Origin of the sequence: Pedobacter miscanthi (assembly GCF_032678605.1) — a bacterium.
Lineage (GTDB): Bacteria > Bacteroidota > Bacteroidia > Sphingobacteriales > Sphingobacteriaceae > Pedobacter > Pedobacter miscanthi_A.
In genome coordinates this window covers 1-57,671 of record NZ_JAVTSU010000007.1, presented here as the reverse complement: position 1 = coordinate 57,671, position 57,671 = coordinate 1, and the positions used below count along the sequence as shown (strand labels likewise).

Here is a 57,671-nt window from a genome sequence, read left to right as displayed (position 1 = left end):
CGGCTGGATCCATTGACTGCTGTAGTTCGCTTTTATAATTCTCCGTTGATACAAAAATAAATGGATCAGATCTTTTCAGTTTTGTTTTAAAGGTCTATTTACTTTGTTTTAAATGCCACAAAATTGTAGCTGTCCCCCGGTGTAACGACTTGGGACAGATATCCTGTTACCTGGCCCGTCATATTCGCTGCCATTAATAAAAAAGCGGCAATCAGTTGGGAAAACTGATGGCCGCTTTTTCCTTATCAAACACCAGCAAGGGACTATCCCCAATTTTACGCTGGTATCGGTCAGATAACCACAGGAGATTTATTTTAAAAATTTCTCAAGTGCCTGCTCCAAAGCCTCTCCTCGGAGATTCGTTGCGATAATCTGGCCCTTTGGATCAATAAGGAAATTTTGTGGTATAGCAGTAACCGCAAAAAGTTTGGCAGCTTCATTTTTCCAGCCTTTAAGGTCTGAGACCTGGGGCCAGGTCAGCCCATCGCTCTTAATTGCGGCATTCCAGGCATTTTTTGCAGATTCACTATCAAGTGAAACGCCTAAAATCTCGAAATTTTTGTTATGATATTTCGCATAAGCTTTAACAACATTTGGATTTTCTGCACGGCATGGGGCGCACCAACTTGCCCAAAAATCAACCAGTACATATTTACCCCGGAACGAAGAGAGTTTGATCGCGTTGCCGTTCACATCATTCTGCGAAAAATCAGGGGCCGGTTTTCCGGCTGATGTTGCCAGTTTTGCCGCAAGTTCTTTCGATTTGTCCTGAAGCTTTGTCAATGTGGCTGTTCTCACCTTGCTTTTTATAGTTGTAGCTGATAAAATCTCAATCAGGGAATCCGCTTTTTGTTTAACTTTTATGATATTCAATAAATTGAATGCCAGCTCAGGCACCAACGGTGATTTAGGATGCTGCACAATAAAGTTGTAATGATCATCAAAATAATTTTTGGTGTCATTTTGATATTTTTTTACATAGCTGGTTCTCATAGCTTCGCGGGTGCGATAGCCAAAGCTGTTTCTTTGTTCCGAAAATACTATACCGGGATTCGTATATTTCCAGTACAGCTCACGGTACTGGTCAAAAAGCTGCCCCGCGGCTCCAGTTTCGACATAGTTGTACAACACCCTGTCCGAAACGATTTTAGTTTCACCCGCGGTAACGATCACCCTGGCCTGGAGATCGAATATGGAAGACATCATGTCCAGCTCGGGGCCGAGTGCTATCTGTAAAGGAAGTGCATCTTCTTCTATCTCGCCTACAAATTTATAAGTTCCGTTTACCACATCTGAACTATCCGGTTTTTTACCTTCATACGCCGGATAGATCAGAAAGACCTTATCGGGCACTGTCTTAAAGTTTTTTAAAACACCGTTGATCACAAATTTGGAGGATTGTTGCGCCAAAGCTGAGCTATACAATATGGCTGAAAGCGTTAAAGTAAATGCGATTCGTTTAATAAAATTTTTCATTTTAAATAATTTATTGAGTTTATTGAGTTTAATGTTCTATTGGTTTTGTGGCATGTCAGGATTGTACCCTAAAATATTTAAAGGTATTTTCAAGACATATCTTGGATCATTGGGCTGCAGGGTTTCAAATACATTGCCATTAGCATCATACCTGTTCACAGCGGGCATTTTGCCTTCTGATGACAAACGGCGCATATCCAGCCAGCGTACCCCTCCGAACGGCAGTTCAAAAAGCCTTTCGTCTGTAATTTTTTGTAGTATGGCCGCCTGGTCTCCGGACTGAAATGCAGCATAACCTGTAGGGGAAAATCTATTTTTGCGTACATCATCAAGTTGCTGCAAAGCGGTTGTAAGGTCACCCGAACGTACAGCCCCTTCCGCAATGATCAGTTTCATCTCTGCAACTGAAGTCCCTATGTTGGCATTACCGGCCATGTTCGGGCTGGTGGTCGAAGCAAGATAGGCATAGCAGTAATTTATAGTTCCCCGTTTAGGGTTAGCAGATAAAGTCGACTTATTGATATCTTTAATAAAGTAGGATCTCAGATCACCCGCAGCAAAGGATTGCGCAAAAGAAAGTGTTACGGGCACCGTTGCAACATTCGACATAGCACCTGCCCCACGTGCATAAATTACGTCTTTACGTGTAACCAGGGCTGGCCAGTTGGGAAATCCTGTAGCAGTGATGACGCCTGCATTATAATCCAGCATCATTAGGCTAGGGGCCTGCAAGGAAAGCTCTGCATATTTGCGGGCATTTGCATAATCACGCATATAGAAATAGACACGGGCAAGCATGCTGTTAGCAGCCGCCACTGAACCCCGGAAGCGGTTGGTGGCATTATCGGCCGGCAGGGATGCCAAAGCCATGTTCAGGTCAGCGATGATATTTTCATATGCCTGTTTTACAGTGCTTCTGGGCGGGGTTATGGTAACGATGTCCGAAGAGGATACGAAAGGAACACTCAGATCCTGGTCTGCGGTAGACGGGTTATAAATTTTACCATATAAATTAACCAGGTAAAAGTATTCGTGGGCCCGGCCCAGAAGCGCCTCAGCTTTGAGTTTCTGTTTTTCCTGTGCGCTACCACCCTGGGCATTATCAATGCCGTTTATCACCGCATTATAGTAATAAATAATATTGTAAAAATTAGACCATATACTCGGAGTAAGTGTCGGGTCCTCAAATTGAAGTGCCCAGCGGTACTGCAGATCGGTAACGGTGATGCTATTGAGGTTATAAGGATGAATGTCATAGATATCCGAAAAACGATAAAGGGTATAAACATGAGTTTCATAGGTTAAGGCCTGACTGTTTAGCCACAGGTCATAGTCCTTTACGGTTTGTAGCAATTGCTTTCCTTTTGGTTCTACATCCAAAAACTTATCGCAACCTGTTACCAGGAATATGGCCAGTACTGCGATGTATTGATATATATATTTCATGGTTGTGAATTAAAAATTAGTAAATATCCCAATGGTATAGGTAGGCGTCAAATAGTTTTTAGTGAATGAACCTGTCGCCTGACTCCAGTTATACCGGTTAAAACCAGTTGTATAAACATTAGTGGCCTGCAGTTTAACTTCAAAAGTGTTGAATCCGAGATTTTTAATAAACTTTGTACTTGCCAGGTTATAGGAGGCGGTCAGATCGCCTAAAGTTAAATAAGCACCGTTAACGGTATAAGAATCCAAATAAGGTGTTACATATAAATAATTAACAGCTAATATTCCGGTGCCGGTACCCATTACTGCATTTGGATTGAGTTCATCACCCGGCTTTTGCCAAAAATTTTCGGCTCCTGTTATTGGCCGTACAACACCTGGCGTAGGGTAAGGCACCCGTACATTGAAACCGCTGTAAAAATTTACCATGGCATAGAAATAAAAATTACCGATATCTACCCTGTTGCTCAGCCCACAATTATATTTGGGAATATAACTGCCCTGATCTGTAAAATAATTCAGGCCGGGATTGATATTGGTGTTGAGCCGCACGGCATTACCATTGGCATCATAAACTAAGGGGACGCCCGCATTGTCAAGACCTGCAGAACGAAGACTGAACAGCTGGCCTAAAGGATAACCTTTTATATAACCAGCGGCCATTTGGTTAAGCAGTACCGGGGGTGAACCACTGCTATAAGAAGCGCTTTGGTAAATATCAAGTACTTTACTGGTATTACGGGCCAATGAAAACCCGGTATTCCAGTTGAAGTTTGCTGAACTCATCCAATCTGCGTTCAAGTTAAACTCTATACCCTTATTCCGAACACTGGCCTGATTGATTAAAGCACTGGCAACGCCTCGCGTCGCATCTATTTGTGTATTGCCCAAAAGATCCTCACTTGTTTTGATATAATAGTCGATACTGCCATTGATCCTGCTTAAAAAGCTATAATCCACTCCTACATTAAAGTTATTTGTCTTTTCCCAGCGCAGGCCGCTATTGGCCGGGGTCAACAAATTAAGCGCACTCGAGGGAGGTGTGGTTAACTGATTAATTGCCGCTGCTGCAACAATCTGCGGTAAACTGGTTTTCGCAATATTGCCGCTAAGACCTTCTGCTATTCTTAATTTAAATGAGGTGATCCAATCTAAGTTCTGCATGAAATTTTCCTTGTCAATGTTCCATGCAGCACCAATCGACCAGAGTGGCTTATACCGGTATTTGGGATCCTGGCCAAACAGGTTTGACTGATCCATCCTGATACTCCCCGTCACTGAGTATCTGTCCATAAAAGCATATACCATGTTGAAGTAACCTGATACAAAACGGTCGTCGGTATACTGCTGGCTAAAAAGCTGCGCATAGGTTAAACTTGGATTAAGGAGAAAGGCGCCTGAATTGTAGGTAACTACTTTATTGTAATCTACCGGCTGGGAGATGAGTGTTTGATCGTTATAGCCAAAAAACGGTGCAGATGAAGACTGGTTAACTAAACGTCTTAATTCAAAACCTGCTATTGCATTAATAGAATGGTTGCTTCCAATGCGCTTGTTATAATCCAACTGGGCACGTGCGGTAAAGCTTGTCAGGCGTGAATCTGTTTCCTGAAGATAGCCACCGATTGGAATATTGAGCGTTAAAGGATTGGTACCAGCATTTGCATATTTATTAATGTACTGCCTTACCACCGAGGAGTTGGATGAGGCAAGGTACCGCTGGTTGGTAACAGACCTTTCATACACGCTGCCAAGGCCTAAATTAAAACCACTCCCTAACACATATTTAAAATTAGCAGTGATCCGGTTGTCTATCGTATGCGTATTTGTTTCAATTTCATTCATATCTACCAATGGATAATATTTGTTATCCAAATAACCCATCGCTTTTTGATTGTTATTGTGCACTTCATTTGTGTTTGAGCCTGTATATGTTGAAACGGGGTTACTATTAGCATCCTCAAAACGTTCAAATGGATAAAACTGGTTAATATCCGGCACCGGTGCACCCTTAGCGGACCTGTCAAGATATTCTGTTGTCAGCTCGAATGAGAGTTTTTTAGTGAAGTTAAAAGTGGTACGCCCGCTTAACTGCAATTGTCTGTTACTATTGTTTTTCTGGTTAAGTTCATTACCCAGATAATTACCTGTAAAATAATACAAAGCCTTATCTGTACCCCCGCTTATATTCATATTATACTGATGGGCAAACGCATTCCTGGTAAATAAACGTTCATAATCTTCTGTGTTATTATAGGAGTTTAACTCCAAAAGCTGTTGTTCCATCTGACTTTGGGTAATGGTACCTGCATCTCTCTGAAAAATAATCGCCATGACTGGATTTATGCCAATACCATATTGATAATAAGAAGCTTGGCTACTTGCTGATGTGGGTGCAAGAAGCTTTGCATAATTTGAATAAGTATCTGTAGGCGCCCAGCGGTACCCACTATAGTCTTCTTTTGGCTTCATGCTAACGGTGCTGCGAAAAGCAAAACGGGTATTTCCCAGGTTAGCCTGCTTACGTTGTATAACAATAACCCCATTGGCAGCACGCACACCGTATATTGCCGCTGCAGCCGCATCTTTCAGGATGGTTACTGAGCCAATTTCATTAGGGTTGATATCGCTTAAGGATAGTTCTGTAGGGTACCCGTCAAGTACAATAAGGGGGTTCTGGTTCCCTGTAATCGTCGAAATCCCCCGGATGTTGAACATGCCGTTTTTACTCGTTACGTTATAGGTACTGCTGGTAAATTTCACATCGGGATTAATGACCAGTCCCGGCATTTTATTAACTAAACCTGATAAGAAATCTGTACTGATACGGGATTCATATTCCTTAGTCGAAATTGTATTTGTAGCCCCTGTAACCTGGGTGGGCTTAATGCGTTGATATCCCGTAGATATAGCCACTTCTTTGAGGTCGCTGATGACTGTATTCAACTTGATCTCTAATGGCATGACTGCATCTTTCAAGCTGACTTCCGAAGATATATATCCGATGTAGGAGATTATCAATACGGCGTTTTCATCCACATCTGCCAAAAAGAATTCACCCTTTTCATTGCACCTGGCTGTTTTGTTAGTCCCCTTAATCTTTATGGTCGCTCCCGCCAGTATTTCGTTATTCTCTCCAATGACCTTCCCCCTGATATCGACTGCGTTGATCTGCGTAATAAGATTTTCGAGAAAGGTGGGTTTCTCTTTTCTGGTAATGGACACTGTTTTGCCATCTATATCATATTTAAGGGCAAGCCCTTTAAAGACATTGTTCAAAGCTTCTTCGAGCGTCACATCTGTAACTGCGACAGACACCCGTTGGTTATTCAGTATGATCCTGTTATCATAGAAAATATCATAGCCGCTCTGCTTTCTGATCTCTTTAAGCACCGCTTTAACAGAAGCATCTGGAAGGTTTAGGGTAATGCGCTGGCCAAAGGTGGATGCGCTGACCTGCATAAGGGATGCTATTAATATAACGGTAGTTAAGCGCATAATTAGCAATATTTTATAGTATAGCCAATTTGGCATACTGAATTTCTTCGTATAAATTGTATACATTTACGTAAAGTTTGGTTCTGTGCATCCTGCCTCTAGCGGTCGAAAACTTGTGGCATGCTGCGGTTAAATAGTTGATATTTATATTGATTGTCCAAACACAAACCAGGGGTGCTTCACTTCTGGTTTGTTTGTATTTTAGGTTTCCTGTTATAGCTGTCCTGTTATCTCCTTAAATGGGTTAATGGTAAACAAATCGGTTAATTCTGTTTTTATAGGAGATGATATTTTCGCATAAAGATTATCGGGACACATATAGTTTTTTCCCTTCCAATTTGAAATGTACAAAACCTGATTTCTCAATCAGCTTCAGTACATCTGACAATTTATTATCCCTGGAAATCCAGCCTCCGGTTTCTACACCATCAGGTACGCCACTTTCATAAATGACTTCGAGATCATACCACCGGCCGATTTTGCGCATAGCCTGCCTGAAGTCCAATCCTTCCAGGTTAAAGTCTCCGTCTTTCCAATCGATGATATTCTCGATATTGGCCTTAGCTACCTTAATCGTGGAACCATTACTGACAGCCTGAAAACCCGGTTTGAGTATCTGCTGGCTTCCTCCAGAACTGATCTTAACTGAACCTTCCACCAAAGTGGTAGCAATAGCAGCCTCATCCGGGTAGGCGTTGATGTTAAAATGTGTCCCCAAAACCTCTACCTCCTGTTTTTTCGTGATGACAATAAAGGGATGTGACTTATCCTTGGCAATTTCAAAATATCCTTCGCCCGTTAAGGAAACGCGTCTGATTTCTGCTTTGGCAAAACTGGTAGGATACTTTAACGAAGATGCTGCGTTCAAAAACACGGTAGAGCCGTCAGGTAGGCGCACCTGAGTATGCTCACCGCGTGCAGTAGTCAGGGTATTAAATTCCTGGGGGGCAGTTTGAGTATCAGTCACCTGATAGATAATCTGCCCATCTTTGTCTTTGAATATCTTTACGCCGGATTGGCTTGCAATCTTTCCAGCTAAAGCATCTTTAATCAAGATCCTTTCTCCATTTGCCAATGTCAATGTAGCCCCCAGTTTTCCAGGGTCGATGTCATTTGTGTATTTACTGATGAACTGCTGATCCTTTCCAGCAGTATTGAAGCTGTAGTAAAAAAGACCCGCACTGATGATAAGGATCACGGCAGCGGCGGCAACCAACCGGGGCCACAGGAAAATCTGTGCAGGCGCAGCGGGTATCATCAAAGGCAGGTCCAGACGGATGCGCTGAGAGATCATTTCAACCTCATCCTCGGTCAGTCTTGGTTTTTCTGCAGCAGATTCCCTTAGGTACCAGGTTTCCAGCAATGCGGTTTCCTCCAGGGTCAGCCTCCCCTTTTTGTATTTATCTAATAATGCGTTTACCTGCTGTTGATTCATTCGCTTGTAAGCAAAGATTTTTATCCTTCACATACACATGACGGTTATGATATGCCTGCGTTATAGATTTTTTATAAAAAAAGTAAATAAGATGGTTTTTACATGCCAGTGGCTATTTTTACATGCCTGATGCACATAGCTTTGTTTTCGTAGAATACCTAAAAAGATTTTTTGCCACATAATAAATGGGCTAACAAACGCACGTCCCTAACTTTGCCATTCACAACAATACATAGCATCCCTATTACAATTTGGCAATTTACACCGACAGTACCAAAGTCCCAATGCACTAAGTAGCATAAAGCATTCACAACCATCAAAATTTCGGGCGACCTTTAAAAAAATTAGGGCAGCGCTAGTTTGTTTAAGCGGTGGCGGACAGTCTTTTCTGTGGTAATGGCATAATCTATTGAAACAATGACAGATCTGTTTGATAATGGTATCCTATAAAAATCAAATGGCTCTTTCTCCGTGCGGGACACCCAACCCCTATGATGTGGCGGTAATCAGAGCAACCAAAAAACGTGCAGATAGGAAGCAATTTTCAGCTTCAGGATTTTAATGGCGTTATGTACCTGGAGCTTGGCTGTCTGATCGGATATGTTCAGACGCTCACCGATTTCCTTATAACCCAGTTCATCCTTACGGCTCAAGAGAAAAACCTCGCGCATCTTCCTTGGTAAAGCTGCGATCTCCCTTTCAATCAGCTCGGCCAGCTCTCGTTCACGCAGGCCCGCATCCGAAATGCTATGGCCCTCCTCCATAAAGCGCCCAATTGCATCGGTATAGCGGGCAACGACCTTTTGATGGGATAGCAGGTCGAAGACGCGGTTTCTTACCGCAGTATAGAGGTAAGCAGAGAGGGAGGATTTAAAAACCAAACCCGACCGTTTTTGCCACAGGATCAGGAAAATATCCTGGACCAGGTCGCCTGCCTCATCACTGGACTGTAAAAGATGGAAGGCATGTTTGATCAGTAGTTTGTTGTAACGCTCAAAAATCTCGGTATAGGCTTGCTGATCTCCGTCACGAAGCATTTCTGCCAGTTGCCGGTCAGTTAAATTGTTATATATAGCACTACCCGTACCCATTTGAGCTATTATAAAATGTAAGTTAGCAAGGAATTGATTTAATATAAAGTTAACAAACTTTGGCATAAAAAACCTTTTTTTTGCGCCCCTGATAACAGATCGACAGAATCAAAACCGCGATACCTAATTACTTCCCAAGGCGATAGTAATAAAAATGACTTCCCGGAACGCTGAATATATGAAAAGGACCAGGTTTTTAAAGTATCAATGATACCCACACGACGCCATCCTGTCTGCTACCATAAAAAAAGCGGCCTATCAGTCCGGGAAACTGATAAGCCGCTTTGCTAAATAATCAATACTGCCTGAGGGTGCCTTTATCCCTCACAACCTGCCTATATAGAAGGATCTCTACAGACAAGCCGCTCTGACCTCAGTCAATAATCACGGACAAATTTAATTTAAGTATTTCTCAAGTGCTTTATTCAAAGCTTCTCCGCGGAGGTTAGTTGCTATAATCTGGCCTTTGGGGTCAATCAGGAAATTTTGTGGTATCCCAGTAACCGCATAAAGTTTGGCAGCTTCATTTTTCCAGCCTTTGAGGTCTGAGACCTGTGGCCAGATCAGCCCATCTTTCTTAATCGCTTCGTTCCAGGCATTTTTTGCAGATTCATTATCAAGTGAAACGCCTAAAATTTCAAAATTTTTGTCATGGTATTTCGCATAAGCTTTAACGACATTTGGATTTTCTGCGCGGCACGGGGCACACCAGCTTGCCCAGAAATCAATCAGTACGTACTTACCCCTAAACGAAGAGAGTTTCACTGGATTGCCGTTCACATCATTCTGTGAAAAATCAGGGGCTGGTTTACCTGCTGATACAACCATTTCCTTAGCAAGCTGATCAGATTTTGTCTGTAGTTTGGTTAATGCCTCTGTTCTTATCGTACTCTTTTCATTTACGCTACTAAGTATGGTAATCAATGAGTCTGTTCTACCTTTGTCAACTGATCTATTGCTTGAAAGGTTGTTGGCTAGCAATGGTGTCAATGGTGAGGTAGGATGCTGTTTAATAAACGTATAATAGGCATCCGGTAAATATGCAGCTTCCTGCTGGTATTTTTTATTCGCCTGGACCCTCACGGAATTGCGTGTAAGGAAAAACGGCGATTTTGCTGTTTCCAACCAATCTCTCATTGCCCGGCTACTTTTTTCAGCGAGCTGCTTATATTGACGATCCGCCTCAGCTGATGCCCCGGTTTCAGTAACGTTATACATGAAACCATCAGAAACCACATTGGTTTCCCCCTTGACAATGATCAGGTCCGCCTGAATGTCAAGGTGTTGCCGAGCTGCCATCATCTCGGGTTCCGGTCCGAAGGCTAAGGTAAACGGAATAGCATCATTGCCTATTTCACCTGTAAACTTATAAGTCCCATTGACCACATCTGAACTGTCCACTTTTTTACTTTCATATTTTGGATATATCAAAAACACCTTATCTGGCATAGGTTTAACGTTTTTCAAAACACCGTTGATAACAAATCTGGATACATTCTGTGCGGATACAGCATTGCAGGACACTACAAGGAGAGCGAGCGCAATGGATAGTTTTTTCATCGTACTTTTCATTTTACTTTTATTTAGTTTTAAGATTTTATTGATTAACATACTGGTTATGGAAAAACCAGTCGGTTTACGAGAAAGCAGATCACTTTTATTGCCCTGCTGCCAATAGCTGTAGGGGCGATAGACGCTTAAAAAAAGCGTCTCCTTTCTATGACATTGTTTACCCCCGTTTATCGGTACGGTTCGCAACATCCATTTATTCTGCCAGGTTTTTTTAACACGGTTTTTCCTTAGGGATCTAACGTGTGTTCTGCCAGCCGGGATTAAAATAACGCACCTCATCGGGTATCTGCAGCGTATATTTTACACTCTTCGGCGGTAAAGTGGCAATCACCCTATTCGCTGCATCATAGCGGTTTACCGTTGGCATACGGCCCTCTTTATCGAGCCTGCGCATATCAAACCACCGCATACCGTTAAAGGTCAGTTCAAATTTTCTTTCCGTCAATATTTTTTCGAGGACCTCTTCCTGGTCCCCCGACTGGAATGCCTGGTAAACGGCAGTCGGGAAACGGCGCTTCCGGATGGCGTCAAGCTGCTGCAGCGCCGTAGCAAGATCTCCGCTCCGGACTGCGGCTTCCGCAATAATTAAGCGCATTTCGCCAACAGAAGTACCCCAATTGGCATAGGCAGTCGCGGAGGGCACGCCGGCTGGGCGAAACGTTACCTGGTTCCTGGCTGTTGGATTATTGTTGCCTGACGGACTGAAAAAGTATTTTAGACGCAGATCATTTTTATCGAATGACTTGACAAATTCAACAGTAGGTATTTCGGTTGTACCAAACGATACAGCTATTCTGGCATAGAGTGCATCAGGGCGGATCACCAGATAGGAAAAGTTCGCTGAGCTGGTAATGGTATTGTAGTCGATCATTTCGCGGCCTGCCCTATCCAGCGCAATCTGCGCATACTTTGCCGCCTCGCTATAATTACGCATGTAGAAGTACACACGGGCAAGTACGCTATAACCCGCTGCCACTGAACCCCTGTAGCGGTTGGTGGGATTATCGGCCGGCAGATTAGGAAGGGCGGCATTCAAATCCGCGAAGATGTGGTCATAGATAACCTTCACCGTGCTCGGGTCGGGTACCTGGTCGGATACGTCGTTTGACAGGGTGAACGGAACAGCAATATCACTGGCAGCGGTAAGCGCATCATATGGCTTGCCATACAAATTTACCAGGTAAAAGTACTCGAACGCCCGGCCAAGTAGTGCTTCTGCTTTCAATGTTGCTTTTTGCTGTTCGGTACCGCCAGTCGCCTGGTCGATACCCAGTAGTACCGTATTAAAATAGTTAATGGACTGATAATGGTTTTTCCAGATCAGCGGATCGGCGTTTACTGTCGTTGGATTAAACTGATCGGCCCAGGTGTAGATGTTATCATTAACCGATACCACTGGATCGGGAATAACGGGATTGTCTACGTTGTCGGCCAGCAGATTGATTTCCCGCGCCAATGAGCCTTCCAGTAGTACATTATTCAGCCACTTATCGTAGTCTGTAACCGTAGAGAGCAATTGTACACCCCTAGGCTCCACCTCCAGGAACTTGTTACAGGCCATCACTGGTAACAATAACAAAAGAACCAGTGTATATTGATTAAATCGTTTCATATTAAAATTGATTAAAAATTGGTAAATAGGGCAATAGCATAAGTAGGGGTAATATAACCTTTGGCATACGACCCCATTGCAGCACTGTAGTTATACCTGTTCAAGGCAACGGTATACAGGTTGGACGCCTGCAGCTTGATTTCGAAATTACTGAAGCCGGCTTTTTTTATCCAGGGGCTGTTGCGTAAATTGTAAGATAATGTTACATCGCCCAGCGTAAAATAATCGCCATCAACAATATACTGATCAGAAAAAGCCAGAACAGTTGCTGTCAAAGCTGATGCTGCAATGGAAGGCAGCATACCGGGTATGTTTTCATCACCGGGCTGTTTCCAGTAGTTAGCAGCCCCTTCCAGTGGGCGCGGGTCGGTCATACTTGGAGCAGGTACCCGTACTTTAAATCCACCATAGTAGTTGATCATGCAATACGCATAGAAATTACCTATATCTACACGGTTACTAAGGCCGGCACTTATGGCTGGAATAGAGCTTCCGGCAAATTCTAAATCGTTAATTCCTCCATTCGGCGTTCCGGGACGTTTGGCATTACCGTTGATATCATAAATAAGCGGATAACCCTGCGCGTCAAGGCCTGCATAACGGTAATTGAAAACCGCGTTTACCGGATAACCTTTCAGGTAAGCTACATTGCTGCCCGCAAGATAATTCCCAGCGGAACTGGCAGGTGTAAGGGCGCTGTACACTTCCAGCACCCTACTCTTATTTTGCGAGAGTACCAGCCCGGTGTTCCAGTTGAAACTGCGCCGTGAAATCCAGTCCGCCTGAAGGTCAAATTCCATACCTTTATTTCGGAGCGAACCCTGGTTGATCATCGCCACTGTACCTCCCCTGGTAGCATCAATCCTGGTATTCGCCAGAAGATCAGTACTGTACTTCTCATAATAATCAATGTGGCCGGTAATGCCGCGAAACAGGCTGTAATCAATACCAAAGTTGTGGTTGCGCGTCTGTTCCCATCTTAACTGCCCATTGGCATATGAGAACAGGCTTAATGACACAATGTTGGGTACAATGAAATTATTCAAACTGGACTGGGCAATGGTCTGCGGCAATGCATTCCTGGCTATATTGCCGTTAAAACCGGTGGCCGCGCGCAGTTTCAAACTCTTTATCCAGGTAATGTCACGGATAAACGATTCTCTATCCATGTTCCAGGCTGCGCCTACCGACCACAGTGGTTTATAACGGTATTTGGGATCGGTACCAAACAGGTTTGACTGATCGACCCGGATACTGCCTGTCAGGGAATATCTACTCCTAAAGGAATAAACCAGATTGGAATAGCCCGACACATACCGGTTATCAGTGGAAGTCTGTTTGAAGAGATTGGCAGGACTTAATCCAACATTGGCCCTTCCAAATTCCGGAACAGCGGTGCTGCTCAAGAACTGCAGATTAACCGACTGCTGCAGTAAATTCTGATCATTGTAGCCGAAATAGGCTGAGGAGCTTGACTGATCTGTTAAGCGGCGCACTTCGGTGCCCAAAATCACATTCAACATATGGTCTTTAGCGATCCTGTTATCATAATTCAACTGAGCTCGTCCGGTAATGCTAAGGGTTCGGCCAAAGCTTTGCTGCAAAAAGTCACCGGCAGGAACATTAAATACAATTTTGCCGTCAGAACCGGTCGTTGCATAGCGGTTCATAGCCTGGCGTACCTCGGCAGACTGCTCAGTGACATAATGCCGGTGCTGTAGCTGGGTGTTTTCATAGATACCACCAAATGTAACATTGAAGCCATGACCAAGCACATATTTAAAATTAGTTGTGAACCGGTTGATCACCGACCTGTCCTTATCGCTCACCTCGTTCAGCTCCTGCAAGGGATAATACATGTTATCTTTTGCTCCCCTTGCCATTTCCATGACGTTTCCTTCTGAAATATTCCTAGATAAAGTAGCTGTAAAAAGTGGTGCACCGGTACTGCTGTCCTGGAACCGCTCATAAGAGTAGAATGAGTTAAGATCGGTTACAGGTGCGGTATTGGTATGCACCTGCTGATAATCCGTAGTTAGTTCCAATGAGAACCGGGGCGAGAAATTAAAAGTGGAGCGGGCAGATAACATCATCCGGTCGTTGTCGTTGTTTTTTTTCGCTAGTGAACTATTGTTGTAATTGGCTGTAATGTAATAGAGTGCCTTTTCTGTACCACCTGAAAAATTAAAATTATATGCCTTTGTGGTAGGGTTCTGCAGGAACAGTCTTCCGTAATCCTCGGCATTGTTGTAAGCAGCATAGTCCGCAAACTGCTGGTTAGCCTGCTCTGCTGTGATGATACCCGCACCCTGTTTTGCCAAGGTAATTCCAACAGGAGGTACGCCATATAATAAATACCCAAGTCCACTGGGTATATATGCTGACCAGGTTGTCGAACTTGCTGCATATGATCTGTAATTATACCGTTGATAATCCACAGTCGTATTCGATGCTTTTTCCCAGCGGTAACGGCTATAGTCATCTTTGGGCGTTAGCGATGTCGTTGCCCGGAAGGTGAACTGCGTTTTACCCACCATGGCCTGCTTGCGTTCGATCACAATTACGCCGTTAGATGCCCGCACACCGTAAACAGTGGCTGCCGCTGCATCCTTTAATACCGTAACGGTTTTGATCTCGTTGGGATCGATCATATCCAGCGTAAGATCCGTCGGATAACCATCCACCACGATCAGCGGGCTTTTATTCCCGTTGATGGTGGAAAGTCCTCTGATCTGAAACAGGTTGTTCCCTTCAAACTGGATGTCGTTATTGATCATCACCCCGGGCAGTCTGTTCGCCAGGCCGGATAAAAAATTGGTACTGATGCGCGATTCATAATCTTTAGTGGTAATTACCGATATCGCACCGGTAGTCTGTTCCGGCCGGATTCGCTGATAACCCGTATTGATCGACACCCCTACTTCCTCCAAATCGCCCACGGCAACTTCCATCAGGACACTCCCGAGATTTTTTGAAGCCTTAACCTCTTTTGCTGCATATCCGGTATAGGTAAGCACCAAAATGCTTCCCTCTTCCACATTGGCTAAAATAAATTCCCCATTGGCATTGGTCTTAACAGACCTGTTCTTTCCTTTAACTACTATTGTAGCTCCTTCCAGCGGCACGCCCTTCTCATCTAATATTTTTCCACGGACATCAATATCCACGAACGCAGATATTAACCTATCTATAAAGGATGATTCCTTCTGTTTTACAATAACCACTTTGTTATTGATCTCATAAGAAAATGGCTGTCCCCCGAAAATCTGCTCCAACACATCTTCGACTTCAGCACTCTTGACGCTAATACTCACCGGCTTGGCGTTCTTGAGCAGATCATCTTTGTAAATAAAATTATAACCACTTTGGGATTTAATCGCCCTTAATACAGTGCTCAGCGTTGCATTTGTTTTGGACAGGCTGATCTTTTGTGCAAAGCCGGTGGCACTGACCTGCATGATGGCACTTATTAATAGCACGGTAGTTAATCGCATAATCAGCCATATTTTATGGATAAGACCTTTCGGTATACCCGGTTTGTTTGTTTGTTTGTTAAACATTTCATTTAGTTTGCGACAAAGACTTAGCAGCCAAATGAGTGACCGTCAATATTGCTTTCATGGGCAAGATTGCCTAAGTTTGTTTGTCTGGTTCATTGCAGTATGCCTTTGGTGTCCAAGCTGTGGGCATCTGCGGTTCAGTTGATTTTAGTATCAAGGCCAGTTATACCATTTCCCGACTACAATCGGGATCTGGTTTTTCGCTCTAACCTCTAACATTAGTACTCCAGAGGCCGATCTATGTAATCTCACCTCAGGTAAATTCAGCCTTAGCTTTTCTGTCGTATTGCTTTTCCCATATGTTTTTTTTAGTTAATAATCAATTAATTACACCTCGTAAATGAGTATTTTTATCGGCTGAATATTATTTTGATACATAAATTTTCCGTCCTTCAATCTTGAAATGGGCTGCGCCGGACTGCTCTAAAATCTGTAGCACCTTCGACACCCTGTCAAACCGCGATACACTGCCCGTATAGGTATCAGTGGTTTTTTCCATATTGTAGATTATCTCAACATCATACCAGCGTTCAACCATTTTCATGATGTTTTCGATATTTTGTTCGTGAAACATAAACTCATTGTTTTTCCAGGCCACTGCAAGTTGTGTATCTGCTTTGTCAACAGTTATTTTTCCATTATCCAAGGCCACTGACCGCTCACCTGGCCTGATCAGCTTAAAATCCAAAACATTTGAGACTTTTAAACTTCCTTCCAGCAAGGTCGTTTCAATGGCTTCACCCAGATAAGCATTTACATTAAAATGCGTTCCCAATACCTCCAGTTGCTGACCGTTGCTCTCCACGATAAAGGGATGTGCTTTGTCTTTGGCAATTTCAAAATAAGCTTCACCCGTCAAAGTCACATGCCGGATTGCCGTTTTCACAAAGCTTGTCGGATATTTCAGCGAAGAGGCAGCATTAAGAAAAACCAGGGAGCCATCAGGCAGGCGTACCTGGATCTGTTCTCCGCGCGAAGTAGATAGCGTATTGTACTCCAGCCCCCCGGATCCGGCTACCGTTACCTCATAAATGAGCTGTCCGTCAGCATTTTTTGAAATCTTTACGCCCAGCTGATGGGCAATGGTTCCAGACTGCAGCTCACTGATCAATATTTTTTGACCATTTGCAAGGGTCAGCGTAGCGCCCTGTTTTCCGGGAGCAACATCATTGGCGTATCTACTGCTTTCCTGTAGATCGCTTTCCGATGTTTTCATCTTATAAAAAAGACCTGCACCCAGTATGATGACCGCGACAGCCGCTGCCATCAATCGGGGCCGGAAGCTGAACTTTTTATAATGCAGCGGCAAACCTGCTCTTAATTTTGCAGAAAGCTCGGTTATTTCCTTTTGGCTCAGCCTGTTTTTCTCAACTGCAGCTTCTTTATTGTACCATTGTTCAAGCCTGAGTTTTTCGTGGGAACTGAGTGTACCGTTATTGTATTTTTCGATCAGTTCGCCAGCCTTTTGTGCGTTCATCATGTAGGTTCTGTTTAATGCTTTTGATGTACACATGACACCTTAAGCCATAGGGCGTTATAGATTTTAAATCAGCTACAACAAAAAATAGTCATAATCAACTGATTATCAATAAATTAAAATAAAACCATAATATGCAGATAATAACTCATTTTAATCCTCAAAGTTTTTACTGCATTATGTACCTGAAGCTTTGCGGTTTGGTCAGAGATGCCCAGACGTTCTGCAATTTCTTTATAACTCAGTTCGTCTTTCCTTCTAAGCAAAAATATTTCGCGCATTTTTGCAGGCAGATTATGAATTTCTTTTTCGATCAAGACGGTCAGTTCCTTCTCGATCATCTGTTCATCGGCTACCGGATGATTTTTTTTCATGAAACCTGCAAGGCTGTCGGCATAACGGTTGGCGACCTTTTGATGGGACAAGCGGTTAAAGACACGGTTCCTGGTTGCGGTGTACATATAGGCTGAAAGTGAAGTACTAAATACCAGCGTTTCCCTTCTTTGCCACAGCGATAAGAAAACATCCTGCACCAGGTCCAGCGCTTCGTCTTTATCCTGAAGGAGTTGAAAAGTATGCCGTAAGAGCAATCCATGGTAACGCTCAAAAATTTCAGTATAGGCAAACTGATCCCCGCCAAGAAACATTTCCGTTAGTTGCCGGTCCGTTAAGCAGCTATACTTGTTACCAGTACCCATTTGAACTATTTATAAATCTGGAAGTTAGATAAGGGAATGCATTCATCTAGATTTTATCATTTCTAACATCAGCGTATAAATTATTTAACATACCATGAATAACAGGATATGTATATTTGGGCTGTTTTTTCACTTCTCTTATCTGTTCTCCGTTAGTCATCTATGCGGGTTTAGTGTTTTTGATATACACATGACATCTTTAAGCTGATAGCGTTATAGATTTTAAATCATTTTTATTGCATATTTAAACAAAGAACTGATTATCAACATTTTAAAATAAAACAAAAGCATGTAAATATGAGCTGATTTTAACCCTTAAAATTTTTAATGCATTATGCACCTGGAGTTTTGCAGTTTTGCCGGAGATGCCCAACCGTTCAGCAATTTCATTGTAACTCAGTTCTTCTTTCCTTCTGAGCAGGAATATTTCACGCATTTTTGAGGGCAGATTATGGATTTCCTTTTCGATTAAAAAAGCCAGCTCTTTCCCGATCATCTGTTCATCTGCAATCGGCTGACTTTTTTCCATGAAACAGGAAAGGCTTTCGGCATAGCGGCCGACAACTTTTTGATGGGACAGGCGGTTAAAAACACGGTTCCTTGTCGCGGTGTAGATATAGGCTGAAAGTGAGGTGCTGAATACGAGCGTTTCCCTTTTTTGCCAAAGCAAGAGGAAAACATCCTGCACCAGGTCCAGCGCTTCATTTTTATCCTGAAGAAGCTGATAAGCATGTTTCAACAACAATTCATGGTAACGCTCAAAAATTTCAGTATAGGCCGACTGATCCCCCGTAAGTAACATTTCCGATAATTCCCGGTCAGTAAGCTTGCTATATGTAGTGACGCACGTAGCCATTTGAGCTATCTATAATCTGTATTGGTTAAGAATATATTCATTTAAAATCGATCATTTCTTTATCGGTGCGTATAAACCGCTTTCCAAAACGCTGAATAAATCTACGCCGTTCAGATTTCATTCCTGGACCTGGCCAAGCGGTATAGCGTGATTTCATTATAATAACCTGTTGTCTTTAAAGACAATAGATTAAGCGGATTTTGCAGCGAAAACGGATGACCGGAATAGAATAGATTTGGGCTGTTGAACAGATTTAAATGTGCCGTAATCTGTCCCATTGGCAAGGCCAGATAAAAACCCCACGACAACTTTGTCTTTTTCTCTCACTTAGCATATTTACTGACGCAGAGCAGATTCTGGTGAACTATTGCAATCATCTTAGCCCCCACACTTTTAATTTCCAACCTCGCCATCAGTCCATTCAACATGCACCCAGGAATCATGCATTTCCTCAAAAAAAACAGGGTTTCTTTGCGAATAACTGCTATGATAAGGTAAACCCGGTTTTAATAAATTGGAATTTTCCGTTTTCCCTTGTTCAAGATCAGCACCGACTTTAACCCGGCCAGGCCTTTTTTTCTTGCAAATACCAACGCAGGCAATCAGGATGATAATAAGTATGACATTGGTTTTATTGGTCATCAATCATTTTTCGTTTTTCACTATCGCAAAGAACACAAATTTTCAAAAGGCTGATTAGTACTTTTCGTGCAATTTTTAACACTTTTATCTATTTATGGCCGATATATACATAATAAATTTATCGTTCGGTTTGATGAAAGCCTAAAAAGTTATAAGTCGTAGTATTTACATTATCAGGGAATACCCAGTTCAAAATCAGTGTGCTGCTTTATGGACGTGTATTTTGCAATAGTTCCCAAAAAGATAGTTATCCTGAACCTACCATTTATATGCCTGTGGGATATCTCATCTATTCATTCTGCTTTGACCGCACACTATCCCCCGGACTGATTTGGTGGCGATAGTCTGCCACCGGCACTTTAACACAAGCTATGCCTACTGCATCTGGGCCCTGGCAGCCGGAAGATGTCCTATATTCATCTTCAGTCTGGTTAAATGATGAGATGAGGTCAAATCCTGCAAGGATTACTGATGCAACAATGATAACCGTTCTTTTTGTTAATTCGTTCATGGGTATTATTAATTAAGTTCTTTATAAAGAACACAAACTTTCAATCAGTTCAATTAATACTTTTCGTGCAATTTTTAACACTTTTTAGCATACATTAATATTATAAATGGCACACGGGCCGGGAATGTGACAATATCCTATTTAACAAATAAGATATTGGAAACTTCATACACGTGCCAATATAATGGGAGCAGGCATTCGTTTCACCGAAATACATACTTTGTCCTTTCAATAAATAATATGATATTGCGCTGGGAATTTAACGCGCATAAAATGGCAGCCAATGATTTATGGGAAGAGAGCAACTGGATGGCATCCCTGGCAAAGGGTGATGAATCGGCGCTGTCTTATTTTTTTAAACTTCACCAAAAATCTTTAGGATATTTCGCATCAAGGATGATCGGTGACGAGGCTGAAGCCGAAGACATTGTTGCCGGATGCTTTGTTAAACTCTGGGAACGCAGATCTGATTTTGAAAATGCCCATAAGCTCAAAAGTTTTTTATATGTAAGTTGCCGGAATGCATGCCTGAACCACCTCCGGCATCTTAAGGTAAAATCGGCCGCCCAGCAGGCCTACCATCAGGAACTCGAAGATTCATCGGAAGATATCTTATATAAAATTGTTGAATCCGAAGTACTGCAGGCAATGCACCGGGAGATTGAACTGCTTCCCGAAAATTACCGCGAAGTATTTAAGCGGATTTATTTCGAGCAGCAAAAAACCGATGAAATAGCTTTGGAACTGGGTATCAACGTACAAACAGTGCGTAATTACAAAACCAGATCGGTAGAATTGCTTAAAACGGCGCTGTTAAAAAAAGGTATTTCCTCTGCCCTTACACTGGCCCTTTTGCTGCTCGACCGAAGGTTGTAAAAAATATTTTTTATTTCATGGGTTGTTTGCCTGGGTGAGCGTGTTCTACTATTTAAAAAACCATCACTAACAAACCTGACTTCACACTAATGGCCGAAAACCCCTTCCATATTGCGGAACTGATCACTGCATACCTTCAGGATTCCCTTTCTGCTGAGCAGCGCACAGCGCTGGACAAATGGCTTGAGGTCGACGCAAACAGGCTATTTCTTACAGGTTTTTCTAAAAAGGACGAGTTACGTGATAAGCTTTCCAGATTTGGAAATATTGATGCAGATGCAACCTGGAAAAAAACGTTAACGGGTCTGGCAAAACTGAACAGTTCGCCTACGGAGAAAGAAACAAAAGTACCGGTTGTAATCAACATCATAAACTACAAGTGGATCGCGGGCCTGGCCGCCGTCCTAATTGTCAGTATCGGAATATATTTTTTCAACTCTTTGCATAACAGCAGTCCCTCGTCAGGTTCTGTGAACCTGATCGTGAATGATATCGCTCCTGGAAGAAAAGGTGCGACCCTAACAATGGCCGACGGTAGAACAATTGAGCTGGACGGCAAAAAAAGTGAAGTGATAACTAGCAATTCGGAGATCATTTATAGTGACGGTACCGCCATAAAAACTACTCAGCAGGATAAAAATCAAAATCCTTCTAATGGAACCCAAATGCTGACGGCATCAACTGCTAATGGCAGGAGCTATATTTTCACCTTACCTGACGGCACCAGAGTATGGCTGAATGCCGCCTCAACGATTAAATTCCCCATGCATTTCACCGGCAACAGCCGGACAGTAGAGATCAGTGGAGAGGCCTATCTGGAGGTTTACAAAGACCGCGACCACCCTTTTGTTGTCAGGTCAAAAGATCAGCAGCTGGAGGTCCTGGGCACCCATTTCAATATCAGGAGTTATGCGGAAGAAAGCCGTACAAAAACAACCCTTCTGGAAGGATCTGTCAAAATTGCTCCCCTTTCAGGTCAGTTCTCTAGCCATTCAACATCATCGCCGGGCAGTCAAACGGCGGTTGTGCTGAAACCCAATGAGCAGTCTGTTTTGAAACAGGGAAAAATAAATATATTCCCTGCAGATACAGATATGGAGACCGCATGGATAAGAAATGATTTCCAATTCCGTGGTGAAACAATGGAAAACGTGTTGAAGGATGTTGCACGCTGGTACGATGTTAAAATCATATACCAGAGCAATGACGAAAGATCAACGCCTCTAATCGGTCAGATTTCAAGGGACAGACCATTGTCGGCAGTTCTTGAAAGGATTGCCTCAGCCAGCCATAGCCGGTTTAAGATCGAAGGAAAGCTGGTCACCGTAATGCCCTACAACTAAAAAAAACAAAATCAACTAAATATCAACCAAACCAAACTCAGAAGAACCATGACAACAAACTTACGACAGGAAAGCTAGGGCTTAAAGGCAGGCTTTAAAGCAGGAAGGCAGTGCTACTAACACCGCCCTCCAAAGTTTGAGCTAACCATCCCACCAAAGGCGGGAAAAATTATTTACTCAACAACCTTATCAACTCAAACCACTACAAAAGTATGAATAAATATGCTTTTAACCTAGGTATGCCCAAACTGCGGCTACCGCACAAATTGTTATTGATTATGAAGCTAGTCATAATAATTCTATTCACCTCTCTAATGCAGGTATCTGCTACGAGCTTTGCACAGTATGTAACCTTAAAGGAAAAAAACGCACCATTAGAATCGGTAATTTCAAAGATCCGGAGCCAGACAGGCTATGACTTTGTTTTTGATTTTCGCTTATTGGAAAAATCAAAACGGGTCAGTGTGAACCTAAACAATGAAAACCTCGAATCCGCCCTAAAAATTGTATTCAAAGACCAGGACCTGGACTTTACAATAAAAGACAAAATAATTGTAATCAAAGCCAGGGAGATTTCATTTATGGACCAATTGGAAGCGCGTGTCAAATCTGCACTCGCATTCAATCAGAATGTTAATGGAACCGTAAGCGATACATTGGGAAACAAGTTAATCGGAGCATCAGTGTCATTGAGGGGAGCTAAATCCTATAATGCCACCTCTGATAATACAGGGCGGTTTGAATTTCCATCCATACCCGAGGGAAACTATAAGATCAGTGTCACATATGTTGGTTATAAAAAGCTTGAGGAGACTGTAAATGTGAGACAGGGAATGAATTCTTTACTGTACATACTTAAGCAGGGAACCTCCGATTTGGATCAGGTTCAGGTTATTGCCTATGGAACTACAACAAAGCGATTTAACGTAGGCGCTGTAACCACAGTTACTGCTGCCGACATCGAAAAGCATCCGGTTTCAAACGTTCTTCTTGCATTGCAGGGTCAAGTGCCGGGAATGGCCTTGACGACCAGCTCGGGTGCTCCTGGTGCAGCGGTGAGAGTTCAAATCAGGGGGCAGAATACCCTGCGTAATGGAGACTCAGGGATCAGTCCTTATGATCAGCCCCTATTCATTGTCGATGGGATACCAATGGCCGCTCAAAATAACAATATAAATACCCTTCCTGGCTTTCTGAGCCCAGGTACCGAAAATTCAACTGGCCTAAGCCCTTTCAGCACGATCAACCCTTCGGATATTGAAAGTGTAACCGTGCTTAAGGATGCGGATGCGACATCTATCTACGGCAGCCAGGGTGCGAACGGCGTCGTTTTGATCACCACCAAAAAAGGAAAAGCGGGCAAGCCACAACTCTCTTTATCTATGAGAACGGGTATAGATATGTCAACCAGTACAGTGACTATGCTGAATACCCAGCAATACAGAGCGATGAGGCTGGAAGCATTTGCAAACGATGGCATAAATATTAACGACCTGCAGGGCACAAACCCCTTTTCATCAACAACTTATGCTCCTGACCTTACTGTGTTCGACCAGAATAAGAATACAGACTGGTATAATTACCTTTTGAGAAACAACCCCATTAACACTAATGTTCACAGTAGTTTTTCTGGCGGAAGCAACAATATGAATTTCATAGTATCTGGAGGGTTAAACCGTCAGGGCTACAATTTCCCAGGCAACCTTTCTAACAGCGTTTATACTTTTCACTCAGGATTTAATTATAACAGTCCCGATGGAAAGCTTGCTGTGGGGATAATTTCGGATTTAGCTTACCAGGATAATCAGGCATCATCTGCGGCATCCGTTGTGCGTAATATTCTAACGCCGCCTAATTACCCGGACTTGTTAGATGCGCAAGGCAGATTAGTTTGGGATTACCGGGGCGTAAGTCTCGACGATTTCCAAACGCTCGGAAAACTAAACAAGGTGGACCGGACCCAATCCACCAACATGAATAACTCTATAGCGATATCTTACGAGTTTTTCCGAAATTTTAAGGCTAATGTCAATGTTGGCTATAACCGAAATAATACGTCGGAATTACAGCAAGATCCGTTATCATCCCAGTCTCCTACTTCAGGAAGGTCTTCGGCGGGTTTTGGCAATAATAATTCCCAGACCATAAATATAGAGCCTCAGCTGAACTATAAGAATAGAATTGGCAAGGGCGACCTTTCTGTGTTAATAGGCGGAACCTACAAAAAGAATGTCCAGGATAGATCGACAATTCTGGGAAATGATTATGCCAACGATGCCTTATTAGGATCTGTAGCAGGGGCAGCTTCTGTCCTTGTTATTCCTGATGACGGCCGGATTTACAAATATACGGGTGTATTCGGTAGAATAGGTTATATCTGGGACCAGAAGTACATTGCGAGCGTTACAGGGAGAAGGGATGGATCGAGTAATTTTGGCCCTAGCAAGAAGTTCGGGAATTTTGGTTCTGCCGGACTTGGATGGATTTTTTCAGAGGAAAAACCAGTAAAAAACTTTCTATCGTTTCTAAGCTATGGAAAACTATCTGCCAGTTTCGGAACAACCGGAACGGATGCGGTAGACCCATACCGATACCAAACATTCTGGGAAGCGGCAGATTTTGGAGCGCTATTCCAGGGAACAAGGCCTTATCAACCGGCAAACCTCTATAACCCGAATTACAGTTGGGACCTTAAAAAAACCCTGAATACCAGCATCGACCTTGGATTTCTGAATGACCGTATATTGCTGAATGCTACCTGGTATCAAAGTCGTATCGGAAATCAGCTCATCAATGCACGTCTGCCAGCTCAAACTGGAAAGTCTGTAGTTATAGAAAACTCGCCGGCAACTTTGCAGAATAGAGGCTTAGAGTTCACCTTGAGCACGACCAATATCAAAACCCCAAACTTCAAATGGACGACCAACTTCAATATATCAGGTAATCGCAACAAATTGTTGGCTTTTCCTGATTTGGCAAATTCGGCTTATTTCGGAGAATATGAAATTGGAAAGCCCATTACGACAAAGCCCGCCTTTAGATACAAGGGGGTGAACCCGCAAACAGGTCTATTCGAGTTCTATACAAAAAATGGTGGGACTACATCAGACCCTGGGCAGAACGATCGGGAACTTTTGGTCGATATCACGCCTGAGTTCTTCGGGGGATTGGGAAACACGATGACCTATAAGAATTTTAGTTTGTCTTTCCTGTTTCAATTTTCAAAGGGAATGACTACCAACTGGCTGGCGACTTTATATACCCAGTCCGCTATTCCAGGTCAAATGAGCAATCTTCCTGTGCAAGCATTGTCACGCTGGCAAAAACCAGGCGACATTTCTGAATTACAGAAATTTACCACAAACCCAGTAGCGCAGTATGATGGTCCAGCGCTAAAATTTGTTGGCTCAACTGGAGCCTACACCGAATCGACATATGCAAGACTAAAGATGGCAAGCCTATCTTACTCTCTTCCTAGCGGTTTGCTGAAGAAAATTGGAGTTAAAGGTTTACAGGTTTATGTCAATGCCGAGAACTTATTCGTGATCAGCAATTTTGAGGTTGGAGATCCGGAATCTGTCACGAGTCTATTTACCCAGCCACTTCAAAGGACGATTGTTGGTGGCCTTTCCATTAATCTATAATAATCAGGACATGAAAATACATTATATAAAATCTGCGGCCATCCTCTGTATGGTGTCTGCATATCTAAGCTCTTGTACAAAACTAATTGAAATCCCACCCAATCCAGCGAGTCAAATCCCTGGAACGGTGCTGTTTGCCGACAGCGCTGGTGTTATGAACGCATGGGCGAGCATTTATACCGGCTTTGGACCTAGCACCATGAACTTTTACAGCGGTAGCATTACCATCGCTACTGGGCTAACGGGTGATGAACTTAGTACATCTCCAAGTGCATTCCCTACCGATTTGGCTGTTCAGACGAACAACATGACCGCTATGGACGGACGATCTACTGCGCTATGGAGCGATGCGTACTCGAACCTTTTTCGGATAAATTCATGTTTAGAGAATATCGAGGGCACTCAAGTGATCAGTGCAAAGCTCAAAAATCAGCTGATCGGTGAGGCGAAATTCACAAGGGCATATACCTATTTTTATCTGGTAAACCTATTTGGTGGGGTTCCGATAATCACCACTACCGACTATGAGCGGAATAGACGTGAGCCGCGGGCATCCGTTGATGCAGTTTACGCTCAGATCATGAGCGATCTTACAGACGCTAAACGCCTGGTGATGGATGACTATCCTTCAGCGGGCAGGGCTAGACCGAATAAGATGGTCGTGAACGCATTTTTAGCCAGAGTCTACTTATATCGTGGTCAATGGAACAACGCGGAGGTTGCAGCAACAGATGTTATCTCTTCAGGCGTTTACAGCATGGCTCCCCTAGCCTCAATTTTTCTTAAGGATAGTAGAGAAGCAATCTGGCAGCTACCGTCAAATGCTACCTTTGCCCAAACCGGGGAAGCATTCAATTTTATACCGATAAGCCCTACCAATAGCAGGTACCCAAATTACATTGTCTCACCATTGATGATAAATTCATTTGAAACCGGGGATTTGCGTAAAACGCAGTGGTTAGGGTCAAAAACTGTTTTAGGAAATGCCTACATCTATCCCGCGAAATATAAGCAGAGAACTGTTGACGGAAGCCCGGCGGAAGATTATATATTATTCAGGCTATCTGAAATGTATTTTATAAGAGCGGAAGCATTTGCCCGCCAGGAGAAAAATACCGACGCCATAACTGATTTAGGAAGGATCCGGAATCTTGCACGGGTAGGGCTTGCACCTTATAGTGGCCCGGTAAATTCGGCCGCTATTATAACAGCAATTCTGAAGGAGCGCAGGGTAGAATTTTTCTGTGAAAATAGCCACAGGTGGTACGACCTAAAAAGGACAGGGACAATCGATCAGGTTTTAGGAACCGAAAAACCAGCTTTCTGGCAAAGTACGGATGCCTTATTCCCAATTCCGCAAAGTCAACGAGATTTTAACCCGTTTTTAACCCAGAATCCAGGCTATTAATAATGATATAGTTGCAGTTATGGTGCACCAGGATTTGGTGCGCCCTGACTTGCTATGCAGAATCCCATTTTAAAAAAACATCAACAAATGAAAGAATCAATTGTAAAGATTGAAAATCTGTCGCATCGCTATGCCCTATCCTGGGCGGTACGCGACATCAACATGGAAATTCCTCGAACTGGCATAGTGGGACTACTGGGCTCAAACGGCGCGGGAAAGTCCACTATTATGAACATCCTCTGCGGTGCACTCAACCAAACGGAAGGTCAAATCTACATTGATGGCATCAGCATGCGAGAACAGCCACAAGAAGCCAAGAAACAAATTGGTTTCCTCCCTCAAAATCCGCCTCTTTATATGGATCTAACGGTAGATGAATACCTGAACTATTGTGCCGGGCTGAGGCTGATGCCCAGCGGGACAATAAAGGAGGCAGTAAAAGAGGCAAAAATTAAATGTAACATCGACCATTTCAGCAAGCGCCTTATCCGCAATCTTTCTGGGGGATACCGCCAGCGGGTGGGAATTGCCCAGGCTATTGTTCATAAACCTAAGCTCGTCGTTTTAGACGAACCTACCAATGGCCTGGATCCCAATCAGATCACCGAGGTTAGGGCTTTAATAAAAGATATTGCAACCGATAGAGCCGTAATTTTCTCTTCACACATCCTATCTGAGGTCGAAGTCCTATGTAGGGACATTGTTATGATCGAGGACGGACAGATTGTATTTTCGGACACTATGGATGCTTTCAATAATTACGTCGAGCCGCATAGCATGCTGATTACTTTGGAGAACCCGCCAGCTCCGGCTGAGTTACTAAAAATAAATGGAGTTACCAACGTGGATTCACTGACTCCGAGAACGTTCCGTGTCTATTTTAATGGAGATCAGGACATAACTGAGGCAGTAGTAACTGCAAGCGTAAACAACGGATGGCGACTTCGGGAGTTAACGCTCGATAAAAGTGCTCTCGATGAAATATTTAAACAACTATCCAACAAATCAAATCAACTTAAGAATTAATGAAAACGATTTTCAGAATAGCCAAAACAGAATTACGTTACTTATTTTACTCCCCTATTGCATGGTTCATCATGATCGTATTTCTGATCCAATGTGCAGTAACCTATACTGGACAACTGGAATATATAGCAAAGATCCAGGAAATGGGCGGAGATTTGAGCTGGATCCGAAGTTTGACAGCTAGCGTTTTTCTTGGTCCGCGCGGGTTATTTACCGGCGTTATAGAGAATTTATACCTATATATACCACTTCTCACAATGGGCTTGATCAGTCGCGAGACCAGTAGCGGTACGATCAAGCTGCTGTATTCTTCGCCAGTACAGGTTCATGAGATTGTCTTCGGTAAATTCCTGGCCATGATGATTTACAGCCTTTTGCTTGTAGGCATTGTGGGCATATTTATTGCATCTGGTTCGATTCAGATACAATCTGCGGAAACGGGAATGCTTTTAACCGGAGCGCTGGGCTTCTTCCTTTTGCTGTGTGCTTATTCGGCTGTAGGTTTGTTTATGTCTTCTCTTACTACTTATCAGGTGGTGGCAGCAGTCTGTACATTTCTGATGATAGGCATTTTATATTATGTAGGAAGGTTATGGCAAGGTATTGATTTCATAAGGGAGCTTACTTACTTCCTTTCCATTGCAGGGCGGACCGAAAAAATGCTAAACGGACTGTTGACGACAAAGGATGTGATTTACTTTGTTGTGATCGTATACATCTTCCTTGGCCTCACCATCTTTAAACTAAAAGGTGGAATGGAATCCAAACCAGTAGTGTTAAAATCGGCCCGTTATATTGGCGTTATCATTTCTGCGCTAATCATTGGATATGTGAGCTCTATTCCCAGTCTGATCGGTTATTACGACTCAACGTCCAACAAGGCCAGAACACTTACTGTTGGGGCACAGAAAATTTTAAAAAACATGGGAGATGAGCCATTGGAGATCACAGCCTATCCAAATCTTTTATCAAGGTTTTGGTATCTGGGTGATTTCACCACCTATAATTATAACCTGGCGCGATGGGAACCCTACATGCGTTTCAAAAACAACATAATAATCAATACGGTTCGGTATTATGACACTCCTTTCGATGATCCAACAACATTGACCCCCTATCCAGGAAAAAGTTTAAGGGAGGTTGCCACTATTCATGCTAAATTTTCGGATACAAAAATAGCACGGTTGAAAACACCCGAAGAGATTAAAAAAATTATCGACCTAAAGCCGGAGTTGAATCGTTATGTGATGCAATTGAAATACAAGGGCAAAACCACTTTCCTGCGTGTTTTCAATGACCAGGAGACCTGGCCGAGTGAAACAGAAGTTTCAGCAGCCCTACTCCGACTATTGCCTACCAAAATGCCCAAAATTGCTTTTCTTACCGGCAATCTGGAGCGGGATATAAATAAAGTTGGCGAACGTGAATATAAGATTCTGAACAACGAGCGTACATTCCGTTATTCTTTGATGAATCAAGGCTTCGACGTTACTGAAGTATCGCTGGAAAACCAGGATATTCCTGCCAGCGTCACTACTCTGGTAATCGCCGATCCAAAAATTGAATTTGATCCGGATGCACTTATCAAACTACAGAACTATATTGACAAGGGCGGAAACCTGCTTATCGCTGGAGAACCTGGCAAGCAGAACATAATCAACCCAGTGTTAAAAAAGTTAGGGGTTCAACTGATGGATGGAACACTTATACAGCAGAGCAAGGATTTCGCTCCTAACCTGATAACGCCTTACCTTACAAAATTCGCAGGTGGATTTTCAAAAGCTGTTGCAAAAAATATGAAAGACAGTTTGATTGTTTCTATGCCTGGAACGGCGGGATTAAGCTATAGTAACGAAAGTGGCTTTGATATACAGCCACTGCTGGTTACCAATGGGAAGCTTACCTGGAACAGAAAACGTAAACTAGACCTGGAAACAATGACTTCCGCTGATACCTCAGCTGCCCAGGAAAAAACTCAGGTTCCTCAGGAACAAGGCGACAACACCAACAGCGATCTAGCGGAGCGAAGAAAGAAGGCTCTTGCAATTGGTAGGATAACATACTCACCGGCAGAAGGCGATCTTCGTGGCCCAATTACCACAGTAGTTAGCCTGACACGAAAAATCAACGGAAAGGAGCAGCGAATCATAGTGGCCGGAGATGCAGATTTTCTTAGTAATTCAGAACTTCAGCGAAATAATATGAGAACTGGAAATTTTGTGTTTAACACTTCCCTTTTCAGCTGGCTTAACTACGGAGAGTTTCCGATTGATAGTACAAGACCTGATGTCAAAGACAAAAGCGTTAAGGTTTCGATCGAACAGGTCGGAATGCTGAAGATTTTGTACATATATGCGATGCCCGCAGTATTGTTTTTATTCGGGTTGATTTTATTATTGAGACGCAAGAGAAAATAATTACTGATGACATTCAACACAGACAAGCAAACATTGGACGACCTGAACATTTTTGGCAGGCATGGAAGTAATTCAATCTTCAGCATTTTTAATGTTTGCGCAACAAGAGGCGGTGCATCGGTATTAGAAAAGATGTTCCAATATCCCCTATCCGATGCTGAAGAGATCAACAATCGGACAGAGATTATCAGGCAGTATTCTGATAGCAGTTTGAGCTTTCCCGTTCAAAGTTCCGTTCTCGATGCGGTTCAGATTTATATGGAGAACACAGATGTGCGCACCAAACTGACTGCTGAAGACGATACTGTTGCCAAAAAGTTTTCGAATGCCCTAGCCAGGGACCTGATGACTACGCAGATTAAAAATGGAATAGAGGGTATTTTTACATTATTAAACCTGACCCAGGAGTTTCTTGGCAAGCTACCGCAGAAAGGTAATAACCAGTATAATCGTGAGCTGGAGGCTACAAAGGCGTTGCTTTCACAGCCAGTTTTTCTGTCTTTACTTGAGAATAAGGCAAAGTTCACATTTGGTGCATTAGTTAAGTTCGACGACCTGCTTCGTTTTCGCAACCGCGACGCCGTTGATAGACTATTAAATTACCTTTATCATGCGGATGTGTACCTCACTGTTGGAAGGGTGGCACGCGAAGGTAACTTCAGTTATCCGACTGCATTGCCCCAAGATGTGCGCATGACATGCATAAACGGCTTGTATCATCCACAGGTTGAACATGCTATACCTAACGATATCCGGATATCGCCAGAAGGAAATGTTATTTTTCTGACGGGAGCAAATATGGCTGGCAAGTCGACTTTCATGAAATCGCTCAGTGTCGCTATGTTCCTAGCCCATATGGGATTTCCGGTTGCAGCAGCGAAGATGGAGTTTGCGGTAATGGGCGGTATTTATACCACAATAAACTTACCGGATGATCTAGGCATGGGTGCCAGTCATTTTTACGCCGAGGTATTGAGGGTTAAAAAGATTTCTCAGGAATTGAAGAACCGGAGACTGTTTGTCGTTTTTGATGAGATGTTCCGTGGAACAAATGTCAAAGATGCAGCAGAAGCAACAATTGCTTTTACGGAAGCTTTTGCGAGGAATCGAAATAGTGTATTTGTGATCTCGACACACATTGTTGAAGCCGGCGATACGCTTAGAGAACGATGCCCAAATATTAATTTTGTGTATTTGCCAACCATCATGAACGGGACAAAGCCAGTTTACACTTACAAATTAGAAGCAGGCATAACCGAAGACCGCCATGGCATGATTATTATCAACAATGAGAAAATTCTTGAAACCCTGCGAGATGGGCTTGAGGGGAACCTCGAGGCAACAACAGAACAAGAAAATGAGGGTTTTATCGCTGACAAGCAAACCCTTCAGGACCTAAACCTGCTGGGTAAATATAAATCAAATTCTATTTATAACCTTTTCAATCAGGTTCAGACAAAAGGTGGCGGCCGGTTGCTCGAACAAATGTTTCACAAGCCCCTAACTGGTCACGAAGAAATAAATTCCCGCAGTAATCTTTTCCGGTTCTTTACGGATCTAAGTTTTAAATTTCCAGTTGACAAGGAAGTATTTAAAATAGCAGAAGCATATCTGAATTCGGGTACGGCGGGTATTTACTCAGTTGCATTGGCTAGATTAATAGTTAAAAAATTCCAACATTCATTTCTGCGGGATCCTGAATTCAATCTAATCGAACAGGGCCTGCTTGCAACTGTGGAGGTTTTGAATTGTTTCCGGGACTTTCTCATTGAAATAAAAAAACAGGACACTAATCCATATACAGTAGAGTTACAAAAGTTGCTAGAAGTATTTGCCGACCCACGGCTGGAGTGGATCACAGCAGAACGGAAAGTAAAACATTTCAGCTTGATGAAAGTCGCTGCCTACGACCATCTGTTGAAAAACACGCTCCACAATCAGATGGAAACCGTTCTAAATAGTCTTTATCGATTGGAAGTTTATATCTCTGTAAGCGGTATTGCAAAAGAACGGGGGCTTTCTTATGCAAGCGCGTTACCCAAAAACCATAATAAAATGAAGACTAGTGCTTTATGGCATCCTTCATTGATAAATGGCACAACAAATCCCGTAACCTTTGACGGCCAAAAGAACATGATCTTTTTGACAGGGGCAAATATGGCGGGAAAATCAACCCTGATGAAAGCATTGGGCGTCGCGGTTTACCTTGCCCACATGGGCTTCCCGGTTGCAGCAAAAGACATGGAATTCTCTGTCCGCGAGGGGCTTTACTCCTCCATCAATGTTCATGATGATCTGAACATGGGATACAGTCACTTTTATGCCGAAGTGTTAAGGGTTAAAACTGTTGCAGAGCAGGTTAGCAAAGGAAAAAATCTTATAGTACTCTTTGATGAACTCTTCAAAGGCACCAATGTGAAGGATGCTTATGATGGAACACTGTCGGTGACAGCAGCATTTGCCAGGTACAAAAAGTGTTTTTATATCGTATCCACCCATATTATCGAAGTTGGCGATGCGCTGGATCAAACTGATGAAAACATACAGTTTGCCTATTTACCTACGGTGATGGAAGGAAAGATACCCCGCTATACCTATCAGCTAAAAGAGGGCATCACCTCCGACCGGCAGGGAATGATGATCATTGAAAATGAGGGGATATTGGAAATGCTCTAAGAACAACCCCGGATATTATATTAGAATACCGGAAAAAAAACTTTCTTAAAAAACATGCAAAATGAAAATATATAGAACCTTTAAGCGGCAGGAGCTGCTAACCATATTACTCCTATGGGCGGGCGGCCTAAGTAGCTTTGCTCAAACAGGTCCAATGCAACTGGACCCTGCAGTACGTACAGGCAAACTGGCCAACGGATTCACTTACTATATCAGGCACAATACCGAACCCAAAAACAGGGCAGTATTTTATCTGGCCAATAAAGTCGGATCTATTTTGGAGACTGAGCAGCAAAGGGGGCTTGCCCACTTTTTGGAACACATGAGTTTCAACGGAACTGCCCATTTCCCTAAAAACAGGCTAATCGACTATCTGCAAAAAGCGGGTGTCAGGTTCGGCGCAGACATCAATGCCTATACAAGTTTTGATGAGACGGTATACCAGCTGCCTTTGCCAACCGATGATCCTGAAATTGTTAAAAACGGATTGCAGATCCTGCGCGACTGGGCTCAGGACCTTACGCTGGAAACTTCAGAAATCGATAAGGAAAGAGGTGTCATCCTGGAGGAGAAAAGACTTGGCAAAGGGGCCAAGGAGCGGATGCAGAACGAATATTTTCCTAAGCTGCTTAATGGGTCAAAGTATGCCAGCAGAATGCCGATTGGAACCGACGAGGTGCTGAAGACCTTTAGTCCGGACACTTTACGCTCCTTTTACAAAGACTGGTACAGACCTGATCTTCAGGCAGTAATTATTGTTGGGGATATCGATGTAGATGCGATGGAAAGGGAAATCAGGGCAAAATTCTCCGATCTTAAAAATCCAATTCATGAAAAACAGAGAATAAAATACAGCGGAACGCTCAGTGGCAAAAACCAGGTTATTGCTGTCAGCGATAAAGAGATGACTGCTACCATCGTTCAGGTGATGGTGAAACATACAGCTTCAGAGCTGAAAACTGCTGAAGATTTTAGGCTATCGATCGGGCGCTCGCTGGTAAACCAGATGCTTGCTGGCCGTTATAACGAATTATCCCGTAAACCGGAACCCGAATTCCTCCAGGGAAGTGCAAGCATCGGTCCCCTGTTCGCTGGATTCGATGTCTTTGCTGTCAATGTGATTTCCAAACCAGGGCGGGACAATCTCGAAAAAGGATTTAAATCTGTTTGGAGGGAAAGCCTTAGGGCAAAAAAATTCGGTTTTACCCAAGGGGAGCTTTCCCGGGCAAAAATGAACTACAATAGCCGGATTGAGGCAGTCTATAAGGAAAAAGACAAAATGCCATCACAAAGCTATGTAGATGCTTATCTGCAACACTTTTTAAAAGGACAGGCAACCCCGGGACTGGAAGCCGAAAACAGGTTGATAAAAGAGCTGTTACCGGGAATTTCCCTGCAAGAGCTTAATAGTCTCGCCAAAAACTACATTAAAGATACAGATAGGGACATTTTAATAATGAGCCCCGACAAAGATAAGACTGAGGTACCCGATGAGGCCACCTTAAATCAATGGATCGCCTCGGTTGAATCGGAAACCCTCACTCCATACACCGAAGAAGCGAACTCAAAAAGCCTGTTGGCCGGCAAGCGGACCGGAGGAAAAATAATATCAGAAAAAAAAGACATTAAGATGGGCATTACCAGTTTAAAGCTGAGTAATGGCGTCAGTATCGTACTCAAACCGACCCAATACAAAACAAATGAAATTTCATTCAGCGGGTTTTCTTCAGGGGGAAGTTCACTTTATCCGGATGCTGATTATCAGTCAGCAGCAAATTCATCCGCTCTGATCAACGGTTTCGGGGTAGGAAATTACAACGCGACCGATCTGGGCAGATTCCTCACAGGACGAAATCTATCTGTCCGTACGGGTATCAGTGAACGCAACCAAACAGTAACCGGTTATGCTGTTCCCCAGGACCTGCCAATGGCGATGGAACTGTTATATGGCTACTTTACAGAGCCACGAAAGGACAGGGCACAATTTGAAAGTATCATCACCCGCTCAAAGGCATCACTTGCAAACCGTGGCGATGACCCCGGCAGCGTATTCCAGGATACCATTTCTGCAGTAATGGGCGGCAACAATATACGCCGTACCGGTCCAAGCATTGCGAAGATCGAACAGATCAACCTTGACAGGGCTTATGAAATCTACAAGGAACGTTTCGCAGACGCAGGCGGGTTTACCTTTACTTTTGTGGGCAGTTTTAATGTGGACAGCATCAAGCCATTGCTCGCAGAATACCTTGGGGCTTTGCCATCCACAAACAAAACAGTCCGCGCAAAAGACCTGAACATCGCCATTCCGAGCGGCCAAATATCAAAAACAGTCTATAAGGGCAGTGAACCAAAGGCTACAGTGGAACTGATCTTTTCAGGCCCTTATGAGTACAATTTAAAAAACAACATCAGCTTAAGCGCACTTAAAGAAGTATTGAGCATCAGGCTGACAGAAAGACTTCGGGAAGAAGAAGGCGGTGTTTATTCACCATCAGCAAGCTATTCGGTTGGAAAATTCCCTAAGCCGACCTATACCTTCGGAATTTCCTTTGGCTGTTCACCTGAAAACGTAGATAAATTAATTGCATCTGCCCTGGATGAGGTCAAAAAACTCAGAACAGAGGGCCCGCCGATAGTGAATGTCGAAAAGTTTGTTGCTGAAGAGCGCAGACAATGGGAAACCTCTGTGAATACCAACAGTTATTGGTTAAACTATCTGACCAACTGCTTACAGACCGGTGAAAATTTCGATGTTAACAATAGCTATAGCAGTTTGTTGGGTAAAATAACGCCGGACAACATCAAAGCTACCGCAAATAAATATCTGAGTGGGGACAACCTGATCAAATTTATTTTGCTTCCATCGGTAAACTCCGGTAAATAAATAAGATGCTTTTACGCATGAATTCAATTCAGGTAATAGTTAGTGATGACTCAGCGGGCGGTGGATGCTGCCCGCTGTTTTTTCAATGGTAAAGGTGGCAACAGGCATGGAGCCCATATATGCTCAGTTTAATAATCCAGATAAATATCGATTACGCAATTATCAAGATGTTACCGCCACATCTTGTGTGATATTTCCACTATCATTTCCCAAATACATAATGGCAAAACATATACCAAAACCTTCATAAGCATAGGGATCAGTACCTGCATTGATGATATCATTAAAAAACCGGTATTTCCCAGGATCCCGTTCAAGGAACTCAAGACTAATCCTTATATTCATATTTCACGCGGGAGTAGATCAGGTAAGCGATCGGACCGAAAAAGGGTATAAATATTATAATCATCACCCCTATAAAATGGCGCATCCGATCAACCACATGTTGGCTTAAATCAAACAGGGCCTGCCAGAGGCATAAGAATAATAATGCTTAAAATAATGATTTCTGTTTTTCCCATATCTAAATATAATCCTTTATTCTCTCATCTCACCCCTGAAAACCAACGTTTTTATACCCTCCAGCCTGTCGGATAATAAAATGATCCCTTTTGCTGACTACTTTCCTATTCTTACTGTCATCACTCTCTGCATAAACCAAGTATCCATTCTTACTGTTCTGATTGGCCAGTTTCGGTATGACAGCTGCATTATATCACCTCTTAACAATTTTAAAATCAAAGCTTTCCAGAATGCAGATGACAGCTAAAGCCATCCCCGGAAAAACCTATCCCCTGTAAGGGGACTATATATGAACATTTCCCCGGGCAGACTCCCAAGTTTTCTTTTTGCACTTCGCAAAACTCAGATATGTTAAACGTAAAATTTCAGGTGGATAGAAATAACGGTTAAATAATTGGCAATATGAAATGAATCAAGTTTACAATATCCCTGAAATAATCTAAGAACATGATAATGGTAAAAATGATCTCAGGGATTCCTGAAAAGGCCCCTGGAGACAATCCATATCCCACATGATCAGTTGCGTCCCGCTGGTGAGCGCGCAGCTCCTGCGCCGATCAACGCAGCCCCTTCCCCTAACAATGTATGCTGAACAGGGAAACTGTATCCCATCATTTCCTTTAACTGTTTTCTTGTATCTTCCAGAAAATACTCTTGGGCAAGTGCAATATTTCCACCGATCACCGCTGCAGTCGTATTTTTTTTTCTGATGAACTTATAAAGGAACAGGGAAAGATTATAACTGAACTCAGCGAATATCTCAGTAAAATGAGGAGAACCGATCTGCTCAGAGACAAGTTCTTTCAGATCCCTGACCACTGTCCCACTCAGCTCAAAGTAACGTTTAACGAACCACCTTGTGGAAAGGTAGTCTTCCGCTATTCCCTCCAGAAAAGGCATCTGCCATAGTCCTGCATCCTCGACCTCACCATTGACAGTATATGCGCTTCCAAGTCCGGTGCCCAGGGTAAGCCCGACTGTATCCTCAAATCCTACAAGGCTGCCACTGAAAATCTCCCCTTTAAGAAAACAGGCAGCATCATTCTTAAAATAAATAGAGGACGGGAGGATTCCCAGGCGTTCTGCAAGCATCGTTTTGAGATGAAGCCCGTAGAGCGTCCTATATTTATCCTGATCTTTGATGTAACATATCCCCCTATCATAATCCATGGGGCCTGGCATGGCAATGCCGATCTCAAGTAGTTTGGATGGGGCAAAGCCTATCGATTTCCGCATTACAGCGGCCCAGGCATCCAGTATGGCCCCGGCCCCAGCGCCGGAATCCACACGGTCTCGTGCATGGCTTTCAGGAATCTCTTTTTTGGCATCCAGGTCAATGAGTGAGGAGGTAATGTGTGAACCTCCGACATCAACACCTAAAACAATATTTTTCACAACTTATCTCTTTTAAACTGGTTTACATGTTTTATCTGACAAGAGTCTGTCTGACTCCCGTTTTTTCTTTTTATGATGGATGTGGACGCTCATAAAACTTCCCTAATCCACGCTGTTTATTTCCTTTAAAACAGACTATTTCACTTCAACAAGCCTGATTATGGCACTGGTCCTGGATGAGCTGATATCCGGGTTAAATCCTACCTTCATCAGAAAATCCCCAGAATAAACCTTCTGGGCATCTATGGTTGAACCCGTCCCTGGAAAAAGGTTTGTTTCAATGCATCTATAACGTTTACCGGCATCAAGCCCCAACAGTTTGACCGGAAAACGGCTCCCTTCCCCGTACCGGCTGTTCACCAGAAAGCTGAATATGACACCGGAAGATTTATCCGGGCTGAGATAGAGCATGGAAGCCACGCTAGCAGACCTTGGGTCAGAAAGCCGGTACTGGTCGCCCTGATAAATAACGGACTTAAGTTCATTGTAGTTCTTAACCGCATCCTGACAGAATTTGAGATCCTTTTCATTTAGGTTGGCGATTACGATATCAAAGCCAAGTTTTCCCATCATTGCCACATCAGTCCTAAACTTTATAGGCTGCTTGCCCCAGTCGGTAACATGGTTGGAGCTGGCCATAGCCGGATAGAAATATGAATATTCCCACTGCATAAAAATCCTTTCGAGTGGATCAGTATTGTCACTGGGCCAGAATTCCGTAAAATATTTCAGGGCTGCATAGTCTACCCGTCCTCCACCGCCTGAGCAAAGCATCATCGGAACCCTTGGATATTTGTTTCTGATTTTTTCAAGCACCGCATAAAGGCCCCTCATGTATTCGATATAAAAGTGCGACTGGTTTTTCAGATGGGCGGAATAGGCGTTATATATAACTGCATTACAGTCCCATTTGATATAGGCCAGTTTTGGGTTTTTGGAGAACAGCCCGTCAACCACACCAAATACAAAATCCTGTACAGCGGGATTGGAAAGGTCAAGCACGAGTTGGTTACGGAAGTAGAACTCCTCCCGGTTAGGCTGTTTAACCACCCAATCCGGATGTCTGCCATAGAGTTCACTTTTGGGGTTTACCATTTCAGGCTCTATCCAGATCCCGAACTTAACACCGTTTGCACCGGCTTCCCTGACTAGGGAGGCAATACCGTTGGGCAATTTTTTTCTGTTTTCCTCCCAGTCACCCAGGCCTGCAGTATCGCCGTTCCGGGGAAACTTGTTTGCGAACCATCCGTCATCAAGCAGGAACATATCCACGCCAAGCTTTTTGGTATCCCGGAGCAGTACAGAAAGTTTCTGTTCATCAAAATCAAAATAGGTAGCCTCCCAGTTGTTCAGCAGCGCCAGCCTGTCACCTTTACCGTCCAGGAGCTTATAATTCCTTGCCCAGGACTGCAGGTTCCTGCTTGCCTCTCCTTTCCCCTTTGATGATAAGGTATAAAGGAATACCGGGGTATCAAAACGCTCACCCGGCTTAAGCGAATAAGTAGAAGCATAGTTGTTGATCCCGGAGATAATCCTAAGATTATCCTGATGGTCAAGCTCAAGATCAGTCCTGAAATTGCCACTGTATTCTGTGGCAGCAAAAAGCACAGTACCTTCATTTTCTGTAGCAGGGCTGCCCATGGATACCATAAATACCGAGGGCTGAAAAAGATTTGTACGTGTGCCTAGTTTTGAGTCGAGTGTTTTGATCCCGTGGGTAATCCTGGATTCCTCAGGCTGCATCTCCCGGGCCCAGTCCCCATGGTACTGGGTGAGGTAAAATCGCTCTGATTTAAGGTGGAGGTTGGCAGAAGCAAATTTTTCAAGCAGTACATCTCCTTTTTCCCCATGCCTGATGGTGCTCCACTGCTCGATTATGTTATCCTTAAAATACGATTTATAAAACAGTTGCACTTCGAAATCATAAAGAGGGTCCCTGAGCAGGACAGTAAGCAGGCTCACATCACTGTTCTCTTTCTCTACCGTATGTCTGACGTATCTTAAATCAAGAGAACTGTTCCCGTCGGCATGTTTAACGGTAATGGCCGGCTCAGCAAGGTTTCTTGAACCTGAAGCTGTATAGGCAGCATCAAGCACCCCCGAATAATCCGTTGCCTGTTTAAAAACGCTGGTTGTTTGAATATATTCGTCGCTGGACATCAGCTTCGGGCCAAAGTAGATCATTGCGAGATTTTTATCCCTATCAGCCCGGAGCACCACTGCATTGTCCCTGGTCTCAATGGGAATGGTAACTTCCTGTGCCGTGGCAATAGTTGCAATACACATAAGAAAAGAGGTTATCGGTATTGTGAATTTCATATATTGTTCGTCGGTTAAAGTAATTGGATCTGTGAAACTCTGGATACTGCAACCTCAAGCATAATCAAGATCTTTGCATTAGATATGGCCTTGACTGGCACGGTTGACAGAGGGGTAGACTGATATGCTTATTTTTTCATCTTCATGCCCTTTCCTCTTCTGCGCAGACCTTCAAAGCATCCCATATTCATGTTCATTTATATATCCCCTTTGCGATTGACACCACAAAACCCCGGAAAATCCCATCACATTTTTGGGGTGTATATAGGTTTGTGACGGTCAAAAAATATGGCCAGGACAGACTTTGCCAGCCCTTTATATCTGTTGCCAAAACGGGTGCTTTTCCAAAGCCACTGTTAAACTAAGGACACACGCGGACCTCCAAAAATGGCTTTGAACAACCCTGGTTATATAGTCCACCCTACCGGCATCTCGGTCCAACCATCCAAACCAGGATCCCGGTGTTTCCTATATGGAGACTCCGGGAGCTGGTTCCTGTAGTTCAGGAAATGGACAGACTTAGAAACGTTAAAATAATAAGGATAAATCGAATAACGTTTAAAGCCATATTTATTGGTATTTCAGTCAATCATTATAAGCTACGGAGCTTAACGCTTTTGAACTGGATGTAGGTGAATACATCGGAACTGGCCACCCAGCCCAGCACAACAGTCGTACTCTGTGTCAGTGTAAAGTTGAGGGTATGGGTGCCACCCAAATTCCCGTTATTCCCCTGAAACCTTGCTAGCACGCCACCCAGGTTGGTGATATCGGGCATTACGGTTCCCTGGGCCACTACGATATTAACATTAAATGTTCCACCATAACCTTGTGTAAGACAGTCAAATGCATAAGATCCTGGCGGCAAGGTAACCGACTGATACACCTTTGCATTGTCCAGTCCGGCATCTCCCCAGTTTTTTGATTCAAGATGGATTACCCCACCCCCATCAGTTGACCATCCCCCGCCTGTATCATTATTCTGGTTGACCGCATTGGCATTATACTGCCAGTCTTTGGGAAGTCCCCATTTTCCGGTACCGTTATCACTTCTTAAAAACGGCGCACCTGGATTCTTGATATAGAAAGAGGTAACGTCACCTATCCTTCTCACTTCCGGATAAGTACTTGGGGCCGACACGGTAAAGATGTCTATCCCCCCCCTAAGTGGGATATAGGATGATTGATAGGTAATAGAAGTCCCAAAACCAAAATCCTTCAATGTGATCTGGTTACTATCAGGGCTGAGCACAACAGATTTTACTGCGCCCGTGTTTTCGGTATAGGAAATGGTGGTCCCCAGGTTGATTGAATCGGGCCTGTTGAATTTCAGTTGGACCGAACCGTTTGCAAGGTTAACCACATATGGGGTATCTGCATTGTATCCACGGTTAAAAATCCCGCTCTGGTATATCGGTCCGAAAACACGGACACCATTGATGTTTATGGGTATGGACACATGTCCGTTCTTGTCATGGGAATAAACGGTAAAAGAATAAGTACCCTCCCTTAAATTAGGCACGATCACTTTGACAGTATCGGTACTGGCGAGCCTGGTAGCAGGTACAACGAGTGAATCGAGGTTATTGTTCCAATAGATGACATAACGCTGGATATTCGGATCCGGGCTGGGGTTCCATACCAGCTGGGTCCTTAAGTTCCCGGCGCGGAAATCAGGCTTGGCTATCACGCCCGGATACACAATTTCGCCATCTCCCAAAAGCTCTTTATATTTCTGGTCCTTATCAGAACATCCTGCCCCAAAAATGGCCGTCAGTAGCCATAGTGACAATATATTTTTCAATTTAGCATTCATTTCTTTAAATATTTATTGTGCAATACCATAAAAAGATAATTCCATCATGTGTGCATAATCCGTTCCTCCCCAGGTATCCTTGATGACAAAGCGGATGTATTTTGTTGACGGGCTGTTGAACGGAACATTGAAGTCTACGCCGTTATTGATAAACTGTGCATCAGCTGCGTTGGTATTGCCGGGCAAAAGTCCCGACGGTGGGTTAGGGAAATGATAATCCCCAAGCACTACCCAGTCACCTGAAACTGTCCCCACAGCACTTCCCCCTGGTGTTACCGCATCCTGCGGATTATCTTTTGAGGATCCCCAAACCGTAAAATCCCGCGGATTTCCATACCCATATGAAGCACTGGGCCTCGCCCATAGCATAAAATGGCTAAGCTTATATAATTTACCCACCGCAAATGTTACCTGCATCGCTTTTGGAAGCGGACCAACGGTGGTATGCCATCCCTTGGTGCCCCCGGCTTCGGTAGTCAGTCCGTCCCACAAAAAGGGAACTTCCCATCCATAACCGATGGTAGCATCTGTAAACTGGCGATACACCGAGAACCTGCTTTTATCCAACAGTTCCTCATGAAGCGGGGTAAGATCGACAAACAGGGTATCAGAGACATTCCCGAACTGATCGGTAACGGCAACACCGAATTTTTTCTCTACCGCTTCATAGCCCCTGATTGAATAATCGATACTGGCACTATTGAGAAAAGTCTGGTTTTGGATTTCCAGTCTGTTATTTGCCGGTTCAATGGCAATCATATTGAGACCGACCGAACGTCTTGCCGGATTATCTGCCTTAATGTTGATGCCCCCAAAATCCGGGGTGATCCGGAGTGAATTTCTGATCAGCTGAAAATAAGGAATGTCCGGATGTACGGTAACAACAACAGGGTCTGACTTGACCTCTGCCCTGCTGACTGCATGAAGTGTTACGGTGTAGTCCTGACTTCTCTGGAAACCCTCAACACGAATAGTGTCGAGAAAAAAGCTCGATTTAGTCTGCCTTACAACAGTATTGTTGATTTTATACTCCGCCATCACATACAGTAAGTTGTTTGTACTTGGAAGGGCATAGCTGATCACTGCGCCTCCATTAAAATTTTTAACCGTTACGTTGCTGACCGGTCCGGGTTTCGCGGTATCGGATGACAGCGGTTCCCTGTCCCCGTCGCTTTTTTTGCAGGAAAGCAGGCAGGATGCTGAAATGACCAGTATCCAGATCAGGAGCTGAAACGGGCGAACGGCGCGGCACCGTTTAATATCTTCTAAATAATTCATATGGATTGATTTATAACTACCAAAAAGGGTTTTGAACTAAATTGTTATTGACTACCAGCGATGTGCTTGATATAGGAAAAAGATAATCCCTGGTATTGAATACCGGAGTGAGGATATTTCTGGCCCTGTAATAATTGACTGCCTGATCCTCGTATATGCTCCATCCCTTGAGCGGTACGCTCAGCACTTCCTGGAGTTCTTTCCACCGCCTCAGGTCCCATCCGCTCTGTGCCTCAAAACATAGTTCTATCCTTCTTTCCTGGTGTATGATACTTCTGAGTCCTTCTTTGGTTGAAGGTTTGGATGGATTTCTGGAGTTCAGCCTCCATGAATCAACTACCCCATCCAGACCTGCGCGTGCCCTGATCTTATCGATCAGCGCTATTCCTTCTGCATTTGGCCCGTTCACTTCATTGAGTGCCTCAGCATATAGCAGATAAAGCCCGCCCATGCGCATTATCGGCATGGAAAAATCCACCCACTGGAAGCCGTCATCGAAAACAGTCAGGTAATTGGCCAGTTTTTTTGGCCAATAGCCGGTAAGGTTACGTTTTTGATTGGTTTTTGGTCCTGCAAGTGAAAAAACACCCCTTGCCTCTACACCTCTTGACAACTTTGCATCGAGCACCCCGTTACCGAACCAGATCCCGCCATCAAAGCCCAAATCTGCATAATATCTCGGTTCCCTGTCAAAATTGGCCTTCACGGTCTGATATCCCTGGGCGATATACCAATGGTTTGCAGCATCTCCGGTACGCAGTTGATTGCGATTGGCAAAATCCCAGTTGATGTCCTCATTGATCGGCACACCTTTGTTGCTGTAAAAAAGTTCAGTGGTGTTGATGGGAACGGCAAAGTAGGCCGGGTTCTGTGAATCGTTCTGATTGGCGCGCTGTGTCATTCTTGGGATCACATATTCCTGTCCATGCCATATATTGCTCAGCGACCAGATCAGTTCAGGATTGGTATCCCAAGTCTGGGTAAGTGCATTTTGCGTGGTAAGCACTCTTTTGAGCGAATCCGGAAGGTTGGATACATTCGGTGCGGGAACAAAATTATCATTCAATCTTAATCCAGCAGACTCACAGGCATCGATTGCAGCCTTACAGGCTACCGCTGCCTTTTGCCATTTACTGGCATCGTAAGCGGCAGGAAAAAGCTGCACACCGTTTTTGTCCCTAAAATTTGCATAATCCGGATTTCCGTTAAAGAGCGGACTGGCCATGGTCATCAGTAGTTCTGCCTTTATCGCCAGTGCTGCCGGCTGGGTCACCCTTCCTAGTTCACGGGCCTGGTTTTCAATAGACCTTGGAAGGTCCGGTATGGCTTCGTCAAGAAGCCTAACAATATAGGCGCTTACCTCATCAACAGAGGAGCGTCTCACCCTTACTTCATCGGGACTGGCCTCCACGGGGAGGTTTACATCTACAATGGGAATAGGTCCGTACAATCTCAACAGGTAATAATTAAAGTAAGCTTTAAGGAATTTTGTCTCAGCTATCCACCTGGCCTTTTCAGTTGCAGAGAGATCGATAGGTTTATCGATATTCTCCAACATCGTATTGCATTTTCTTATGGCCTTGAACATTCCGACGCCGTTATTGGTACCATCCCAGAAGTTCAGTCCGGGATTCCCGCTGCTCTGTGTTCCTGTGATCAGGTTAAACCCTGTCTCATCGAAAGGATGACTCTGGAGATCAAGGGGATAAATGATTTCCGAAGAGCTTGTAAAAGCCGGGCTCCTGGAAAGGTCATTAAGCAACTGTAATGAATTATAGCAGGTAAAAAGGTAGTTTTCTGCCTCGTTCCTGTTTCTGAACGCATAGTCAAGGGTACCCACATTGTTGGGTGTAACATCCAGGTATTTTTTGCAGGAAGCAGAGCAGACTAATGTCAAAACTGCCAGGCCGATCTGTTTATATTGTAGTTTCATGATCTTTATCTTTTGGTTTATAGATTGATGTTCAGTCCAACATTGAAGACACGCTGTATAGGGTAATTGAATCCATTGCCCAGAAGTTCCGGGTCCCAAAGTTTAAATGAGCTCCAGGTAACTAGGTTCAGTCCATTAAAATAAACCCGACAGCTTCTCAGCCTAAGTTTTCTGGTCAGTTCAGTGGGGAGAGTATAACCGATTTCAGCTGATTTTAACCTAAGGAACGAACCGCTCCTCAACCACCAGGTACTTGCCTGGAGATTGTTCTCTATATCAGCACGGTTTATGCCCATACGGGGATAAAGGGCATACAGGTCCTGGTTTCCTTCGGACCAATGGCTATCTGCGAACTGCTGTATAAGCTGTGTATTTCCATATATATATGCTTCTGTGCTCTGTACAAAGGGGCTGACCGCATTGGGATTGATAAAAAAGGATACCCTTGCCTGTCCCTGAAAAAATGCGGAAAGATCAAAATTCTTGTAACGGGCAGATATTCCGTAGCCGTAAACGATCTCTGGAACCTGCGGGTAGCCAAGAAAAGTCTGATCAAGGTTATCTATGCGCCCGTCCCCGTTGAGATCCCGGTACTTGATATCCCCGCCTTTAGGAGCCTTGCCATTGGTGGAGAATATCTGGGTTGGAGAAGATTGTGCTTCTGCATCATCGACAAAAAGACGCTCGGCGACCAGGCCATAACCGATGCGTATCGGCTGGCCTGTAAACTGTCTCCAGGGCTCTGCGTAGGTCGGCTCCTCATAAAATGTATATTTGTCGGTCGCCAGTGTAAAATTACCCCTGCCGGTAATGGACAGGTTGCGACCGAAATTCTGCTTATAGTCAGCCGAAAGATCTATACCTTTGGAGTTCGCTTTTCCAAGATTGGCATAAATGTCCGATTCAAGACCCACTGTGGTAGGTATATAAGAACGTCTCTGAAGAATATTATAACGGTTATAATTGTAAGCCTCCGCTGTTATGTTCAAGCTTTTTAAAACGGTAAATTCCAGTGCTACGTTTGCCTGTCTGGATGTTTCCCAGGTAACATTCGGATCCGCGTAGTTACGGATAAATACCCCGTTTTTGCTATAGCCCCCATTGGTACCGAAAGCTGCATAGGCCCCTCCATTGAGGTCCACATCAGACAGGTAGAAAAAGCGTCTGTCACTGATGGCATCATTGCCTACCAGGCCGTAACTTCCCCTCAGCTTGAAGCGTGAAAAGATTCCGGAAAGCGGTTTAAAGAATTTTTCGTTAGAGACCAGCCATCCTGCCCCGATAGTGGGAAAGAAGCCATACCGGTGATCATCCGAAAACCTTTCTGAACCATTATATCCGAAATTGAATTCAGCAAAATATTTACTACCGTAATTATAGGCCAATCTTCCGGCGAGTCCCATGTTTCTATGGGGAAGTGCATCAACAAGCAGGTTTGCATTTGAATAAACGGTCTGTTGCCTTGTAAATATAGCTGTTGCAGAGACGTTATGGTCACCAAACTGCCTGTTATAGTCAAGATTTCCCTGCATGTATACCTGATTACTGATGGTCGGATTTCCCTTAAAATATTCAAGGTATTCGATAGCATCGCCCGGTGTCTGGTTGAGCCATGTCAGGGTATAGGTATTTGCCCGTTTGTCGTAATTGGCAATATTGTAATAGAATGGCTTATAGGCCAGGCTGGATTCAAAATAAGAAAACCGGTTGGTACTGAAAATACCGTGAAAGGCAAGTCCCGGGGTCAGAAATTCCAGCTTTTGATTGAGCTCGACCTGGGCCAGCATTCTTGATTCTGAAGAGCTTTTGTTCCCCCTTAGCAAAAGAGCATAGGGATTGTTGTAAGCCACCCCGATCTCAGAGGGTGCACCGAAGAGGATATGCTGGGTATTGGCATTTGCGGCATCCGGGGCAAAAAAAGCGGGAAAAAGCACGGGGCTTGTATGGGTTGCTATTTTGTAAACATCGGAGCTGAACGAATTGTCAGCAGTCAATGGCCCAGTATATTCACTGAAAGTCCCTGAAAACCTCAATACCACTTCGGTGGTCTTGGTCAGGTCCAGATTAACATTGGAGCGCAACTGATAATTCTGGAACTTTACGTTGCTGTTATTATTGTTTGCATCATCCTCTGCAAGGTTTCCATGATCCAGATTATAGGATCCGGCAATATAATAGCGCGCAAAAGGTGTACCGCCACTGATACTCATATTTGCCCTTTGGGTAGTCGTACGTTTCTTCAGCAGTAAATCAAGCCAGTCCACTGCAGGATATACGTATGGATTGTATCCAGGAGCTCTATTAATAGTATTTATGGTATTGTTGATCTTGTCCTGGTTGAAGGGTACTGGCAAAAGCGGATCTCTGGAAAGGGATGCCTGATTGTACAGGTTCATGTAGGTAATCGGATCAGCAAGTTTTAGGGTCTGGGCAGATTCAGAAATTGAATTTTCCAGCCTGACATTAATGGTCGGCTTACCGATCTTGCCCTGCTTAGTGGTCACCAGGATTACTCCGTTGGCACCCCTTGCACCATACAGCGCGGTTGCGCTGGCATCCTTAAGAATGGAAAAACTGGCCAGGTCATCGACCTGCAGCCTAGCCAGGTCATTAGTGGTAAGTTCAATGTTATCGATAAGGATCAAGGGATCCACTTTATAACCAAAAGTAGTAACCCCACGGATAAAGAAACTGGAATTATCCTGTCCGGGCTGTCCCGAACTCTGATAGGCAATAATACCTGATGCCTGCCCTGCGAGTGAATTGGTCAGGTTACTGGAGGGGATCTTCATGTCCCCTACCCTTATTGTGGTTACCGAACCTACAACTGATTCTCTGCGCTGTTTTTGTCCGAGCGCAGTGATGACCACCTCTTCGGCCAACAGATTGGCCTCGATGAGTTTAAGATTAACCGATTCGGTCGATGCACTTACGGTGATCCGCTGTTCTGTGTAACCCACATAGGATACCTTCAAGACTGAGCCGACAGTCACCTCAAGCAAAAACCGACCGTTCATATCTGTCTGGGTGCCAACTTTGGCCTGCGATTCACTAATGATGCTTACCCCTGGAATCGGACGGCCGGCAGTATCGGTGATCTTACCGGTTATCACTTTTTTCACCGGTGACTGACAAAAAGCCATATTTGCAGAAAGCAAAAAAAGCATAGATAGTAAGGGCAGGCAAAAATACCTCCCTTTAAGCGATGAGTAGATTTCTTTCATTGAACCGGTATTAAATGTGGGATAAAGGATAATTGGGCGTTGCAGCCTGTGGAATTTTTTAGATACACATGTGGCGCAAGAATCCGGGAACTACCGGAAAACCGGTTACAGTCGGGCCTGTACCTTGGCATCAGCCTTTTAGGGCTGGTTGGGATGACAATCATAATAACTTAGTTTATAATTTGGTTCTGTAAACTTATCGGTAAAACCTTTTTCTAAAAATGGATAAATTCCAAAAAATGATGGACTATCCCGCCATATCTTCATAACTGTAATTAAAATTTATATGTTTAAAAACAGAGTAAATTAACTTTTTAGACATAATTAAAATTTTCATGGATAATTTGATGGACGATGGTACACATGCGAGCCGAAGAGGTATTAAGGAAGGCTTTGTAGGCCAGCGAATGGTTGTACTCCCGCCCAATATCAAGCACAGGATCAAGTCCAATCCCGTAATCAGCCATCTTTTCATCACCGCTATCGGTTACTTCCCAAAGGCAAAACAACATGACCGGACCAGAAAAAGCGGAAGTTCACAATATATACTGATCTACTGTGTGGAAGGTATAGGCTACATTTATCTGGGAGAGATCTGCTATACGCTTTTCCCGAACACTTACTTTATTATCCCCAGAAATACCGGTCACCGCTACTATAGTGACACTGTAAATCCATGGAGTATATATTGGCTACACTTTACAGGGGAGGTTGCTGACCAGATCTTTAGCCGGTTTTCACCCAACGGGAGGCTTGAGGTGCAGAGTATCCCCTATGATGAGAACAGGATAAAAGTTTTTGAACAGAACTATTCCATTCTCGAACACAGTTTTGAGGACAAGGAACTGGAGGTCATGAATGTCAGTCTTCTGCATTTCATCTGCTCGCTTATCTATTACCGGGAGATCAATCCCGAAGCCTTCAATACCGATCAGGTAAACCGTTCAATTTCCTATATGAAAAAAAACATAGAAACCAAGTTCAGGGTAGAGGATCTCGCCAACCAGCAGCATATTTCGGTTTCACATTATTCCAGGCTGTTCAAACAGAAAACCGGCGCTTCACCGATCAATTATTTTAACCAGTTGAAAATACAGAAAGCCTGTCAGTTCCTCTATTTCACTGAGTACAGTATTAAAGAAATCTGTGCCCAGTTGGGTTTTGATGATCCATATTATTTTTCCAGGCTCTTTAAAGAAATTATCGGCTCTGCCCCTTCCCAATACAAAAAGAGGCACAAGAGACATCTTTAATGTTCGCAGGCCTATCCGGAAAATCAAGCACAACAGAAATCCCCAAACGAGTCACATTTTAAACCTACTTCCAAAATAATCAATAAACAATGAAAGCAAAAAAATCCTCAAGAAGCTTAACCGTCCTTGTTGCCGACGACCATCAAATCATACGGCGCGCTTTAAAGTCGCTGATTTCAGAGTTATGGCCCAGTGTTGAAATCATCCACGCACCGACATTTGAGCAGATGCTAAAAGGGGTTGAAAAGCAGCCCGACCTCATCATTATCGATGTAAATTTACCGGGAGGCCAGAACACAGGAACGATCGGTCAAGTTAAACTGATCCAGCCAAATGCAAAAATTCTGGTATTTTCATCTTTGAACGAGAATATTTATGCTGTACCATACCTAAAAGCAGGTGCGTCAGGCTATCTGACAAAGACCTCAGATGAATCCGAAATCGTCGTGGCTATAACCACAATTCTCGCCGGTGGCCGCTATTCAAGCAGAAATGTCAAAGAGAGTCTGCTTGACAGCATTATAAGCAGTAAAACCGACGATCCTTTTATCAGGCTTTCAGACAGGGAGTTGCAGGTAGCAGAACTGCTGATAAAAGGTATTGGGGTGCAGGGCATTTCTGATAAGCTCAATCTGCAGATGGCAACAGTAAGTACATATAAACTGCGGATGTTTGGGAAGTTAAAGATTAAAAGTATTATAGAGCTATCTGAAAAAATGAATATATACGAAAGAAAATGAGCCTCCACTTCATGACAGGTAAGACCCTAAATTCATTATAAAGATGGTCATTCCAAAAATGTTTACTGGCATTGGAAATAATCTTTTCGTAAGAGAATAGCAAACATTGGCATTTCCGACATTTTCAGTCTGCCATTAAAACTTATATACACAGTCATCCTACACAAGGAATACCTTTATATAGGCTATCCATCATTCAGTTAAAAATAAAAAGAATAAATACCTAGAAATCAGCTAATTAAAAACAAAACTACAAAAAATAGTTATAAAACTATAAAATATAGTTGCAAAACTAGATCATATAGTTACATTTACATAAAATAAACTGAACCATGAATAAATTAACAGCGAAAGAAGAAGAAGTAATGGGATATTTCTGGGAACACGGCCCATTGTTCGTTAAACAGCTACAAGAGTTATACAACGAACCAAAACCCCATTTCAATACCCTATCCACCATGGCGCGTTCTTTACAGGAAAAAGGTTTTCTGGGTTACAAAGCCTTTGGGTCAAGCCATGAATATCATCCGGCTATTTCTTTGGAGGGATATAACCGTGGTACGCTCCAGAGCGTTGTAAGTAAATATTTTAACAGCTCATATAAACGGGTGGTATCAGCATTGATCGAAGAGGAGAACATCAGCATTGAAGAACTGAAAAAACTAATTGAAGAGGTAGAAAAAAAACAAAAAAAATAAGATTATGGGCCTATTCTTTATTCACATCATCAAGTCCTCCTTTTGCCTGATCGCATTTTACCTAGCTTACAAAATGTTCCTCAGCAGGGAGACCTTCCACCGCGTAAACCGTTTTATCCTGTTAAGCATCATTGTAGCTTCCATGATCATTCCGGCCATGCAGCTAACCATATCTTCACCCAGTGTAGCGGCATTGCCTGTCCGTGTACAAAATTTCGAGCAGTTATTGTTCAAACAGCCAAAGCAACCGGGGGGACTTACCAACGGGCTTGCCGACATCATTTATCCAGTGCTGTTCTGCATCTATTTTATAGGTTTTCTGGTACAGTTGATCGTCAGCGGCATAAATTTTATCCGTATATATAAATTGGCAAACGGAGCAAAACACGTCCCCTTCGGTAATTACATCATTGCCGTTACCTCCCAGGAACACCCTGCATTTAGTTGGGGCAGGTATATCGTTCTTTCGGAAAAAGAGTATGCCGGTAACCCTGAGATCATTATACAACATGAACTCATCCATCTTGAAAGACGCCATTCGTTAGATCTTTTACTCACCGAAATAACCATCATCTTATTCTGGTTCAATCCGGCGGTCCGGTTATTGACCCAAGAATTAAAGGACACTCACGAATTCGAAGTCGACAGTGCACTGATCAGCCAGGGGGTTGATGCCAAAGCATATCAGCTACTGCTCATCAGAAAGGCTGCGGGCGAAAAAATATATTCCATCGCCAACACCTTTAACCAGAGCAAACTCGGTGTACGGATCAAAATGATGCTCAGACAGCCTTCAGCCCCATGGGCCACATTGAAATACCTCTGCATTGTTGTACTTAGCACTTTTTCAATAATTGCTTTTGCAAAACCTGGCATAGCAGAAAAAATTCAGGCGATGTCAACAGAGAAACTGGGCAGTTTTATAAAAAAACAGGTTAGTAATATATCTGATCCCGTTAAGGAAGAACTTCCTGTTAAAAGTGAAAAACAGCTACTGAAAAAGGCTTTGGCGCCTTTAACCGTTTCAGATGACACCCCCAAAAGCCCTGCTCCCGCGACAGATCAACAGGAAATCATTAACGGTAAAGAAGGCACGCCGATATGCATAGTTGATGGTAAACCAATCACTTGTGCAGACTTTAAACTCATCAACCCTGATGATATAAAAACTGTAACGGTATTAAAGGAAAAAGAAGCCAGGGATGCCTTTGGAGAAAAAGGAAAAAGTGGTGCCATTGTTATCTCACTGTTCAAAGACCGCCAGCCGACCGCCAGCAACAATGCAGAATCACTGCTGAAATTTATGTTGTCATCGGCCAATAAACCTAAATGTATATTTTTCCTGAAGGGAACCAAACTCAGTGACGAACAACAGGTAGTGCTCAATAGAGTCCTGCCCTCAATGGCCAATATCAACAATTTCATCGAAAGCATCGTCACCATTACAGGCAAAGAGGCCTCGAGTAAATATGGTGACCAGGGCATTAACGGAGTTTTAGAAATCCACCTAAAAAGTAGATAAATCACATGAAAAAAATTATGGTATGCATAGCGTGTATTACGCTTGCCCTGGCCTGCCATGGCCAAAAAAACAACGTAATAGAATTAAATGGCAACTGGAGCTTTAAAAAAGGTGACAACCTTAAATGGGCAAAAACTAAAGTAAACACCGTAGCCTGGGACAATAGGATATTGCCAATTTGGGATTGGGACCTAAACTACCTGGGATACGGTTGGTACAGAAAAGAGGTTACCTTAAAAGAGCAGGAAACTTACTTTTTTAACCTCGGACAGGCAGATGATGATTGCGAAGTTTTCTTTAACGGCGAACCGCTTAAACTATACATCAGCAAACGGCCAGGCAATGATAATGCCGATACAAGCAAATGGAACCAGTGGAAGAAATACCGTTCTTACTATATCCCTGCAAAACTGATAAAACCCAATCAAAAAAACTCCGTCGCCATAAGGGTATGGAACACTCTCGGTGCGCAGGGCGGCATCCGCTATGGCAATATATTTATCGGCAATACAGTCTTTTACAACCGGTTACCAGTAGAAATGCAAGGCAACTGGTTAAAAACCGACGGTAGCAACGAATGGCTGATCGGCATTTACAACAACAGAATTGCCTACAAAGGTAAAGTTTGGGAATACGGCAATATTAAAAAAGAAAACGACGGTTTCGCCATCAGCATGAGTAATGCAGGAAAAACAGAAACCATTTTTGCAAAAATGGATGCGGCTACAGGAAACTTTTTCCTGGGCCCGGACATTAAAAGTTTGGAACTTTGCAATCTTAGCGAAACCACAAAACCGTTGTCAGAAAACGGGAAACTGCAGCATTACATACAGGCAGATACCACCTCCGGAACCGCATATTTCAGTGGATATGTAAAGGACTTTGTTCCTGCAAAAGGATTTGATGCCGTGATAGAATTAAGGGCATTAAATGGCCGGCAATCAGTTGAAAAACGGATGCCAGTTAACGCAGATGGTACTTTCAGTATGGATATTCCACTTCATGGCGCACATCAGCTTTTACTTCGCCTGCCCAACATATCCGAAACGATCCCCGCCTACGTGGCACCGGGCAAAAAAACTTTTGTAAGTATTGACCCGGAAGAATTTAAGATCAGGGTTACCAATGATTATTATAACCGCGACCGGCCGACCCTCTACATGGGAGATTTCGTTTTACAGAATAAACTTATACTGCAAACAACCTGGTTGAATGGCCTGGCTGAGAATGATAAAAAAATATGGGACAAATTTATTTACACAGCAGGACAGTATGCAGCAGCCGGTTATGCAGATGAACAGCTGAATGATATCGCAGCCTATATCGGCAGGAATTATAGCAAATACGGAGATACTGCTGCACTAAAAACCGCAAAGCTGTGGTCGGCACGTACCCTGATCTCCTCACCTGAAAACGCAACCTTTAACAGTACTTTTAACCTGATATTACAAAATCTCGGAGAACACCTTGAAGGTTTGCAGTATCTGGTAAAAGCCTTAAGGATAGCCGAGAAAACCAACAATGCCGAACAGGTAAGTGCATATAAACAACAGATCAAGAAATACGTATCTGATATCATCAAAAATTAATCTTTTTTAAAGGAATATTCAAAAGAAACAGGCAAATAAAGTTGTATCAATAAGTGCAGGTAACATTTAATACAAATATCGCCCACCTTTCCAATAAATTATCGCCGACCTCTCCTATGTCCCGTTCAGCCACAGTTTATCAATCAGGCAGAACGGGACTATTTTATCTTCAAAAGCAAAAACATCCAGTATTTTTTCGCTGAAAAATATTTCCGTTGGTATTCAGATTGATATTGGTATTACGGTACTAATCGTTCTACCCCCTTTTTTGATGGAGTATGCAGCCCAAATGCTTCCCTTTGAATATATCAGGTGACCAAATTCCAACCTAAACAGATAATCCAAAAATGGATAAAAAAGATTGGAAATAATGAGAACCATTCATTCTCTGATTCATTTGGCCGATCCCAGATTTCACCTCAGGATTGACCAATAATCATAAATAAAATCTGTAGGCATTTTTATCAAGGACTTACGGTTAAAGAAGTGACAACGAAGCATTGTTAATGAAATATACAATCAACAGTCAATAATCCCAGGCTAGTATAAGATGCCTGTCAGCTTTCTTTTTTCCCGTAGACCATTGACATCAAGGTTATAAGTAAAATCCTGTGAAAAATCATGGCTGTAGACCTTGAGATTTATTTTTACATCTTCTTTAAACAGCTGCGATACATGTCTGCAAAAAATAGGCTTAAATGATATAAGATTTACCTGTGCAGTACAAACTACTATTACCTCTCCATCAGAAGTCTTCTCTGCCTTGGTAATGAGTCTTGGCCAGCGCTGCTTGATCCTTAACGGGATAGATTCATAATAGTTCTTTTCAATATATGTCCCCGCACCAGCTATCAACCCTTTTGGAATTATTTCGCCCGACAGCTGTTTCCATGTGCCATAAATCCTTGAAATCCTGGCCATGGTAATTTCTCCATCACAGATCAGCCAGAAATCTAGCGACTCATCCTGGATCAGACGTAAAAAGGTCTGGTTTCCGTAAATATCCTTAAAGTGATAGTCTAGTTCGGTCATAAAATTATCTTAAATGCGAAAATACAGATCGGCAGATAGAGCGGCGATTAATATCCATCCACAAAAGAAATGTAAATATTGTTGATCAGTTTGGTTGTCTCAAACGACAAACAAGACATCCGGTCAATCAGATGACAACCTCTGATTATCCTAGGGGTAAATTAAAGCCCGTGATTCTCGCTGGATACCCCTACGGCATTGGCCTTCCAGAGAATGTAACCCAATCTGCCGCAGCATTCCGCTACCATGTATTCAATATCTGCCGGCACATCATTTACAATCCGGAAACGGATTTTATATTTTGGATTATAACTGAGATAGATAACCAGATCTTCAGCGGAAAAGCCTCTGCCTGAAAGTGATTTCAGATGGTTATCCCTAAGCTCTTTGGCAGCTCTCTGCAAGCGCTCATTCATCACCTTGGCAAGTGCCTTTTCAGGCTTAAAATCTGTCTCTAATATAGCCAGTACTGTTACAGTCATAAAACAAATTTAATCTCACAGCCCGGAACCACAAACCTAAAAACATAAGCTACTGATGCTCAGGGAGAATATTTTTGAACTTCCGAAGGACGATGTGGATAATTATATATCAATATAAGGTGGGCCATTGTTATTTTTGTAGCGATGCCAACACAATACAAATTAGTTTATCTCTTCGAAAATGCACAAACCTTGATTATGGAAATCAAGCTTATCGGTGTTTCTTCAGAAAATGACCTTTCCAACCCCCAACATTGGTTATATTTTGACAAACTATCATCTTCACTGGTTAAATTGTGGTTCCGTTCTTCAGATTCCTCTGCCGAAATAGAAGAACGTTACTTTGAGCAGGGCTATCTCAAGTTCAGCAGTACTGAGGCTACCTTTATAGAAAAATTTAATTCATCCCAGCATAAATTGATTAATTATACCAAAAGGGCAGTAAGCCCCCATACCCATACGCTTATTACCGGATACCTCAAACAACCATAAAAAACCAACGCATTAATACATCCAGTATATAACCTAAATCAAAGCAACTGATAAAAATCTTGCTGAATGTCAAATACTGAATTCATCAGTGAATGCCATATCTGCTACCGTAATAATATACAAACCATTTCAAAAAAAATGTATTTACGTTGTTACCGTATGTCTATGGGAAAGGTTTCTGTCAACATGTATTTTTAACCGCTTCCCTTTACGGCTTTACCAAAAACTAGACGACAGGACATCCAGGGTCAGTTCAGATGATGAACTTAAGGTTGCTGCTATAATTTCTTAAAAAAAGTCTTAATCTATACCAGTTTTGTGCCTCAGCAACTGGCATAGATCATTTTACCTTACCGAAGTTTAGACAGGTTGCACATTCACTTTCTCAAACACATAAGCAAAATGTTTGAACGTTTCGTTTGCAGCTTCAATGGCTTGTTCTTCATTCTGTTCCGTTTTGGCCTGTGCATTTAAAACCGTTACAAAATTGCCCCACATCATTCCAGTGGCTTCGCCGTAACCCGAAAAGAAAGAAACGCCGTTGGTTACCCCGCCTTTTTCGAGCATTTTCACAATAATGCTTCCACCCATAATCGAACCCTCCAATACATATAAGGCACCTAATGCCTCTACAGCATTTTCAATTTTTGGTACAGTGGTATATGGCAGATCGGTGATATCGCCACCCAGTTCTAAAATATCAGCTTTAATAAAGCTGGAGTTTCTGCGTTGGGCATAATCAGGCAGGATAGATTCGGTAATGTATGGTTTTATGCTTGCTTCAATATGGCTGAAATAAGCATAAAAATGTTTTAACAGATCGGCATAATCTGCATTGCTTCTGATGGCTTTTAGTTTTAAAACAATCTGTTTCTCCAGGTTCTGGTGCTCGGCTTTTGTAGCCTCTTTAATATTAGTACTTAACATGTTTTGTAATTTATGGTGATTGAATAATTAATCTTTATATAAACGATAGGTTAATCCGGCCAGCAGTACACGCCCCGGCTGACCAGGCATTAAACGGTCGGTATAATTTAAAATATTGTCGGCCGTAAGCCTGATACTTAAATGCTGTTTCATCAGTTTTTTTTCAAAAGCGGCATTGAGCATAAAAAAACCATCCACAAAGGTGTCGTAACGATCGATAAACTGGTTTCCGTTACGATCGCCAAAAGGATATTTGCCCCTGTAATTTACGCGGATGTTTAAACTGGCATCCCAGGGG

At 43.2% G+C, this 57,671-nt stretch carries 36 protein-coding genes and 1 pseudogene; 14 read left to right on the top strand and 23 right to left on the bottom strand.

Annotated elements, in window-relative coordinates; genetic code table 11:
- Positions 1–309: 309 nt before the first annotated feature.
- From R2R28_RS11965 to R2R28_RS11905, 13 genes are all read right to left on the bottom strand, one after another.
- On the bottom strand, positions 310–1,476 hold the full coding sequence (locus tag R2R28_RS11965; protein WP_316825920.1) for a TlpA disulfide reductase family protein: 1,167 nt from the start codon (positions 1,474–1,476) through the stop codon (positions 310–312).
- A 36-nt stretch (positions 1,477–1,512) separates the two neighbouring features.
- Positions 1,513–2,922 carry a RagB/SusD family nutrient uptake outer membrane protein gene (locus R2R28_RS11960; protein ID WP_316825919.1) on the bottom strand — a complete coding sequence of 470 codons (1,410 nt, stop codon included), beginning with the start codon at positions 2,920–2,922 and terminating at the stop codon, positions 1,513–1,515.
- A 9-nt stretch (positions 2,923–2,931) separates the two neighbouring features.
- The gene (locus R2R28_RS11955; protein WP_316825918.1) at positions 2,932–6,486 is read right to left on the bottom strand and encodes a SusC/RagA family TonB-linked outer membrane protein; all 3,555 of its coding nucleotides are present in this window, start codon (positions 6,484–6,486) and stop codon (positions 2,932–2,934) included.
- Between the two features lie 238 nt (positions 6,487–6,724).
- Entirely contained in the window at positions 6,725–7,855 is a 1,131-nt protein-coding gene (locus tag R2R28_RS11950) for a FecR family protein (protein WP_316825917.1), read from the bottom strand.
- A gap of 506 nt (positions 7,856–8,361) precedes the next feature.
- Entirely contained in the window at positions 8,362–9,012 is a 651-nt protein-coding gene (locus R2R28_RS11945) for an RNA polymerase sigma-70 factor (protein WP_316825916.1), read from the bottom strand.
- A gap of 330 nt (positions 9,013–9,342) precedes the next feature.
- Positions 9,343–10,506, bottom strand: coding sequence for a TlpA disulfide reductase family protein (locus R2R28_RS11940; RefSeq protein ID WP_316825915.1), 1,164 nt, complete (start codon positions 10,504–10,506; stop codon positions 9,343–9,345).
- Between the two features lie 247 nt (positions 10,507–10,753).
- Positions 10,754–12,130: a RagB/SusD family nutrient uptake outer membrane protein gene (locus R2R28_RS11935; protein WP_316825914.1), complete on the bottom strand. Its 1,377-nt coding sequence runs from the start codon at positions 12,128–12,130 to the stop codon at positions 10,754–10,756.
- Positions 12,131–12,141: 11 nt separating this feature from the next.
- Complete coding sequence (locus tag R2R28_RS11930; protein ID WP_316825913.1) at positions 12,142–15,690, bottom strand: SusC/RagA family TonB-linked outer membrane protein; 3,549 nt, start codon at positions 15,688–15,690, stop codon at positions 12,142–12,144.
- A gap of 364 nt (positions 15,691–16,054) precedes the next feature.
- Positions 16,055–17,170: a FecR family protein gene (locus R2R28_RS11925; protein WP_316825912.1), complete on the bottom strand. Its 1,116-nt coding sequence runs from the start codon at positions 17,168–17,170 to the stop codon at positions 16,055–16,057.
- A 113-nt stretch (positions 17,171–17,283) separates the two neighbouring features.
- Positions 17,284–17,865, bottom strand: coding sequence for an RNA polymerase sigma-70 factor (locus R2R28_RS11920; RefSeq protein ID WP_316825911.1), 582 nt, complete (start codon positions 17,863–17,865; stop codon positions 17,284–17,286).
- A gap of 271 nt (positions 17,866–18,136) precedes the next feature.
- The gene (locus R2R28_RS11915; protein ID WP_316825910.1) at positions 18,137–18,721 is read right to left on the bottom strand and encodes an RNA polymerase sigma-70 factor; all 585 of its coding nucleotides are present in this window, start codon (positions 18,719–18,721) and stop codon (positions 18,137–18,139) included.
- Between the two features lie 393 nt (positions 18,722–19,114).
- Positions 19,115–19,363 carry a hypothetical protein gene (locus R2R28_RS11910; protein ID WP_316825909.1) on the bottom strand — a complete coding sequence of 83 codons (249 nt, stop codon included), beginning with the start codon at positions 19,361–19,363 and terminating at the stop codon, positions 19,115–19,117.
- A gap of 289 nt (positions 19,364–19,652) precedes the next feature.
- Complete coding sequence (locus R2R28_RS11905; RefSeq protein ID WP_316825908.1) at positions 19,653–19,874, bottom strand: hypothetical protein; 222 nt, start codon at positions 19,872–19,874, stop codon at positions 19,653–19,655.
- A gap of 273 nt (positions 19,875–20,147) precedes the next feature.
- Between R2R28_RS11905 and R2R28_RS11900 the strand changes: the two genes are divergently transcribed.
- From R2R28_RS11900 to R2R28_RS11865, 8 genes are all read left to right on the top strand, one after another.
- Positions 20,148–20,750, top strand: a complete 603-nt coding sequence (locus R2R28_RS11900; RefSeq protein ID WP_316825907.1) for an RNA polymerase sigma-70 factor — start codon at positions 20,148–20,150, stop codon at positions 20,748–20,750.
- An 89-nt stretch (positions 20,751–20,839) separates the two neighbouring features.
- On the top strand, positions 20,840–22,093 hold the full coding sequence (locus tag R2R28_RS11895) for a FecR family protein (RefSeq protein ID WP_316825906.1): 1,254 nt from the start codon (positions 20,840–20,842) through the stop codon (positions 22,091–22,093).
- A 212-nt stretch (positions 22,094–22,305) separates the two neighbouring features.
- Positions 22,306–25,737 (top strand): SusC/RagA family TonB-linked outer membrane protein, encoded by a 3,432-nt coding sequence (locus tag R2R28_RS11890; RefSeq protein WP_316825905.1) that lies wholly within the window; start codon positions 22,306–22,308, stop codon positions 25,735–25,737.
- 10 nt (positions 25,738–25,747) lie between these two features.
- Entirely contained in the window at positions 25,748–27,145 is a 1,398-nt protein-coding gene (locus tag R2R28_RS11885) for a RagB/SusD family nutrient uptake outer membrane protein (protein WP_316825904.1), read from the top strand.
- 87 nt (positions 27,146–27,232) lie between these two features.
- A complete protein-coding gene (locus R2R28_RS11880) occupies positions 27,233–28,171 on the top strand; it encodes an ABC transporter ATP-binding protein (RefSeq protein ID WP_316825903.1) in 939 nt (312 codons plus the stop codon).
- The gene (locus R2R28_RS11875) at positions 28,171–30,588 is read left to right on the top strand and encodes a Gldg family protein (RefSeq protein ID WP_316825902.1); all 2,418 of its coding nucleotides are present in this window, start codon (positions 28,171–28,173) and stop codon (positions 30,586–30,588) included. The genes R2R28_RS11880 and R2R28_RS11875 overlap by 1 nt, the downstream gene beginning before the upstream one ends.
- Positions 30,589–30,594: 6 nt before the next feature.
- Positions 30,595–33,264, top strand: coding sequence for a MutS-related protein (locus R2R28_RS11870; RefSeq protein ID WP_316825901.1), 2,670 nt, complete (start codon positions 30,595–30,597; stop codon positions 33,262–33,264).
- Positions 33,265–33,325: 61 nt separating this feature from the next.
- On the top strand, positions 33,326–36,151 hold the full coding sequence (locus R2R28_RS11865) for a M16 family metallopeptidase (protein WP_316825900.1): 2,826 nt from the start codon (positions 33,326–33,328) through the stop codon (positions 36,149–36,151).
- A gap of 1,038 nt (positions 36,152–37,189) precedes the next feature.
- Here the strand turns inward: R2R28_RS11865 and R2R28_RS11860 are convergent.
- The 6 genes from R2R28_RS11860 to R2R28_RS11835 all read right to left on the bottom strand — a co-directional run bounded on the left by R2R28_RS11860 (position 37,190) and on the right by R2R28_RS11835 (position 48,638).
- Positions 37,190–38,068 carry an ROK family protein gene (locus R2R28_RS11860; RefSeq protein ID WP_316825899.1) on the bottom strand — a complete coding sequence of 293 codons (879 nt, stop codon included), beginning with the start codon at positions 38,066–38,068 and terminating at the stop codon, positions 37,190–37,192.
- 135 nt (positions 38,069–38,203) lie between these two features.
- Positions 38,204–40,387 (bottom strand): alpha-galactosidase, encoded by a 2,184-nt coding sequence (locus tag R2R28_RS11855; RefSeq protein ID WP_316825898.1) that lies wholly within the window; start codon positions 40,385–40,387, stop codon positions 38,204–38,206.
- Positions 40,388–40,979: 592 nt separating this feature from the next.
- On the bottom strand, positions 40,980–42,203 hold the full coding sequence (locus R2R28_RS11850) for a DUF4998 domain-containing protein (protein WP_316825897.1): 1,224 nt from the start codon (positions 42,201–42,203) through the stop codon (positions 40,980–40,982).
- 12 nt (positions 42,204–42,215) lie between these two features.
- On the bottom strand, positions 42,216–43,481 hold the full coding sequence (locus R2R28_RS11845) for a DUF4959 domain-containing protein (protein WP_316825896.1): 1,266 nt from the start codon (positions 43,479–43,481) through the stop codon (positions 42,216–42,218).
- Positions 43,482–43,497: 16 nt separating this feature from the next.
- Entirely contained in the window at positions 43,498–45,414 is a 1,917-nt protein-coding gene (locus R2R28_RS11840) for a RagB/SusD family nutrient uptake outer membrane protein (RefSeq protein WP_316825895.1), read from the bottom strand.
- Positions 45,415–45,431: 17 nt separating this feature from the next.
- Entirely contained in the window at positions 45,432–48,638 is a 3,207-nt protein-coding gene (locus R2R28_RS11835) for a TonB-dependent receptor (RefSeq protein WP_316825894.1), read from the bottom strand.
- A gap of 335 nt (positions 48,639–48,973) precedes the next feature.
- On the opposite strand from R2R28_RS11835, the gene R2R28_RS11830 reads away from it, so the two are divergent.
- The 5 genes from R2R28_RS11830 (at position 48,974) to R2R28_RS11810 (ending at position 54,440) form a co-directional block, all read left to right on the top strand.
- Positions 48,974–49,891, top strand: coding sequence for an AraC family transcriptional regulator (locus R2R28_RS11830; protein WP_316825893.1), 918 nt, complete (start codon positions 48,974–48,976; stop codon positions 49,889–49,891).
- Positions 49,892–49,980: 89 nt separating this feature from the next.
- Positions 49,981–50,631 (top strand): response regulator transcription factor, encoded by a 651-nt coding sequence (locus R2R28_RS11825; protein WP_316825892.1) that lies wholly within the window; start codon positions 49,981–49,983, stop codon positions 50,629–50,631.
- Positions 50,632–50,963: 332 nt separating this feature from the next.
- Entirely contained in the window at positions 50,964–51,329 is a 366-nt protein-coding gene (locus R2R28_RS11820) for a BlaI/MecI/CopY family transcriptional regulator (RefSeq protein ID WP_316825891.1), read from the top strand.
- Between the two features lie 4 nt (positions 51,330–51,333).
- Entirely contained in the window at positions 51,334–52,851 is a 1,518-nt protein-coding gene (locus tag R2R28_RS11815; protein ID WP_316825890.1) for a M56 family metallopeptidase, read from the top strand.
- 5 nt (positions 52,852–52,856) lie between these two features.
- Complete coding sequence (locus R2R28_RS11810; protein WP_316825889.1) at positions 52,857–54,440, top strand: hypothetical protein; 1,584 nt, start codon at positions 52,857–52,859, stop codon at positions 54,438–54,440.
- Positions 54,441–54,980: 540 nt separating this feature from the next.
- Here the strand turns inward: R2R28_RS11810 and R2R28_RS11805 are convergent.
- On the bottom strand, positions 54,981–55,472 hold the full coding sequence (locus tag R2R28_RS11805) for a hypothetical protein (RefSeq protein ID WP_316825888.1): 492 nt from the start codon (positions 55,470–55,472) through the stop codon (positions 54,981–54,983).
- 161 nt (positions 55,473–55,633) lie between these two features.
- Positions 55,634–55,954: a hypothetical protein gene (locus R2R28_RS11800; RefSeq protein WP_316825887.1), complete on the bottom strand. Its 321-nt coding sequence runs from the start codon at positions 55,952–55,954 to the stop codon at positions 55,634–55,636.
- Between the two features lie 144 nt (positions 55,955–56,098).
- Here R2R28_RS11800 and R2R28_RS11795 point away from each other — a divergent pair, with 144 nt between their 5' ends.
- Positions 56,099–56,446 (top strand): hypothetical protein, encoded by a 348-nt coding sequence (locus tag R2R28_RS11795; RefSeq protein ID WP_316825886.1) that lies wholly within the window; start codon positions 56,099–56,101, stop codon positions 56,444–56,446.
- A 360-nt stretch (positions 56,447–56,806) separates the two neighbouring features.
- On the opposite strand, the gene R2R28_RS11790 is transcribed toward R2R28_RS11795, so the two are convergent.
- Both R2R28_RS11790 and R2R28_RS11785 read right to left on the bottom strand, forming a co-directional pair.
- Positions 56,807–57,373 (bottom strand): biliverdin-producing heme oxygenase, encoded by a 567-nt coding sequence (locus R2R28_RS11790; protein ID WP_316825885.1) that lies wholly within the window; start codon positions 57,371–57,373, stop codon positions 56,807–56,809.
- Positions 57,374–57,400: 27 nt separating this feature from the next.
- Positions 57,401–57,671 (bottom strand): annotated as a pseudogene (locus R2R28_RS11785) (TonB-dependent receptor); the annotation flags it as partial.

Coding starts and splice junctions, on each gene's coding strand:
- R2R28_RS11965 (WP_316825920.1), bottom strand. CDS start 1,476: ATGAAAAATTTTATTAAACGAATCGCATTTACTTTAACGCTTTCAGCC.
- R2R28_RS11960 (WP_316825919.1), bottom strand. CDS start 2,922: ATGAAATATATATATCAATACATCGCAGTACTGGCCATATTCCTGGTA.
- R2R28_RS11955 (WP_316825918.1), bottom strand. CDS start 6,486: ATGTATACAATTTATACGAAGAAATTCAGTATGCCAAATTGGCTATAC.
- R2R28_RS11950 (WP_316825917.1), bottom strand. CDS start 7,855: ATGAATCAACAGCAGGTAAACGCATTATTAGATAAATACAAAAAGGGG.
- R2R28_RS11945 (WP_316825916.1), bottom strand. CDS start 9,012: ATGCCAAAGTTTGTTAACTTTATATTAAATCAATTCCTTGCTAACTTA.
- R2R28_RS11940 (WP_316825915.1), bottom strand. CDS start 10,506: ATGAAAAAACTATCCATTGCGCTCGCTCTCCTTGTAGTGTCCTGCAAT.
- R2R28_RS11935 (WP_316825914.1), bottom strand. CDS start 12,130: ATGAAACGATTTAATCAATATACACTGGTTCTTTTGTTATTGTTACCA.
- R2R28_RS11930 (WP_316825913.1), bottom strand. CDS start 15,690: ATGTTTAACAAACAAACAAACAAACCGGGTATACCGAAAGGTCTTATC.
- R2R28_RS11925 (WP_316825912.1), bottom strand. CDS start 17,170: ATGATGAACGCACAAAAGGCTGGCGAACTGATCGAAAAATACAATAAC.
- R2R28_RS11920 (WP_316825911.1), bottom strand. CDS start 17,865: ATGGGTACTGGTAACAAGTATAGCTGCTTAACGGACCGGCAACTAACG.
- R2R28_RS11915 (WP_316825910.1), bottom strand. CDS start 18,721: ATGGCTACGTGCGTCACTACATATAGCAAGCTTACTGACCGGGAATTA.
- R2R28_RS11910 (WP_316825909.1), bottom strand. CDS start 19,363: ATGACCAATAAAACCAATGTCATACTTATTATCATCCTGATTGCCTGC.
- R2R28_RS11905 (WP_316825908.1), bottom strand. CDS start 19,874: ATGAACGAATTAACAAAAAGAACGGTTATCATTGTTGCATCAGTAATC.
- R2R28_RS11900 (WP_316825907.1), top strand. CDS start 20,148: ATGGCAGCCAATGATTTATGGGAAGAGAGCAACTGGATGGCATCCCTG.
- R2R28_RS11895 (WP_316825906.1), top strand. CDS start 20,840: ATGGCCGAAAACCCCTTCCATATTGCGGAACTGATCACTGCATACCTT.
- R2R28_RS11890 (WP_316825905.1), top strand. CDS start 22,306: ATGAATAAATATGCTTTTAACCTAGGTATGCCCAAACTGCGGCTACCG.
- R2R28_RS11885 (WP_316825904.1), top strand. CDS start 25,748: ATGAAAATACATTATATAAAATCTGCGGCCATCCTCTGTATGGTGTCT.
- R2R28_RS11880 (WP_316825903.1), top strand. CDS start 27,233: ATGAAAGAATCAATTGTAAAGATTGAAAATCTGTCGCATCGCTATGCC.
- R2R28_RS11875 (WP_316825902.1), top strand. CDS start 28,171: ATGAAAACGATTTTCAGAATAGCCAAAACAGAATTACGTTACTTATTT.
- R2R28_RS11870 (WP_316825901.1), top strand. CDS start 30,595: ATGACATTCAACACAGACAAGCAAACATTGGACGACCTGAACATTTTT.
- R2R28_RS11865 (WP_316825900.1), top strand. CDS start 33,326: ATGAAAATATATAGAACCTTTAAGCGGCAGGAGCTGCTAACCATATTA.
- R2R28_RS11855 (WP_316825898.1), bottom strand. CDS start 40,387: ATGAAATTCACAATACCGATAACCTCTTTTCTTATGTGTATTGCAACT.
- R2R28_RS11850 (WP_316825897.1), bottom strand. CDS start 42,203: ATGAATGCTAAATTGAAAAATATATTGTCACTATGGCTACTGACGGCC.
- R2R28_RS11845 (WP_316825896.1), bottom strand. CDS start 43,481: ATGAATTATTTAGAAGATATTAAACGGTGCCGCGCCGTTCGCCCGTTT.
- R2R28_RS11840 (WP_316825895.1), bottom strand. CDS start 45,414: ATGAAACTACAATATAAACAGATCGGCCTGGCAGTTTTGACATTAGTC.
- R2R28_RS11835 (WP_316825894.1), bottom strand. CDS start 48,638: ATGAAAGAAATCTACTCATCGCTTAAAGGGAGGTATTTTTGCCTGCCC.
- R2R28_RS11830 (WP_316825893.1), top strand. CDS start 48,974: ATGGATAATTTGATGGACGATGGTACACATGCGAGCCGAAGAGGTATT.
- R2R28_RS11825 (WP_316825892.1), top strand. CDS start 49,981: ATGAAAGCAAAAAAATCCTCAAGAAGCTTAACCGTCCTTGTTGCCGAC.
- R2R28_RS11820 (WP_316825891.1), top strand. CDS start 50,964: ATGAATAAATTAACAGCGAAAGAAGAAGAAGTAATGGGATATTTCTGG.
- R2R28_RS11815 (WP_316825890.1), top strand. CDS start 51,334: ATGGGCCTATTCTTTATTCACATCATCAAGTCCTCCTTTTGCCTGATC.
- R2R28_RS11810 (WP_316825889.1), top strand. CDS start 52,857: ATGAAAAAAATTATGGTATGCATAGCGTGTATTACGCTTGCCCTGGCC.
- R2R28_RS11805 (WP_316825888.1), bottom strand. CDS start 55,472: ATGACCGAACTAGACTATCACTTTAAGGATATTTACGGAAACCAGACC.
- R2R28_RS11800 (WP_316825887.1), bottom strand. CDS start 55,954: ATGACTGTAACAGTACTGGCTATATTAGAGACAGATTTTAAGCCTGAA.
- R2R28_RS11795 (WP_316825886.1), top strand. CDS start 56,099: ATGCCAACACAATACAAATTAGTTTATCTCTTCGAAAATGCACAAACC.
- R2R28_RS11790 (WP_316825885.1), bottom strand. CDS start 57,373: ATGTTAAGTACTAATATTAAAGAGGCTACAAAAGCCGAGCACCAGAAC.